This is a genomic window from Pseudomonas sp. MF6396 (assembly GCF_002018915.1).
Classification (GTDB): Bacteria; Pseudomonadota; Gammaproteobacteria; order Pseudomonadales; family Pseudomonadaceae; genus Aquipseudomonas; species Aquipseudomonas palmensis.
The window spans coordinates 169,044-225,703 of the sequence record NZ_MVOK01000007.1 but is presented as its reverse complement, the minus strand read 5'-3'; the positions used below and the strand labels follow the sequence as shown (position 1 = coordinate 225,703).

Below are 56,660 nucleotides of genomic sequence, written 5' to 3'. Positions count from 1 at the left end.
CGTGGCCTTGCCGCCGGCGGCGATGATCGCGTCGGCCACGTGCTGGCAGCCGTCGAGCTTGCGGCTGGACACGATCACATGGGCACCCTGCTGGGCCAGCAGGTGGGCAATCGCCTCGCCGATGCCGCGGCTGGCGCCGGACACGAAGGCGATCTTGCCGTCGAGGTCGAACAACTGGGTCTTGGACATGGGGCGGGTTCCTTGTAGTTGTAGGGCGTCAGAGCGTGGATTTGCCGATGACCTGCAGGCTCATGTGCTCCAGCAGCTTGTTCATGTGCACGAACTGGGCGAAGCGCTTGTCCTGGGTCTGGCCATGGAAGAAGCGGTAGTAGATCTGCTGCACGATGCCGGCCAGGCGGAACAGGCCGTAGGTGTAGTAGAAGTCGAAGTTGTCGATCTGCAGCCCGGCACGTTCGGCGTAGTAGTCGACGAACTGGCGTCGGGTGAGCATGCCCGGTGCGTTGCTCGGCTGGCGACGCATCAGCTGCACGGGCGCAGGGTCGCCGGCTTCGATCCAGTAGGCCAGGGTATTGCCCAGGTCCATCAGCGGGTCGCCGAGGGTGGTCATTTCCCAGTCCAGCACGCCGATGATGCGCATGGGGTTGTCGGCGTCGAGGATCACGTTGTCGAAGCGGTAGTCGTTGTGCACGATGGCGGGGCGTGGGTGGTCGGCCGGCATCTTCTCGCGCAGCCAGGCGATCACCGCTTCCCAGCGCGGCGCATCCGGGGTCAGGGCCTTTTCATAACGTGCGCTCCAGCCTTCGATCTGGCGCTGCACATAGCCTTCGGGCTTGCCCAGGTCGGCCAGGCCGCAGGCGGTGTAGTCCACCTGGTGCAGCTCGACCAGGCGGTCGATGAAGCTCTTGCACAGGGCTTCGGTGCGCTGGCTGTCCAGGCCCAGCTCGGGGGGCAGGTCCGAGCGCAGGATGATGCCCTTGACCCGGTCCATCACGTAGAACTCGCCGCCGATCAGCGATTCGTCGGTGCAGTGCACGTAGGCCTTGGGGCAATAGGGGAAGCCGCTGTTGAGCTGGTTGAGGATGCGAAACTCGCGGCCCATGTCGTGGGCCGACTTGGCCTTTTGCCCGAACGGCGGGCGGCGCAGCACGAACTCGCGGTCCGGGTATCTGAGCAGGTAGGTGAGGTTGGACGCGCCACCGGGGAACTGGCTGATCACCGGCGTGCCGCTCAGGCCCGGAATGCTGGCCTTGAGATAAGGGTCGATGAGGGCGGCATCGAGTTCTTCGCCGGGGCGAACCTGGGTCGACTGGTCGGTGAGCGTCATGCTTTTCCCTTATTCTGAAAGTCGCTGATTATTGTTTAATCTAATTCTCGTGGATAAACCGAACAAGTGTTTGACTGTGTTATAGGCCAGCGTGTTGCACCACGATCACCACCCCTGATGCCGGGCGAAAAAAAACCGAAGCACAAGGCTTCGGTTCTGGTCGGCATCAGCGCAAGGCTCAGGCCGGGAACAGCTCGCTGAGTTTCATCGACAGCATCATGTCGCCTTCGACGCGCAGCTTGCCGCCCATGAAGGCCTGCATGCCGTCGGTTTCGCCGCTGACGATGCCCTTGAGGGTTTCGCTGTCCAGCACCAGGGTGCAGTTGGCGTCAGGGTTTTCGCCTTCCTGCAGGTCGCAGGTACCGTCCTTGACGATCAGCGAGAAGTGCTTGTCTTCGTCGGTGATGTTGAAGCCGAACACCAGGTCCAGGCCGGCAGCGGCGGCAGGGTTGAACTTCTCTTGCATGGCTTGAACGGCTTTAGCTACGTCGGTCATGGTGTATTCCTTATTAAGTGATGTAAGCGACCCTGGGGCCGCAACAGGCCGGTGCTCATCGGTAGGTGATGAGCGCCGGCACCCTCAGCAACTGCACGTGGGCCTGGTTGTTGAAGGAAGCCAGCGCCACCTCGCGGCCACGAAACTTCAGCTGGCTGAGCGAGGTGTTGACGATCTGCCAGTTCAGCGCGAACGCCTGGCTGGGGCTGATGCCGGTGATCAGGTGGAGCAGGGCGGTGATGGTGCCGCCGGAGGTGAAGATGGCAATGTTGTCGCCTTGCCCGGCCTCGCGCAGCAGGCGTTGCAGGCCGTCGTGCACCTGCTCGACGAAGGCCTGCCAGCTTTGCAGGCCGTCGACATCGTGCTCGCCGCCGTGCCAGCGCTGCACCAGCAGGGCGAACAGGCGCTGGAACTCGCTGCGGTTGTCGCGGGCATTGCGCAGGATGTGCAGCGCCTCGGGCTCGTCCGGCAGCAGGCCGGGCAGCAGCGCGCGGATGACGGCGTCGGCGTCGAATTCGTTGAAGGCAGGGTCGGTTTCCAGGCTGGGTACCGCGCTGCCGGCAGCCTGCAGGCGGGCCAGGGCCAGGCGGGCGGTGTGCTGTTGGCGGCGCAGGTCGCCGGCCACGCAGCGATCCAGGCGCAGGCCCAGCTGGGCGAGGTGATCGCCCAGTGCTTCGCTCTGGGCAATGCCGGTCGGCGACAACACGTCGTAGTCGTCGGCACCAAAGGAGGCCTGGCCATGTCGAATGAGGTAGATGCTGCCCACGTCGTATGCCTGGAGTGAAGGTTCTGGCGAGGGTAGGTGGCCGATGGCGGCCTGTCAACGAAAAAACATACAAGCGTTTGAAAAGGTCGTTTGAACTGCGTTTCGGGGCGTTGCCCACGCTGGTGGAGGCGTGGCCGCGCCGGTATGCTTGGGCCACGTTTGGCGCCGTACGGGCGCAGACATGTTAAGGAGCTACTGTGGATTTTCTTGCTGAATACGCCAGCTTTCTGGCCAAGACCGCGACCCTGGTGATCGCGCTCCTGGTGGTGTTGTCGGCCATTGCCGGGTTGCGCGGCAAGGGCCGGCGCAAGGCCGGGGGGCAGTTGCATGTGACTCGCCTCAACGATTTCTACAAGGACCTGCGCGAGCGCCTGGAGTCGGGTCTGCTCGACAAGGCCCAGCTCAAGGCCCTGCGCAAGCAGCAGGCCAAGCGCGACAAGCAGCAGAAGAAAAAGCCCGAGGACAAGCCGCGGGTGTTCGTGCTGGATTTCGACGGCGACATCAAGGCCTCGGCCACCGAGAGCCTGCGCAATGAAATCACCGCGCTGCTGACCCTCGCCACGCCCAAGGACGAAGTGGTACTGCGCCTTGAAAGCGGTGGCGGCATGGTGCACAGCTACGGCCTGGCGTCCTCGCAGCTGGCGCGTATCCGCCAGGCCGGCGTGCCGCTGACGGTGTGCATCGACAAGGTGGCGGCCAGCGGCGGCTACATGATGGCCTGCATCGGTGACAGGATCGTCAGTGCGCCCTTCGCCATTCTGGGCTCCATCGGGGTGGTGGCGCAGTTGCCCAACGTCAACCGCCTGCTGAAAAAGCACGATGTCGACTTCGAGGTGTTCACGGCGGGTGAGTACAAGCGCACCGTGACCGTGTTTGGCGAAAACACCGAGAAGGGCCGCGAGAAGTTCCAGGAAGACCTGGACGTGACCCATCAGCTGTTCAAGGATTTCGTCTCGCGTTACCGCCCGCAGTTGCACATCGATGAGGTGGCCACCGGCGAGGTCTGGCTGGGTGTGGCGGCATTGAACAAGCAACTGGTGGACGAGCTGCGCACCAGTGACGAATACCTGAGCGAACGCGCTCGCGATTCGAACCTGTATCACCTGCATTTTGCCGAACGCAAGAGCCTGCAGGAGCGCGTTGGCCTGGCTGCCAGCGCCTCCATCGAGAACACCCTGGTGGGCTTGTGGAGCCGTCTGGGCCGCTGGCGCTGAGCAATATGTAGCACTTCACCTGCGTCATGATGGGGTCTGCTTGGGGTTCAATCTACCCCGAGGACCATCATGACCACTCCCACCGATTCCACCCACACCTATGTCACCCCGGGGCCGCATGGCCCCTTCATCCATCAGCGCATGCCTGACTGGCTCAAGCACTCCACCCCTGCAAGTTTCGCGGTCCTGAGCCGGCCCTGGGGCGCCGAACAGCACCAGGGCGCAGGGGATGCGCCGGCGCCCTGGTTCAGCAATGCCCGCGAGGACCAGCGCCAGGCACTGCTCGCCTGCCAGCAGCGCGCCCGCGCCTGCGCCGACGCGTTGGCGCGTACCCTGCGCCCCCTCAAAGGCATCGTCGAGTTCGCCGAGCCGCTGCTCAAGGCCAGGCTCAAGCGCGACTTGCAGCGCGACGACGACGTCAACACCCACGAATTCGTGCACGTCACCCACGACACCGAACTGCTGGGCGCGCTGGTGCGCGTGGTGCCCAGGCGCCAGAGCCTGCTGCAGGCGGCACTGCAGAACTTTGCCCGGGATGCCGAATTCGACGACGGTACGGCCCTGGCGGCCAAGGGCGCATTTTCCATGACGCTGGTACCTGGCAGCGAGCACGCGCCGCGCTATCGCTACGTTTACAGCAGCAAGCTGGCGGTGGCCCCGCGCGACTTTGCCCGCGTGTGCCATGAGCTGGACCTGGGCAAGCAGTACCAGGACCACCTGGCTGTGGTGTACGAGGCGCCGGCCACCCATGATCGGGTTCGCCGGCAGTCCATCGAGGCCTACAAGGCGCGCCTGCGCGTGCGCACCTGGATTGCGGCGATGAAGGGCGAGATTGGCGAGGCTGCCCGCAGCGCCTTGCTCGGCTGGCTCGATGGCACCGGTGCCGCCCAGTACAACGGCAAGCCCCTGGTGTTCAGCACCCTGGAAATGTTCGGCATTGGCTTGTCCGGTATCTGGGTGGCCAGTGCCGACCGCCTGCTCAGCGAGCAGACCGAGCCTGTGCTGGTGTATGTGCCTGGCGCGCCCCTGTACCCGCTCAAGGAATACCCGAGCATCGAGGCGTTCAAGCGCGACCTGCGCATCAACCTGATTTCGCCCGCCTATCAGCAGGCCATGCGCGGTTGTGTGGCACGGGCCGATGAAGAGCGCTTCTTCGGGCTGCTGGAAAGCAATCTGTTTCACCTGGTCGATGGCCAGCACGGGCTGCTGGAGCGCCAGCCCAACCTGGAGGCGGACCTGTACCTGCGTGAACACCGGGTGGAAGAAGACCTGTTCGAGTTGCAGCATCGACGCCTGATCGAGAAGGCCAAGGCTGATGCGCGGCACCTGGCCGTGCCCAGTGCCGACGCGGACGAAGCGGCCCGCGAGGCGCGCCTGGCGTACTGGGAAAGCATCGGTCTGAACGTGCTCAACAGCGCCGCCTTCTTCGTACCCGGGCTGGGGGAGGTGATGGCGGTGGTGGCGGCCGGCCAGTTGATCGGGGAGGTGGTCGAGGGCATCGAAGACTGGGAGGTGGGTGATCGCGAGCTGGCCATGGCGCACCTGCAGTCGGTGGCACTGAACATTGCATTCGCCGTGGGCCTGGGGCTTGCCCTCAAGCCGTTGGCCGTCGGGCCGGGCAGCGAGTTGCTGGAAGGCACAGTCCAGATCAGGCTGGCCAACGGGCAGTACCGGCTGTGGAAGCCGCAGCTGGAGCCCTATGCCGCGGATGTCGATCTGTCGGGGGTCGTGCCGGACCTTCAGGGGCGCTACCGCGTGGGCGACAAGACCTACATCCGTGTGCAGGGCCGCGCCTACGAGGTGGTCGGCACCGAAGCGGGCCAGTACCAGGTCCGCCATCCTCGCGATGACGCCTATCAGCCGCCGGTGGTGCACAACGGCGCCGGGGCCTGGCGCCTCGAGGCCGAAGACCCGCAGCAGTGGGAGGGCCTGACGTTGTGGCGGCGCCTGGGCCATCTGGTGGACGGCATGGGTGACGAGGACCTGCTGAACATGGCCGCCATCACCGGCATCGACGAGGCCCGCCTGCGCCGCCTGCACAGCAACAACGAGCCTTTGCCGGCGTTGCTCGGCGACAGCCTGGTGCGCTGGCAGATGAGCCGCAGGGTAACGGACGTGATTGCGGCCATGCGCGACGGGCAACCACTGGCCACCGAGCTCGATGCCTTGCCCCTGGCCTTGCTCACACGCATGCCGGGTTGGCCGGCCGGCGTGCTGGTGCGGGTGATGGAGGACGGGCAGCTGGTCAAGGAGTACGGTACGCCGCTGAGCGCCGACAACCGGACCCTGTCGATCACGCGCCAGGAACTGGTCGACGGTCACTTCCTGACAACGCTGCTGCAGGGCTTGACCGAACAGGAAGAGAAGGCCCTGTTCGGCCCCTACCTGGCCAGGACCGAGGCTGGTCGCCTGACGCAATTGCGTGAAGCCTATGCCCGTTACGCCAGCGTCAACCGCAGCCAGGTGTTCGACAGCCTCTACCGCGCCGACCCGGTGCAGGAGGTGGCGGGCATGGCGGTGGTACGCAAGCAGTATGCCGGGCTGGCGTGGCGGCAGGCCAGAGAGCTGGTCGAGAGTGCCAGCGTCAGCGAGCGAGCGCAGCTCACCGCCAACCCGCCGCGGGTGCCGTTGCGCCTGGCCGAACAGGCCCGCTGGCTGGTGGAGCAGGCGCGCGTGGTGCGTGCCCGTGAGGGCCTCTACCTGGGCTACACCGATCGCCTGGACTGCCTGAAGGTTGCCATGGACCAGTTGCAGGCCTTGCCGGGTTGGTCTGGCGATGTGCTGTTGCAGGTGCGTGAGGGCAGCCCGTGGGGCGATGAGCTCAAGGCGGTCGGGAGCAGCACGGCCACCGGCACCAAGCGTATTCTCGCGCGGCTGGACGAAGGCTATCAGGCCTATGACAGCGAGCATAACGCGCTGGGCGGGGTGGAGCCGTTGTGCGCCGCCATGCTGCATGCGCTGCCCGACAGCGAGCGCGTGCTGCTGGGCCTGAACATCAACCAGGCCGACGCGTTGCGCCTGATGTTGGCCGAGAATGCCGCCAAGGATACGGCTGCGGTGCGTAGCAGCATCGGCGTGCGTCCGCGCACGCGCTGGTTCAAGCCGCCAATGCGCATGCTCGATGGCCAGATCGGTTACCCGCTCAGTGGCCGGCGCCCGTTCGGCAGGCCGCAGACGCCGATGCAGAGGGTCCGGGCGCTGTACCCCGACCTGGCGGTGGACGAGGTGCAGGCCTTTTTGCAGGAGCTAGGCGAGGGGCTCAGTGAGGAGGAGCTGCTGGTCAAGCTTGAGGGGCGTCGCCAGGAACTGTTCAAGCTGATCGATGAACTGACCGCCTGGCGCAACGATCAGTCCGTGAGTTTCGCCACCCGTCGCCACCGGGAGGTGGCGGCCGATCGCATCGAGCGTTGCTGGCGGCGCCAGACCAGCCCGGTGGTAACCTTTGAAGGGCGAACCGTCGGCTACACCCTCAACCTGTCGGAGACGCGCCTTGAAGGTCTGCCGATTCTGAGTGCCGATTTCAGCCATGTGGCGTCGCTGTTCATGCGCGACATGCAGTTGAGCGAATTGCCCGAAGCCTTTGTCGAGCAGTTTGCCAATACGCGCTGGCTCAACCTTTCCAACAACCTGTTCAGCACCCTGCCTGCCGCGCTGGAAGCCATACCGCGCATCACCCGGCTGACGTTCAGCTACAACAGCCTGGTCATGGATGCTGCTGCCAATGCGGTGCTGGCCAAACTGGTTCGCCTGAGAATCCTCAACCTGGACCATAACCCGTTGATAACCGCGCCCGATGTTTCGACCCTGGTCGACCTGCGCGGGCTCAGGCTGCAGCACACGGGCATCAGTACCTGGCCGACCGGCCTGATGGACCTTGACATGCTCGAAGAGGTCGACCTGCGCGCCAACAACATTCAGGTGGTGCCGCAGGACGTGCTGGCGCCCTCAGCCGAGCGTGTCGATCGGGTGTTGAGGATCAATCGGGTCACCAGCCTGCACGGCAACCCGATCGATGCCGACAGCCAGGTCAGGCTGACGGTCTATCGTCAGCGCACGCGTATCAGCTTTGGCGTGACGCCGAACCTGCGCGTCCATTTTGCGCCCGAGCCGATGGCTGCCGGTGCCACGGCCTGGCTTGCCGGTGCAGATGCGGTGCAGGCGGCCGAACTGCAGGCGATGTGGGATGCGCTCAAGGCCGAACCGGGCACCGGCGAACTGTTCCGGCTGTTCGATGACCTGGGGGAGACGTCCGATTTTCGCGAGACCTACGACGACCTCAAGCAGCGGGTGTGGGCGCTGATCAAGGCAGTGAGCGCCAACACGGCGCTGCGCGAGGAGGTACTGCAGACCCTGGACAGCGTGCGCAATTGTGGCGATGCGGTGATCCTGGTGTTCAGCCAGCTTGAGGTGCAGGTGCTGATCAACCACGCCCTGGCGCTGGGTACCCAGCTGGGTGCCGAGTGGTCACTGATGAAGCTGGCGCGCGGATTGTATCGTCTGGAGCAGGTCGAGCTGATTGCCCGGCGCGTCATCGATGCACGTGTGCGTGCTGGCACGGTGGTGGACGAGGTCGAAGTGCGACTGGCTTACCGTACCGCGCTGACCGAGCCGCTCGAACTGCCGGGGCAGCCCAACACCATGCGCTACCGAGCCACTGCCCAGGTCACCGATGCCGATATCAAGGCTGCGCAGAAGGAGATCGAGGAGGGCGAGACGCCGGCAGTGCTCAAGGCTTCGATTGCCCAGCGCGACTTCTGGGTCAGCTACCTGAAGGTGCAGTATGCCGAGCGCTACCAGCGCATCGCCAAGCCGCTGCATGCCCGCATGGAGGCCTTGCAGGCAGATGCCGATGCCGGGCACATCACCGAAGCGGCGTACCTGCGCCAGAGCCACGTACTGCAAGCCAACCTGGCCAAGGAGGAGAAAAAGTTGCTGGAGACGCTGACGGCAGAAATCTGGAACAGCGTGCCTGACCAGGTCACCCGGTTGTAAATTCGACGCCACAAAAAAAGGCCCCGCAAGGGGCCTTTTTCATGGGGCGGTGTTCAGCGTCGACGGAACAGCGGCTGCGGCTCGTCGGTGGCGGCCTGGTAGGTCACCGAGAAGTCCTGCAGGCTCTGCAGCGCTTCGACCGGGTCCTTGTCGGCCCGCAGGGCGAAGGCGTCGAAACCGCAACGCTTCATGTAGAACAGCTGGTCGCGCAGCACGTCGCCGATGGCACGCAGCTCGCCGGTGAACTTGTAGCGGTCACGCAGCAGGCGCGCATTGGAGTAGTTGCGCCCGTCGGTGAAGGCCGGGAAGTTCAACGCGATGACCTGGAAGCTGGCCACGTCATCGCCGATTTCCTCGGCTTCCTCGTCGGCATCCAGCCACACGCCCAGGCCGCCGTCGCGGGCCTTGAGGGCATGGGCGTGCTCGCGCCACAGGTGCAGCGGCACGATATAGTCGTCGCAGTTGGTCAGTTCGTCCAGGGTGACGTCCTTGGGCAGCAGGTGCCAGGTTTCGTCGACGATCTGGTTGCCCTTAATGATTCGCTGCATAGACGCGCTCCTTGAAAGGGTCGATGCCAATACGTTGGTAGGTGTCGATGAAGCGCTCGTCTTCAGTACGTTTCTCGACGTACACATCGATCAGCTTCTCGATCACGTCCGGCATGTCGTCCTGGGCGAACGAGGGGCCGAGGATCTTGCCCAGGCTGGCGTCGCGGCTGGCGCTGCCACCCAGGGACACCTGGTAGAACTCCTCGCCCTTCTTGTCCACCCCGAGAATGCCGATATGGCCGACGTGGTGGTGGCCGCAGGCGTTCATGCAGCCGGAGATGTTCAGGTCCAGTTCGCCGATGTCGAACAGGTAGTCCAGGTCGTCGAAGCGGCGCTGGATGGATTCGGCGATCGGGATCGACTTGGCGTTGGCCAGCGAGCAGAAGTCGCCACCCGGGCAGCAGATGATGTCGGTCAGCAGGCCGATGTTCGGCGTGGCGAAGCCGTTTTCACGCAGCTCCAGCCACAGCGCGTGCAGCTGGCGCTGCTCGACGTCGGCCAGGATGATGTTCTGCTCGTGGGAGGTGCGCAACTGGCCGAAGCTGTAGCGTTCGGCAAGGTCGGCCACCGCGTCCAGCTGCTTGTCGGTCAGGTCGCCCGGCGCCACGCCGGTCGGCTTGAGCGACAGGGTAACGGCCACATAGCCCGGCTTCTTGTGCGCCAGGGTATTGCGCGTGCGCCAGCGGGCGAAGCCCGGGTGCTGCTGGTCGAGCTCGGCCAGCTGGCTGTCGAGGTTGTCCAGCGCCAGGTAGTCGGGGTCGACGAAGTGCTTGGCCACGCGATGCACTTCGGCATCGGTCAGGGTGGTGCTGCCGCCGCGCAGGTGCTCCATTTCGGCGTCGACCTTCTGGGCGAACACCTCCGGCGTGAGGGCCTTGACCAGGATCTTGATGCGCGCCTTGTACTTGTTGTCACGGCGACCGTAACGGTTGTACACGCGCAGGATCGCGTCCAGGTAGCTGAGCAGGTCCTGCCAGGGCAGAAATTCGTTGATGAAGGCGCCCACCACCGGGGTACGGCCCAGGCCGCCGCCGACCAGCACGCGAAAGCCCAGTTCGCCGGCCGCGTTGTGCACCGGCTCCAGGCCGATGTCGTGCACTTCGATGGCCGCACGGTCGCTGGCCGAGCCATTGATGGCGATCTTGAACTTGCGCGGCAGGTACGCGAACTCGGGGTGGAAGGTGGTCCACTGACGCACGATTTCACACCATGGGCGCGGGTCGATCACTTCGTCCGCGGCAACGCCGGCGAACTGGTCGGTGGTGACGTTGCGCAGGCAGTTGCCGCTGGTCTGGATCGCGTGCATCTGCACCGTGGCCAGCTCGGCGAGGATCTCGGGGATGTCCTCCAGGGCTGGCCAGTTGTACTGCACGTTCTGCCGGGTACTGATGTGCGCGTAGCCTTTGTCGTAGTCGCGAGCGATTTTGGCCAGCATCCGGGTCTGGCGCGACGTCAGCTGGCCGTAGGGCACGGCTACCCGCAACATCGGGGCAAAACGTTGAATATAGAGGCCATTTTGCAGGCGCAGGGGGCGGAACTCTTCTTCGCTCAGCTCACCGGCCAGGTAGCGTCGGGTCTGGTCTCGGAACTGCTTGACGCGGTCCTCGATGATCCGCTGATCGTACTCGTCGTATACGTACATAGGGGTCCTGTTCTCAGGCTGCTTGCAGCTAATCGCGCGCACGGCCGCGCACTCCGGGGCGGAGCCGAGGCAAGATAGCAGTTTGCGTTTATGCGCAAAAGTGATGTTTTTGCATATGAAAAGAACTATATGGACTAAGTGAGACTGGCTAGCGTTTGGCTGTCACCTGAGCGTTGCCCGTGCCGTCGCGGTTATACTCGGCGCTTTGCGTTGCAGGAGCGTACTCGAATGCTCAAGGCCTTGTGCCTGTCGGTGTGGCTGGGCCTGTCGCTGGTGAGTGGCGCCCAGGCGGCCTCGGTGGTGTTTCTCAATCCGGGCAACGCCGACGAGACCTTCTGGGTCAGTTACTCGCGTTTCATGCAAGGCGCCGCGCAGAACCTGGGCATGTCCTTGCGTGTCGAGTACAGCGGGCGTGATCGCCAGCGTGTGTTGCATCAGGCGCGACAGGCGCTCCAGGGGCCGCAGCGGCCGGACTACCTGGTGCTGGTCAACGAGCAGTACGTGGCGCCGGAGATCATCCGCCTGTCGCGCGGCAGCGGGGTCAGGCTGTTTCTGGTCAACAACGGCCTGACGGTCGACCAGGCGCGCCAGGTGCACGAGTATCCGGACCGTTATCCGCCGGTCCTCGGCACCCTGACCGGCAACGACGAGGAGGCCGGCTACCGCATGCTCAAGACGCTGGTCGAGCAGTTGCCGCCCGCTGCCCTAGAGCAGGGCGTGGACCTGCTGGCGTTCTCTGGGTTGAAGCACACCCCGGCAGCGCAGTTGCGTGAGCAGGGCATGCACCGGGCGTTGGCCGAGTTGCCCGGCGTGCACCTGCGCCAGCTGGTGTATGGGGAATGGAGTCGCCAGCGCGCCTATGAGCAGGCGCAGTTGCTGGGTGCGCGTTATCCGCGTACGCAGCTGGTGTGGTCGGCCAATGACGAGATGGCGTTTGGCGCGATGCAGGCATTCGAGGAGGCCGGGCGGGTGCCGGGCCGGGATGTGCTGTTCAGTGCGGTGAACAGTTCGCCGCAGGCCCTGCAGGCGCGAATCGAGGGTCGATTGAGCGTGTTGATGGGCGGGCACTTTTCTCTGGGCGGGTGGGCCATGGTGCTGCTGCACGATGATGCGCAGGGCGTGCCGATCGGTCAGTTGCTCGCCCGGCCGCGGCCGGTGCCGGTGCTTCAGCTGATCGATGCGGTCAAGGCGCGGCGCTGGCTCACGCTTGAACAGCAGGGCGACTATGGGCTGGATTTCAAGGGGTTCAGCGCCGTTGGCAAGGCGCCAGGGTATCGATACCCGTTCCTGAAGGACGCGATGGACTACTAACCGACGAGCTGTACAAAAACCCTGCTTGAGCAAAGGGCATTGCTGGACTTAACTGCATCAGGTGCAGTGCATTCCCATAACCACAACAAGAGGCAATGCAATGGGAAATCCAAGCAAGGCAAGCAAGCCGGACAGCAGTGTCGATGCGTGGGCGATACTCTGCCTGATTGTGCTGGTGGTCGTGACGGCGGTTTACTGGGTCAGTCATCAATAGGCCAAGCCGCAAGAGCGAATCAACCCGCTCTTGCGGACATGCCGGTACAGCACCACCCTCAAGCCTTCAGCAAGGCCTCCGGTGCCTCGGCAGGCACCGGTCGCCCGATGGCCTGCTCGACCCGGCGCGCCACCACCGGGTCATCGGCAAAGGGTATGAGGCTTGCCTGGTCATCCACCTGGTCGCTATGGCGCCTGAGGCAGGCGCTGGTGATCAGGTAGAAGAACACCAGTCCGGTCACGCAATACAACCCATATGCCCAGCCGTTCATTCGCTGCCCCTTACGCCATCTGCGCGTTGTCCAGTGCCAGTTTCGGGTCTGCCACGCGTACCGTGCGCCAGGTGTTCCAGGCCATCAGCAGCATCCCGCTCAGGAAGCACACGCCACCGACGAAGCGCACGATGAAGCCCGGGTGGCTGGCCACCAGTGCCTCCACGAACGAGTAGGTGAGGGTGCCGTCGTCGTTGATCGCGCGCCACATCAGGCCCTGGGTGATGCCGTTGACCCACATCGAGGCGATGTACAGCACGGTACCGATGGTCGCCAGCCAGAAGTGCAGGTTGATCAGCCCGATGCTGTACATCTTCTCGCGGCCGAACACCTTGGGAATCATGTGGTACAGCGCGCCGAAGGTGATCATCGCCACCCAGCCCAGCGCACCGGCATGCACGTGGCCGATGGTCCAGTCGGTGTAGTGCGACAGGGCGTTGACGGTCTTGATCGCCATCATCGGCCCTTCGAAGGTCGACATGCCGTAGAACGCCAGCGACAGCACCAGGAAACGCAGGATCGGGTCGCTGCGCAGCTTATGCCAGGCGCCCGAGAGGGTCATCATGCCGTTGATCATGCCGCCCCAGCTCGGGGCCAGCAGGATGATCGACATCGCCATGCCCAGCGACTGCGCCCAGTCGGGCAGGGCGGTGTAGTGCAGGTGGTGCGGGCCTGCCCAGATGTACAGGGTGATCAGCGCCCAGAAGTGCACGATCGACAGGCGGTAGGAATACACCGGCTTGCCGACCTGCTTGGGCACGAAGTAGTACATCATGCCCAGGAAGCCGGTGGTCAGGAAGAAGCCCACCGCGTTGTGGCCGTACCACCACTGCACCATCGCATCGGTGGCCCCCGCGTACACCGGGTAGGACTTGAACCAGCTGACCGGAATCGACAGGTGGTTGACCACGTGCAGCATCGCGATGACCACGATGAAGGCCCCGAAGAACCAGTTGCCGACATAGATGTGCGTGCCCTTGCGGCGCAGCAGGGTGCCGAAGAACACCACGCCATAGGCCACCCACACGATCGCCATCCACACCGCGCCGGTGAATTCGATCTCGGCGTATTCCTTGGTGGTGGTAAGGCCCAGGGGCAGGCTCAGCAGCATGATCACGATGGTTGCCTGCCAGCCCCAGAAGGTGAAGGCCGTCAGCCAGTCGCTGTAAAGGCGTACCTGGCAGGTGCGCTGCACCGCGTAGTAGCTGGCGGCAAATTGCGCGCTGCCGGCGAAACCGAAGATCACCAGGCTGGTGTGCAGGGGGCGCAGGCGGCCGAAGGTGGTCCAGGGCAGGTCCAGGTTGAGCTCCGGCCAGACCAGTTGCGAGGCGATCCATACGCCCATGGCCATGCCGACGATGCCCCACACCACCGTCATGACCACGAACTGCCGGACCACCTTGTAGTTGTAGGCCTGTGCCTGTTGATGAGTACTCATGGCTGTTTATCCGCGTTTCCTTCCTAGCCCACCCCCCGACGGGACGAGCACAGGCGCTGACTCTAGAAAGCCTGCCGCAGACAAAACAGACTCAGAAACAGGCCTTATATACGGATCAGATAAAAGCCCTGTATTCATTGGGCAAAAGCGCTACTGATCTGTAACAGGTGCGACATTTTAACGCTGTTATGCGGCCTAAATCGCAGTCAACGGGGTGACCATCGGCCGCAGCCAGGGTTCATTGGAATTATCTTGACATCACCGCGAAACGCAGTAGAGAATTTCACAAACTTTGCGCGCAAAGTTTTGCAGGCAGGGGCTTTCTGTCGTTGTTGCAGACGTTGCGCGATCCGATACGACACTTAACGCGCCAGGGCTAACGGGACGACGCAGGTGCGCATCCCGCGCACGCATTCGGCACCGGAAAATATAATAACGAAGGGAGCAACAGATGAAGCTTTCCAAAGAATTGGTCCTCCAGGCAAAGGCGACATTCGGTACGCCTACCTACCTGTATGACGAGGCGGTGCTGCGCAGCAGTTTCAATGAACTGCGCGACGCCTTGCCCGACTGCGTGGATATCTTCTACGCGCTCAAGGTCAATCCGAATCTGTCGCTGGTGAAGCTGATCCGTTCGTACGGCGGCAACACCGAGGTCTGTTCGCTGGGCGAGCTGGAAATCGCCCTGAAGGCGGGCGTTGCACCCCAGGACATCATTTTCCTGGGCCCCTACAAGAAGCCCGAGGAACACCGCCGGGCGCTGGAAGTGGGGGTGTACGCCATCGTCGTCGAATCCGAAACCGAACTGCGCGCGCTTTCTGCCCTGGCCGGCTCGCTGGGCTGTACCGCGCCGGTGGCCATTCGCATCAATCCCAATTTCTCGGCCTCGGGCTCGCCCTGGAAGATGGGCGGGCGCCCGACCCACTTCGGTATAGAGGAAGACACCGCAGTGGCCAATTTCGGCCAGTACCTGGCGCTGCCCCACCTGCATATCAAGGGCATTCACGTCTACAACGGCACCAAGATCCTCGACGCCCAGTCGGTGTATGACAATGCCAGCTACATCCTCGACCTGTACCGCAACCTCACCCTTCGCTACGACCTGGACCTGAGCATGGTCGACGTCGGCGGCGGCCTGGGCATCAAGTACTACGAGAACGAAAAGGAACTCGACACCCGTCAGCTCAAGCAGCTGCTGGCGCCGCTGTTCGACAGTTTCCATCGTCAGTTCCCGCGTACCCGCATCATCGTCGAGTCCGGCCGTTTCGTGGCCGGCAAATGCGGCGCGCTGCTGGTCACCGTCGACAACATCAAGCACAACCACGGCAAGACCTTCGCCGTGACCGACGGCGGCACCAACTGCCACGGTGCCGCGGCAGGCAGCGGCCAGGTGCTCAAGCGCAACTTCCGCATCGTGCACGCCACCGGCAGCAATGGCGCGCCGCTGCGCGAATACCATATCTCCGGCCCGCTGTGCAGCCCCGACGACCTGCTGGGGCGTGACGTGCGCATCGAGACCCTGAGCGAAGGCGACCTGCTGGCGGTGACGGCCTCCGGTGCCTATGGCCCCACGGCCTCGCCCACCCTGTTCCACAGCCATGGTCACCCGGCCGAGGTGATCGTCAGCCACGGCCGCCTGTTCCTGGCCAGGGCCCGTCAGACCGCACTGGAGATCCGCGACAGCCACGCCGACGTGGCGCTGGACGACATGCTCGCCGCCCCGGCCAGCGCACCTGTCGCCAGCAGCGCACCGGGCGTGACGGCCAGCGGCGCCACGCAGACGCAACTGATCGAGATCCTGCGGGTGGTGCTCCAGCTGCCAGCCAGTACCGAGGTGCGTGCCGACTCGCACCTGCGTGACCACCTGGGGCTCGACTCGCTCACCTCGATGGAGCTGCTGGTCAGCCTGGAGGACGAGATCGAAGGCTTCTTCGTCAACCCCGACACCATTGCCCCCGGGCACTTCAATACCGTGACGACGCTGGCGCAGTACATCGACGCCAACCGCCAGAACGCCCCCGAAACCGCCTCGCAAGGCCAGCCAGAGGTACAGTATGAGCCGGTCTAGCGTGCTCCTGCAGCAGGTACTGGAGGCCAGCAACGGCCTGTACCCGCGCAAGGCGGCAGTCATCTATGCCGATGAAACCTACACCTATGCCGACCTCGACGATTCCAGTTCGCGGCTGGCCTCGGGCTTGCAGGCCTGTGGCCTGCAGCGTCAGGAACGGGTGGTGCTGTGCCTGGGCAACCGGGTAGAAACCATCTGTGCCTTCTGGGGTGTGCTCAAGGCCGGTGGCGTGGTGGTCAATGTCGGCCTGGAGACCCACGCCGAGGGCCTTGACTACATCGTGCGGGACGCCGAGGCCTCGGTGCTGATCACCACCTCGGAGAAGTTCGCCAGCCTGTCGGTGGACACCCCGAGCCTGCCGTACCTGCGCACCATCGTGCTGCTGGACGGCGAGGCCGACTCGGCGCTGACACGCACCTTCGAGGGTGTGCTGGTGCAGGGCAACGGAGCTCCGGTGCCCTGCGGCACGCTGGACCTGGACCTGGCCGCGATCATCTATACCTCCGGGTCCACCGGCGAGCCCAAGGGCGTGATGCTGACCCATCGCAACATGCTCGCGGCGCTGTCGTCGCTGCACACCTACCTGGGCTACAACGACAGCGACCACGTGCTCTGCTCGTTGCCGCTGTCGTTCGACTATGGCCTGTACCAGATGATCATGGCGCTGAGCGCGGGCGCCACCCTGGTACTGGAAAAGGAATTCACCTGGCCGATCTTCCTGATCAAGAAGATCCGCCAGTACCAGATCACGGTCATCCCGTTCGTGCCCACCATGCTCATGCTGCTGCATGAGTACGCGAGCAAGCGCAACGCCAGTTTCGAGCACGTGCGCATGGTCACCAATACCGGCGCGGCGCTCAAACCGACGCACATTGCGCAGATGAAGGCGCTGTTTCCGCAGGCGCAGATCTTCTCCATGTACGGCCTGACCGAGTGCAAGCGCTGCACCTACCTGCCGCCAGAGGACATCGACAGCAAGCCGGGCAGCGTCGGCATCGCCATTCCCAACACCGAGTTGTGGCTGATCGACGAGCACGGCCAGCGCATCGACCAGGCCCACCAGGTGGGCCAGTTGGTGATTCGCGGCGCCACGGTCATGGCCGGCTACTGGCGCAACCCGCAGGCCACGGCGAAAAAGCTCAAGCCCGGCCCCTATCCCGGGGAGAGCGTGCTGCATACCGGCGACTACTGCCACCTGGACGAAGACGGCTACCTGTATTTCGAAGGCCGGATGGACCACGTGATCAAGTCCCGCGGCATGAAGGTCAGCCCGGCGGAAGTGGAAGACTTCTTCTATGCCATGGCAGGCATCGACGCGGCAGCGGTGGTCGGTGTCGAGGATGCTGCGGCCGGCGAAGGGCTGTGGGCTTTCGTGACCTTGAGCCAGGGCGTCACGCTCAGCGCCGAGCAGTTGCTCGAACGCTGCCGCGCCGGGCTCGAGCCGCACAAGGTGCCACTGGCAATCAGTATCGAGCTCACCTTGCCGCGCACCGCCAACGGCAAGTTCGACCTCAAGCAGTTGCAACACACGGCACGCTCGGCACAGCTGGCGGCCGCCGGCTGACAGGCGCTGCGGGTGTTGCCCGTTACCTCGAAACAATGCTTACGCAGGGAGTATCTACATGCGTCTTGGCAACAAAGGCAGGGACCAGACCCTGGACGTCAACGGGCAGACGTTTGCCCTGCGGGTCTGGGGCGAGGAGGGGGCTCATCCGGTATTGGCCGTGCATGGCTGGCTGGACAACGCCGCCTCGTTCGAACAGGTGGCGCCGTACCTGAAGGATTGCTTCGTGGTGGCACCGGACCTCGCCGGGCATGGACGCTCGGACCATCGGCGTGCCGACAGTGGCTACTATCTGTGGGAACATGCCGACGACATGAATACCCTGGTCGAGTGCATGGGCTGGAAGCGCTTTTCGGTGATCGGCCATTCCATGGGCAGCGGCATCGCGTCGATCCTGGGGGCGATGAACAAGTCCATCGACAGCATGATCTTCCTCGATGGCATGGGCGCTCCGTTCACCATCGCCGAAGAAGACACCGTGGAGCACCTGAAGAAGGCCCATCGCCTGATGCGCCTGGCCCTGCGCACCCGCCTGCATGGGTTCTCGGCCCCCGACAGCGTGCAGTTCAGCAGCGTCGAGGCGGCGGTCAACGAGCGGCGCAACAGTATCGACGGCCTGCTCTCGCCGGCCTCGGCACGCCTGCTGGCCATGCGCGACCTGCTCAGCGTGGGGGATGGCTACCGCTGGCGTCACGACCCGCGGCTGGTGCTGCCCGAACCGATGCAGCTGACCGAGCGTCAGGCCTGCGACTTCCTGCGCCAGATCAGTTGCCCGCTGCATGTGATGCTCGGGCGCCAGGGCCTGTTCGCCGGCCCGGAATTCGACAAGCGCAAAAAAGCGTTGCCCTGGGCCAGCCGTGTGCACTGGCATGATGGCGGGCACCATTTTCATCTCGAAGCGGCAAGTGACAGCCTGATCGCACAGATCAACACCGCCCTTGCGCAAAACGAGCAGGGCCCGGTGCGACGAATAGCCAATGAGTAACGGAGTAGGCGTGTGAAAGAGTTCTGGATTGCCCCGTCGATGCTGGCGGCCGATTTTGCCCGGTTGGGCGAGGAAGCCGAGCGGGTTCTGGCTGCCGGTGCCGACGTCATCCACATCGACGTGATGGACAACCACTACGTACCCAACCTGACCATGGGGCCGCAGTTCTGCAAGGCCCTGCGCAGCTACGGCATCACCGCGCCGCTGGATGTGCACCTGATGGTCACCCCCGTGGACCCGATGATCCAGGCATTTGCCGAGGCGGGTGCCGACTACATCTCGATTCACCCCGAGGCCACCGTTCACCTGGACCGCTCCCTGCAACTGATCAAGGATCTGGGGTGCAAGGCGGGCCTGGCCTTCAATCCGGCCACAGGGCTGGAGGAATGCAAGTATGTGTTCGACAAGCTCGACCTGTTGTTGCTGATGTCGGTCAACCCCGGCTTCGGCGGGCAGTCGTTCATCCCGGCGGTCTTGCCCAAGATCGAAGCAGCGCGCAAGCTGATCGATGCCAGTGGCCGTGACATCCGCCTGGAAGTGGATGGCGGGGTCAACCTTCACACCATCGGCCAGGTCGCTGCGGCCGGTGCCGACATGTTCGTGGCCGGTACGGCGATCTTTTCCCAGCCCGATTACCGCGCCACGCTCCACGCCTTGCGCAGCACGATTGCCGATGCCGCCCCGCGGCGCCAGTCATGAGCTGTGCAGTGAATTTCGCGAACCAGCATGAGTTACCCGTCCTTGCACAATAATACGTTTATCAAGGCCTTGCTGCGCCAACCCACGGCGCATACGCCTGTCTGGCTGATGCGCCAGGCCGGCCGCTACCTGCCCGAGCATCGTGCCCTGCGTGCCAGGGCCGGCTCGTACCTGGACCTGGTGAAGAACCCGGACCTGGCCACCGAGGCCAGCCTGCAACCGCTGCGCCGTTTCAGCCTGGACGCCGCCGTGGTGTTCGCCGACATGCTCAGCCTGCCCGACGCCATGGGGCTGGGCCTGTACTGCGTGAACGGCGATGGCCCGCGCTTTCGTCACCCCTTGCGTGACGAGGCGGCCATCGAGCGCCTGCGCGTACCCGAACCCGAGGCGCTGGAGCACACATACCAGACCCTTGCCCAGGTGCGTCACGAACTGGAGGGCAAGGTGCCGGTGGTGGGCTTTGCCGCAAGCCCCTGGACCCTGGCCTGCTACATGGTCGAGGGTGGCCCGCCGGGCGACTGCCAGTTGATCAAGAAGATGCTCTACCGTCGCCCGGAACTGCTGCACCGGTTGCTCAAGGTGCTCGGTCACGCGGTGGCTGCCGACCTCAATGCACAGATCGAGTCCGGCGCCCAGGCGGTGATGCTGGTGGACAGCTTCGGCGGTGTGCTGGCCGACGCTGCCTATCGGCGTTTCTCCCTGTATTACCTGCGTGAAGTGCTGGCGCGCCTGCACAAGACCCAGCATGGCGTGCGCATTCCCTCCATCGTGCATACCCGTGGTGGCGCCCAGTGGCTCAGCCCGCTGGCCGACAGCGGCGCCGATGCGCTGGGCCTGGACTGGACGTGTGACCTGGCGCTGGCACGCCAGCTGGTGGGCAACTGCGTGGCGCTGCAGGGCAACCTCGACCCGGCCGTGCTGCTGGCAGACGAGGCGAGCATTCGCCGCGAGGTGCGACGCACCCTGCAGACGTTCGGACCACCGGCGGCCGGTTTCGGCCATGTGTTCAACCTGGGGCAGGGCATTTCGCCGGCCACTTCGCCAGAGGCGGTTGCAGTACTGGTCGACGCGGTGCATCACTACAGCCGCGTCGCGGGAGGTGTGCATGCTTGACCCGACGTTCGACTTCGACAAGATGCTGTGTTTCTCGCTGTATTCGACAGCCAACGCCATGGTTCGGGACTATGCCGAACCGCTCAAGCGCCGTGGCGTCACCTACCCGCAACTGCTGGTGATGGCCGGGTTGTGGGGCAAGGATGATGTGTCGATCAGCGCCTTGAGCGAGCTCACCCTGTTCGACCTGGGTACGTTGACGCCAATCGTCAAGCGCCTGGCGGATGCGGGGTTCATCACCGTGTACCTGGACCCCAGCGACCGACGCCGGCGCAACCTGCTGCTGACCGACAAGGGCCGTGAGCTCAAGGCCGAGGCGGCGCAGGTGTTCAGCAACATGGCGTGCAAGATCGACCTGGGCGAGGGCGAGGTGGAGCAGGTGCTCAACGTGTGCCACCGGATCCGTACCCGCCTGCGCTGACCCGCACCCATTCGCCAGCAAGGCCTGCTCCTGTGGGAGCCAGCCTTGCTGGCGAACAGCCACACCACCCACCACATTGGCACACCCGCCAACCTCCCTGGCAGCCAGCGAAACACCCCACCTTCAGCAGCGCCATACACTCTCCTGGGATGTTCCCAACCATAACAAAAGGAGTGTTCATGACTGCCGGCACCGTACCCCTGCTAGCCAGTGTCCAGCGTTTTCTCGGACGCCAACACGGCCTGTACATCAATGGCGGCTGGCGGCCGTCCACCTCCAGCCAGACCCTTACCGTCTTCAACCCGGCCAACGGCCAACCCATTGCCGTGACCCCCGAGGCCAGCGCCGAGGATGTCGACCAGGCCGTGCAATCGGCGCATCGGGCATTCGTCAGTGGCGTGTGGGCGCGCCGCGCCCCGGCCGAGCGCGAGCGTATCCTGCTGCGCTACGCCGATTTGCTCGAACAGCACGGTGAAGAGCTGGCCCAGCTCGAAACCCTGGAACAAGGCAAGTCGATCAACATCGCCCGCGCCTTCGAAGTCGGCAGCACCCTGAACTGGATGCGCTACACCGCCGGCCTCACCACCAAGATCTGCGGGCGCACCCTGGATGTGTCGATCCCGGTGCCTGAAGGCGCCCGCTACACCGCCTATACGCGCAAGGAGCCGGTCGGCGTGGTGGCTGGCATCGTGCCGTGGAACTTCCCGCTGATGATCGGCATGTGGAAGGTGATGCCCGCCCTGGCGGCCGGCTGCTCGATCGTCATCAAACCCTCCGAGATCACCCCGTTGACCTTGATGCGCATGGCCGAGCTGGCCACCGAGGCCGGCATCCCGGACGGCGTGTTCAACCTGATCACCGGCAGCGGCAGCGTATGCGGCAGCGCCCTCACCAGCCACCCGCGGGTGGCGAAGATCAGCTTTACCGGCTCTACCGCCACCGGCAAGCACATTGCCCGTTCGGCGGTCGACCGCCGGACGCGCCTGTCACTGGAGCTGGGTGGCAAGAACCCGGCCATCGTGCTGGCCGACGCCGATCCGCAGCAGGTGATCGAAGGCCTGATGATGGGCAGCTTCCTCAACCAGGGGCAGGTGTGCGCCGCCAGTTCGCGTATCTATGTCGAGGCGCCGCTGTTCGACCGCCTGGCAGCGGACTTCGAGCAGGCGATCAAGGGGCTGAGCGTAGGCCCGGGCCTGGATCCCAGCGCGCAGATCAACGCCCTGGCTTCCGGCGCGCACCAGCAGTCGGTGCAGGCCTACCTGGCCGATGCCCGCGAGCAGGGCGCGCAGATCATCAGCGGTGCCAGCGCGCCGGATGCCAATGGCTACTACGTCAGCCCGTCATTGATCCTCAACCCCGACGACAACCTGCGCCTGACCCGCAGCGAAGTGTTCGGCCCGGTGCTGAGCCTGACCCGCGTGGGCGATGTGGAAGAAGCGCTGGCCCGCGCCAACGACAGCGACTATGGTCTGACCGCCAGCCTGTGGACCACCAGCCTCAAGTCGGCCATGGACCTCACCCCGCGCATCGAGGCCGGCACCGTGTGGGTCAACAGCCACACCCTGATCGATGCCAACATGCCGTTTGGCGGCTTCAAGCAATCCGGTACCGGGCGTGATTTCGGCGTCGACTGGCTGGACGCCTTCACCGAGACCAAGTCGGTGTGCATCCGCCACTGAGGCGGCTGGCAGGCCGCAGGCGCTCAGCTGTAGCGCTTGCGGTACTCGCCGGGCGACACGCCAAAGCGCTGCTTGAACGCAGTGGTGAAGTAACTGCTGTTGGAGAAGCCCCAGGTGTACCCCAGCGCCGACAGCTTGAGGGTCGACTGCGGGTTGCGCAGGGTTTCGGCGCAGATGTCCAGGCGCCGGTTCTTGATGTACTGCGCGATCACCAGGCCCTTCTTGGCGAACACCCGGTACAGCCCGCGCATCGACACGCCGATGTCGCGCGCGATCATCTCCGGGCACAGCGCCTCGTCGGCAATGTGCGTCTCGATCAGCGCCAGGCTTTTGCGAAAGATGCGTTCATGCGGGTCGGGGTTGCTGTCGCTGCCGCACAGTGCCGGGCGCATCAGGCTGATCAGCGCATCGATCACCGCTTCGCTTTCGGCCAGGCTCACCTCGTCCAGCTGGGTCGAGGACAACAGCATCTGCTGGGCGAGCAGGGCGACCGGCGAGCCGGCCGGGATCTTGCGCCCGATCTCCACCGGGGTGAAGCGCAGCAGCTGGTCGACCCGGTCGTGGGGCAGTATCAGCGAGATCTGCTGGGAGGCATCGCCAAAGGTGAAGTCGCTGGGGCGTGCGCTGTCGATCAGCAGGATGTCCCCCGGCATCAGCACTTCGCGGGCGTCGTCCTGGGCCATGTTGGCCATGCCCTTGAGCTGGAACACCGCAAAGTACTTGTGTTCGCTGCTGCGCTGCACCTCGCGCGGCGTGCGCAGCAGCCGCGCGTGAGAGCTGCTCACGTGACTGAAGCGCAGGGCGCCCAGCTGGCGGGGGCGAATCTCACCGCTGAACGCATCCCCCAGCGCGGCACCGTCGAACTCGCCGCAGGCATGGTTGATGTCGGCCAGCCATTGCTGGAAGTGCTGCTGGGCAGTAGCGGTATTCATGGGTCACACCTCACACCTGGCATTGTTGTTAGGGTGCATGTGATGGCTGGGGGCACGCGCTGCAGGTTAGCGCAGCCCGCCGAAGCGCCGGTAGAAGTTTTCGCTGGCATCGGGCAGCGGGCCGTCTGCGGTTTCCATCGCACTGCTCAGCCACTGTTCGGCCGGGGCACAGGTCAGTCGATACAGGTTGCGGCACAGCTGGCGTGCGGCGCGGCCCTCCCAGTCGCCCGGCAGCAGTTCGTCGGGCAGGTGCGGGTCGCGCAGCAGCAGCTTGCGGTACTCGTGAATCAGCAGCAGGCGCACCATGAAGCAGTCCATCGGCTGCAGGCTGTCCTGCTCGCGCAGCGCCTGCCACACCGGGCGAAACAGCTGGATGAACTCGCTGTACTGCGCCCCCAGCTCCTCGATACGCCAGCTTTCGCGCACCTGGGCACGCAAGGCGCGGGAGGCCATCACGTCCTGGCCGGTGGTCTCGAACAGGATGGTGTCTTCCAGCGCGTCCAGGTCCAGCAGGGTGGCGTTGATGTCGGTGCGGTCGGCCCGCGGGCTGGCCAGCACCACCGGCGAGATGGCGCCAAAGCCTTGCCATTCGAGCTCTTCGCGCACCTGCTTGCGCTTGTCGGCAGACAGCTGGGTGAGCATCGCCAGGTGCCAGGAGCCATCCCACTGCGGCACCACCGAGCTGTACACCCGCTTGAAGGCCTTGTCGAAACGCCGCCGCCCGGCACCGGTGAGGCTGTAGTAGCTGCGCCGGCCGACCTTTTCGGCGGTCAGCCAGCCTTCCTTGGTCAGGCGGAACATCGAGGTGCGGATCAGCCGCTCGTTGATGCCGAAGGGCTCGAGCAACTGGATCAGGCTGCCCAGCCACACGGTGCCGCCGTGGGGTTCGATGGCATCGCCATACAGGGTGACGATCAGCGAACTGGCACGGATCGGGATCTGTTCCTGGAAACGGGTGACGAGCTGATTGAGGGGCGCGAGCGACGACATGGAGGATCCGCTGGGTGAAACCCCGGAATATAACTGCCGTTTGTCCTTCAAGGCCAGCGTTGCCGCCGGCACTTCAGGCCGTGTGGTTTTTCGGGCGGAACGTACTGTCGCTGACACGTCTGCGGTCCTGTTCGGGTTGGCTCAAGGGGCTGCATTCCACCATCTGCTCCAGGCAGCGCCGGGTCAGTGCGTGGTACTCGCCCGTGCCGCCCTGCTTCCAGTGCACTTCAGCGTCGCTCAGGCTGCGTTTTACCTGGGCCGGCGAGCCCACCACCAGCGAGCGGGGCGGGCAGTCGAAGCCGGCCTTGACGAAGGCGGTGGCGCCGACGATCGAGCAGGCACCGATCACGGCGCCGTCCATGACCACCGCGTTCATGCCCACCAGCGCATCGGCACCGATGCGGCAACCGTGCAGCACGGCGCCGTGGCCCACGTGCCCGTTACGCTCGATCACCGTGTCGCTGTCGGGGAAGCCGTGCATCACGCAGGTGTCCTGCAGGTTGGCGCCCTGTTCGAGAATGATGCGTCCGAAATCGCCGCGCAGGCTGGCCAGCGGGCCTACATAGCAGTCGGGGCCGACGATCACGTCGCCAATCAGCACCGCCGAGGGGTGCACGTAGGCGCTGGGGTCGATGACCGGGGTGATGCCGCCAAGGCTGTAGCAGGTCATGTCGGTTTCCTGTGGATCGGGATGACAGCGAATATAACGTATTGTTACTTGTTTGCAATGCTTCTATGTATCGCTTCTTGGCGCTGTTCTCGCGATAAGCACAGTGTTTGCAGGGTTTGTTTGGCACGCATGGAAAACAAACAGACACAGTCAAGTCATAGTAAAGTTGATTTTGTGTATCGTATTGTGGCTATACTCTGCCGCAATCGGCCTCGACCCAACAATAACAGCCAGCCTCGACTGGCCCGTGCGGTGACCGTCATGCCTGACACCCTGTTGCTTGATAACTCCCACGCCGGCATCTGCCTGGTGACGCTGCACCGCCCCGAGGTGCTCAATGCCCTCAATACCCGCCTGCTCGGCGAGCTGGCAGCCGAACTCGAGCGCCTGGAGCGTGACGACAGCTGCCGCGCCGTGGTGCTCACCGGCAGCCGCAAGGCGTTTGCCGCCGGCGCCGACATCAACGAGATGGCCGAGCGCGATGCGGTGGGCATCCTCAACGACCCGCGTGTTGCCTGTTGGCAGCAGATCAGCCGCTTCAGCAAGCCCCTGGTGGCGGCCGTCAACGGCTTTGCCCTGGGCGGTGGCTGCGAGCTGGCGATGCACGCCGACATCATCGTGGCGGGCGTGGATGCGCGCTTCGGCCAGCCGGAAATCAACCTGGGCATCATGCCTGGCGCCGGCGGTACCCAGCGTCTGCTGCGCGCGGTGGGCAAGTCCATGGCCATGCAGATGGTGCTCACCGGCGAGCCCATCGATGCGCGCACCGCGCAACAGGCCGGCCTGGTCAGCGAAATCACCCAACCCGAATTCACCGTCGAGCGCGCCGTGCAGATCGCCCAGGCCATCGCGCGCAAGGCCCCGCTGGCCGTGCGCCTGGCCAAGGAATCGCTGCTCAAGGCCATGGATACCGACCTTGCCAGCGGCCTGCGTTTCGAGCGCCACGCCTTCACTGTGCTGGCCGCCACCGATGACCGGCGCGAGGGCATCAGTGCCTTTCGCGAAAAACGCGCACCGGTGTTCACCGGCCGCTGAGTGCGCCGGCCCCTTTTACTTCAACCTTGCGAGCGGTACTGGTCATGACCTTCGAGCACATTCTTTTCGACATAGACGACGGCGTGGCCTTTCTGCGCCTGAACCGTCCCGAGCAACTCAACAGCTTCAACGCGCAGATGCACGCCGAAGTGAAGGAGGCGCTCAAGCAGGTACGCGCCAATGCCCAGGTGCGTGTGCTGCTGCTTACCGGTGAAGGGCGCGGCTTCTGTGCCGGGCAGGACCTGTCCGACCGCAACGTTGCGCCCGGTGCGCAGATGCCCGACCTGGGCGAGTCCATCGAAAAATTCTACAACCCGCTGATTCGCGCCCTGCGCGATTTACCGCTGCCGGTGATCTGCGCGGTCAACGGCGTGGCCGCCGGCGCCGGGGCGAACATCCCGCTGGCCTGCGACCTGGTGCTGGCGGCGCGGTCGGCCAGCTTCATCCAGGCGTTCTGCAAACTCGGCCTGGTGCCCGACTCGGGCGGTACCTGGTTCCTGCCGCGGCTGGTCGGCGTGGCGCGGGCCAAGGCCCTGGCGCTGCTGGGCAACAAGCTGTCGGCCGAGCAGGCCGAGCAGTGGGGGCTGATCTACCGCTGCGTCGACGACGAGGCCCTGCGCGACGAGGCCCTGGGCCTGGCGCGACAGCTGGCGACACAGCCCACCTCGGGCCTGGCACTGATCAAGCGCGGGCTCAATGCCAGCCTGGACAACAGCCTTGACCAGCAACTGGACCTGGAGCGCGACCTGCAACGCCTGGCCGGGCGCAGCGAGGACTACCGCGAGGGCGTGGCCGCCTTCATGGCCAAGCGCGCCCCCGTGTTCAAGGGGTGCTGAGCATGAGCGCACTGGACACAAGCGTTGTGGTGGCGGTGATCGGTGCCGGGGCCATGGGCGCCGGCATTGCCCAGGTGGCGGCGCAGGCCGGGCATCCGGTGCTGCTGCACGACAGCCGCCCGGGGGCGGCGAGCGCGGCCATCGAGGGGCTGGGTGTGCAACTGGGCAAGCGGGTGGAGAAGGGCAAGCTCGACCCCGCGCAGCGCGAGGCCACTTTGGCGCGCCTGCACGCGGTGCAGGCGCTCGACGAGCTGGCGGATGCGGGGCTGGTGATCGAGGCCATCGTCGAGAACCTCGACGCCAAGCGTGAGCTGTTCGCTCGCCTGGAAGCAATCTGCACGGCCGACTGCGTGCTGGCCAGCAACACCTCGTCGCTGTCGATCACCCGCATCGCGGCCGGCCTGGCGCGGCCCGAGCGGTTCGTGGGCGTGCACTTCTTCAACCCTGCGCCGGTCATGGCGCTGGTCGAGATCGTCTCGGGGCTGGCCACGGCGCCGCAGGTAGCGGCCAGCCTGTATGCAACGGCCAGGGCCTGGGGCAAGGCGCCGGTGCATGCCAGCTCCAGCCCGGGCTTCATCGTCAACCGCGTGGCGCGCCCGTTCTATGCCGAAAGCCTGCGTCTGTTGCAGGAGGGTGCGGCCGAGTGCGCCACGCTGGATGCGCTGATGCGCGAGGCCGGCGGTTTTCGCATGGGCGCGTTCGAGCTGACCGACCTGATCGGGCATGACGTCAACTACGCGGTCACCTGTTCGGTGTTCGATGCCTATTACGGCGACATGCGCTTCCAGCCGTCGCTGATCCAGGCGGCGCTGGTGGATGCCGGCCGGCTGGGGCGCAAGAGTGGGCAGGGGTTCTATGACTATGGGCCCTCGGCCGCGCGCCCGGTGGTCAGCGAGCTGCGCAGTGGTTTGCGCATCGAGGCCTGCGAAGTCGAAGGCGACCTGGGCATTGCGCAGGGCTTGCTGGCGCGTATCGAGGCGCACGGCATCAAGAAGGTGGCGCGGGTCGAGCCCGCGCCCACCGGTCGTTGTGGGAGCGGGCTTGACCCGCGATGCGGGCGCGCAGTCATACGCGTGGGCGACGCCGTGCTAGCCCTGACCGACGGTCGCCTGGCCAGCCAGCGCGCCCGCGACGAAGGCTTGCACAACCTCGTGCTGTTCGACCTGGCGCTGGACTACGCCACCGCCGGGCGCATCGGCATCAGCTGGTCCGCCGACACCACCCCCGCTGCCCGCGACCAGGCTGTGGCCTTGCTGCAGGCCGCGGGCCTGGTGGTCAGCCCGCTGGCCGACGTGCCGGGGCTGCTGGTGATGCGCACCGTGGCCATGCTTGCCAACGAAGCCGCCGACGCGGTGCTGCAGGGCGTGGCCACGGCGGCGGATGTCGACCTGGCCATGCGCAAGGGCGTGAACTACCCCCAAGGCCCGCTGGCCTGGGCAGACGCCATCGGCCCGACGCAGGTGCTGGCGGTACTCGACAATCTGCAGGCCGCCTACGGCGAAAGCCGCTACCGGCCATCACTGCTGCTGCGGCGCACGGTCGCCGAGGGGAGGGCATTGCATGACTGACCTGAACGCCACCGAGCTTGCCAGCCAATGTGCCCAGGCCATGCTCGCCCGTGACCGCGCCAGCCTCGCGCTGGGCATGCAACTGCTGAGCGTCGCGCCGGGCAGGGCGCGCCTGAGCATGCCGGTGCGCGCCGACATGATCCAGGGCCATGGCACCTGCCATGGCGGCTACATCTTCACCCTGGCCGACTCGGCGTTTGCCGTGGCCTGCAACACCTACAACCAGGTCACCATCGGCCTGGGCTGCAGCATCGACTACATCGCCCCGGCACTGATGGGCGACACGCTCAATGCAAGTTGCGTCGAGCAGAGCCGTGGTGGACGCACCGGCAACTACGACGTGCGTGTGGAAAACCAGAACGGGCAGCTGATCGCGCTGTTCCATGGCAAATCTTACAAGGTGCAAGGCACAGTGCTTGCCCAGGAGACCGCAGATGAATGACGCCCTTATCATCGACGCCGTGCGCACCCCCATCGGGCGCTATGCCGGCGCGCTGAGCACGGTACGTGCCGACGACCTGGGCGCGGTGCCGCTGCGTGCGCTGATGGCGCGCCACCCGCAGGTGGACTGGTCGCAGGTGGACGACGTGCTGTTCGGCTGCGCCAACCAGGCCGGCGAAGACAATCGCAACGTGGCGCGCATGTCGGCGCTGCTGGCCGGCCTGCCGATGGAAGTGCCGGGCACCACGGTCAACCGCCTGTGCGGCTCGGGCATGGACGCCATCGGCCTGGGCGCACGCTCGATCCGCAGTGGCGAAGCCGGCCTGCTGCTGGTGGGCGGGGTAGAGTCGATGTCGCGCGCACCGCTGGTGATGGGCAAGGCCGAACAGGCCTTCTCGCGCCAGGCGCAACTGTACGACACCACCATTGGCTGGCGCTTCGTCAACGCCGCGATGGAAAAGGCGTATGGTATCGACTCGATGCCGGAGACTGCCGAAAACGTCGCCGCACAGTTCGGCATTTCCCGTGCCGACCAGGACGCCTTCGCCCTGCGCAGCCAGCAACGTGCGGCGGCTGCCCAGGCCAGCGGGCGCCTGGCGCAGGAGATCGTGCCGGTGTCGATTGCCCAGCGCAAGGGCGAGCCCAGGCGCGTCGAGCACGACGAACACCCGCGTGGCGACACCACGCTGCAGATGCTGCAACGCCTGGGTACGCCGTTTCGCGAGGGCGGCAGTGTCACGGCGGGCAATGCCTCGGGGGTCAACGACGGTGCCTGTGCGCTGCTGCTGGCAAGCCCGGCACAGGCTGCGCGCTTCGGGCTCAAGGCCCGGGGGCGGGTGGTGGCGATGGCCACGGCTGGCGTCGAGCCGCGCATCATGGGCATCGGCCCGGTGCCGGCCACGCGCAAGGTACTGGAACTGGCCAACCTGAACCTGGCCGACATGGATGTCATCGAGCTGAACGAAGCCTTCGCCGCGCAGGGCCTGGCGGTGCTGCGCGAGCTCGGGCTGGCTGACGACGACCCGCGGGTCAACCCCAATGGCGGCGCCATCGCCCTGGGGCATCCGCTGGGCATGAGCGGCGCTCGCCTGGTGACCACCGCACTGGTGGAACTGGAGCAGCGCGGCGGGCGGTACGCGCTGTGCACGATGTGCATCGGCGTGGGGCAGGGTATCGCGATGATCATCGAACGAACCTGAGCCGGCAACACAGCGGGAGCCGTGCAGCTCCCACACTCGGGCCCGTCAGGGGCTGAACCATAAAAAGAATCAGAGTGAACACATGAACATGGCCGCCTTGAACACTGCTGTACTCGACCCGCTGGAGACCGCCAGCATCGATGAACTGCGCCAGCACCAGCTTGACCGCCTGCGCTGGAGCCTGTCCCACGCCTACCAGAACGTGCCGCTGTACCGCCAGCGCTTCGACCAGTTGGGGGTGCACCCCGACGAGGTGCGTTCGCTGGACGACCTGGCCCGATTCCCGTTCACCACCAAGACCGACCTGCGCGACAACTACCCCTACGGCATGTTCGCCGTGCCCATGCATGACGTGGTGCGGGTGCACGCCTCCAGCGGCACCACCGGCAAGCCGACGGTGGTGGGCTACACGCAGAACGATATCGACACCTGGGCCAACGTGGTGGCGCGCTCGATCCGCGCCGCGGGCGGGCGCAAGGGCGACAAGGTGCATGTGTCGTATGGCTACGGGCTGTTCACCGGCGGGCTGGGCGCGCATTACGGCGCCGAACGCCTGGGCTGCACGGTGATCCCGATGTCGGGCGGGCAGACCGAGAAGCAGGTGCAGCTGATCAACGACTTTCAGCCGGACATCATCATGGTCACGCCCTCGTACATGCTCAACCTGGCCGACGAGATCGAGCGCCAGGGGCTGGACCCGCACAAGCTGGCGCTGCGCCTGGGGATCTTCGGTGCCGAGCCGTGGACCGACGAGCTGCGTCGCTCCATCGAGCAGCGCATGGGCATCACTGCGCTGGATATCTACGGGCTGTCGGAAATCATGGGCCCGGGCGTGGCCATGGAGTGCGCCGAGACCAAGGACGGGCCGACCCTCTGGGAAGACCACTTCTACCCCGAAATCATCGACCCGGTGACCGGTGCGGTGCTGCCCGACGGGCAGATGGGCGAGCTGGTGTTCACCTCGCTGAGCAAGGAGGCGCTGCCGATGATCCGCTACCGCACCCGCGACCTGACGCGCCTGTTGCCCGGCACCGCGCGGCCAATGCGGCGCATCGACAAGATCACCGGGCGCAGCGACGACATGCTCATCGTGCGTGGGGTCAACGTGTTCCCGACCCAGGTCGAGGAACAGGTTCTGAAAATAAAACAGTTTTCAGAGTGCTATGAGATTTATCTGTATCGTGATGGAAATCTCGACACGGTGGATGTGCACGTGGAGCTGCGTGCCGAATGCCAGCACTACGACGAGGCCCAGCGCAGGCTGCTGACCGCCGAGCTGGGCAAGCAGATCAAGACCTACATCGGCATCAGCACGCGCATCGTGCTGCAGCCGTTGGGCACGCTGAAACGTTCGGAAGGCAAGGCCTGTCATGTGTACGACAAGCGTCTGGCCAGCTGATAGCTGATGGCTGCCGAAGCCCCGACCTGGTCGGGGCTTTTTTTTGTTCTTGGGTAAAGCGTGTTCCTGTGGGAGCGGGCTTGACCCGCGATGGAGCGCGTAGCGGTCCGCTTTCAGAGCAAAGCGATACAAAAAAACATTAGATACACTAAAAAGCTGTTTGATATTGAATTGTGTATCGCTTATAAATACTCCCATGCCCAACCAGCCTTGAGGCGGGAGCCCGAACATGTACGCACAGCTTGTCGAAACCGGCGTCAAACGCATCAAGTCCCTGGACGAGATGTCGCCCCAGGAACGTGCCTTCCAGGAAAAGATCGACGCCGAAATCAAGATCGAAGCCAAGAACTGGATGCCCGACGCCTACCGTCAGACCCTCATCCGCCAGATTTCCCAGCACGCCCACTCCGAGATCGTCGGCATGCTGCCCGAGGGCAACTGGGTCACCCGTGCCCCGACCCTCAAGCGCAAGCTGCAGCTGATGGCCAAGATCCAGGACGAAGCCGGCCACGGCCTGTACCTGTACAGCGCCATGGAAACCCTGGGTGCCGATCGCGACGAAGAGATCGCCAAGCTGCACAGCGGCAAGGCCAAGTACTCCAGCATCTTCAACTACCCGACCCTCAACTGGGCCGACATGGGCGCGGTGGGCTGGCTGGTGGATGGCGCGGCCATCGTCAACCAGGTGGTGCTGCAGCGCACCTCCTACGGCCCCTACGCACGGGCCATGGTGCGCATCTGCAAGGAAGAGAGCTTTCACCAGCGCCAGGGCTACGAGATTCTGCTGACCATGATGCGCCACGGCACCCAGGCCCAGAAGGACATGGTGCAGGACGCGATCAACCGCCTGTGGTGGCCGGCGCTGATGATGTTCGGCCCCAGCGACGACAACTCGCCCAACAGCGCGCAGTCGATGGCCTGGAAGATCAAGCGCCAGAGCAACGACGAACTGCGCCAGCGCTTCGTCGACCAGACCATCCCGCAGCTCGAACTGCTGGGCTGCACCGCCCCCGACCCCGACCTGAAGTGGAACGCCGAGCGCGGCCACTACGATTTCGGCGCCATCCAGTGGCAGGAATTCTTCGACGTGCTCAAGGGCAACGGCCCGTGCAACCAGGAACGCCTGGCCACCCGGCGCAATGCCATCGAAAGCGGCGCCTGGGTGCGTGAAGCCGCCGTCGCCTACGCCCGCAAACAACAGAACAAGAACGCCGCCTGAACCGGCGACTGATGGGAGATACACGATGTCTGTCTGGACCCTCTACGAAGTGTTCGTGCGCAGCAAGCACGGCCTGAACCACAAGCATGTGGGCAGCGTGCATGCCGCCGACGACGCCATGGCCATCGAGAACGCCCGCGAGCTGTACACCCGCCGCAGCGAAGGCGTAAGCCTGTGGGTGGTGCCCTCGGCGCTGATCGTGGCCTCCTCGCCGGACGAGAAGGACCCGCTGTTCGACCCGGCCGACGACAAGGTCTACCGGCACGCCAGCTTCTACGAGCTGCCCGACGAAGTCGGACACATGTGAGGTCGACCATGAACAGCACCCAAGACGATCTGATCCATTACCTGCTGCTGCTGGGCGACAGCGCCCTGATCCAGGGCCAGCGCCTGTGCGAGTGGTGCGGCAAGGCGCCGGCCATCGAGGAAGAGCTGGCGCTGATGAACGTCGGCCTGGACCTGGTGGGCCAGGCGCGCAACTGGCTGGACTACGCCGCCGAGCTGCTGGCCGACGGCCGCGATGCCGACGACCTGGCGTTTCGCCGCGACGAGCGCGCCTACCGCAACCTGCTGCTGGTGGAGCAGCCCAACGGCGATTTCGCCGTGACCATGGCCAAGCAGTTCCTGTTCGACGCCTGGCACCTGCAGGTGCTCAAGGGCCTGTGCGACTCCACCGACCTGCGCATCGCCGGCATCGCCGCCAAGGCGCTCAAGGAGGTCACCTACCACCTGCGTCGCTCCAGTGAATGGGTGCAGCGCCTGGGTGGCGGCACCGACGAAAGTCGCCGGCGCATGCTCGCGGCCATCGCGCAGGTGTGGCGCTTCACCGTGGAGCTGGCCAGCGGCAGCGAGGCTGAAACCCGCCTGGCCGCAGCGGGCATCGGCGTCGACCCGGCGCAGGTCGGCGCGGCCTGGCTGCACCAGGTCGAGGCCACCTTCGCCTCGGTCGAACTGCCGCTGCCGCCTGCGGCCAGCCACTTCTACCTCAGCGGACGTACCGGCATGCACACCGAGCACCTGGGCATCCTGCTGGCCGAAATGCAGTTTTTGCCACGGGCCTACCCCGATGCAACCTGGTGAGCTGATCGCCAGCGACCACGGTGCGCGGGCACTGCGGGCCGATGACCTGAGCCACGCCTGGACGGTGCTGGAGCAGGTGATGGACCCGGAAGTGCCGGTGGTCAGCGTGGTCGACCTCGGGATAGTGCGCGACCTGCACTGGCAGGCCGGCCACCTGCACCTTGTGGTCACGCCGACCTATTCGGGCTGCCCGGCCACCGAGGTGATCGAGGGCGATATCCGCCAGGCGCTGGAGCAGGCCGGGTTCGCCGCGCCGTGCCTGGAGCGGCGCCTGACGCCGGCCTGGAGCACCGACTGGATCACCGAGCAGGGGCGCGAGCGCCTGCGTGCCTATGGCATCGCGCCGCCCGTGGGCAGTGCCAGCAAGCGCAGCCTGCTGGGCGAGAGCCCGCAGGTGCTGTGCCCGGTGTGCGCCAGCAGCCACACCGAGCTGCTCAGCCAGTTCGGCTCCACGGCCTGCAAGGCCCTGTACCGGTGCCGCGAGTGCCTGGAACCTTTCGACTATTTCAAATGCATCTGAGCGCGCTGGCGCCGTGCAGCGGGAGAACAGCATGAGTCAATTTCACAGCCTGACCATCAAGGATGTGCGCGCCGAGACCCGCGATGCGGTGTCGATTGCCTTCGAAGTGCCGGCGCACCTGCAGGACGATTTCCGTTTCACCCAGGGCCAGTACCTGGTGATGCGCACGCAACTGGACGACGAGGAAGTGCGCCGTTCGTACTCGATCTGCAGCGGCGTGGAAGACGGCGAGCTGCGCGTGGCGATCAAGCGCGTGGCCGGCGGGCGCTTCTCGGCGTTTGCCAACGAGGTGCTCAAGGTCGGCCACAGCCTCGAAGTGATGCCGCCTTCGGGCAGCTTCCACGTGCCACTGGACCCGACCCGTCGCGGCAACTACCTGGCGGTGGCGGCGGGCAGCGGCATCACGCCGATCCTGTCGATCATCAAGACCACCCTGGAGCGCGAACCCGACAGCCGCTTCACTTTGCTCTACGGCAACCGCTCAAGCTCCGGCGCGCTGTTTCGCGACAAGCTCGAAGACCTGAAGAACCGCTACCTGCAACGCCTGAACCTGATCTTCGTGTTCAGCCGCGAGCAGCAGGACGTGGACCTGTACAACGGGCGCATCGACGCCGACAAGTGCGGTCAGCTGTTCTCGCGCTGGCTCGACCCCAGGGCGCTGGACGCCGCCTTCATCTGCGGCCCGCAGGCGATGACCGAGACCGTGCGCGACAGCCTCAAGGCCAATGGCATGGCGGGGGAGAAGATCCATTTCGAGCTGTTTGCAGCGGCGGGCGACGAACGCAAGCGTGAAGCCCGCGAGGCGGCACGCCAGCTGGACGCCGCCGTCAGCCAGATCACCGTGATCAGCGACGGTCGGGCGCTGGCCTTCGACCTGCCGCGCAACACCGTCAGCGTGCTGGATGCCGGCAATGCCATCGGCGCCGAGCTGCCGTACTCGTGCAAGGCCGGGGTGTGCTCGACCTGCAAGTGCAAGGTCATCGAAGGGGAGGTGGAGATGGACAGCAACCACGCCCTGGAGGACTACGAAGTGGCGGCGGGGTATGTGCTGTCGTGCCAGACGTACCCGGTCAGCGACAGGGTGGTGCTGGACTTCGATCAGGTCTGATAACGCGTCGGTCCCATCGCCGGCAAGGCCGGCTCCTACACGGCGATGAGGCCCGCCTGAACACCGCAACACCTGTGTGCCCTGAAAACTAAAACAACAACACCAAGAGAGCGCCCCAATGACCCCCGAAGACATCGACAGCATCTGCAAGCACCCCGACTTCAAGCAACTGGTACGGCGCAAGCAGCGCCTGAACTGGTCGCTGACCCTGGCCATGCTGGTCATCTACTACGGCTTCGTGCTGCTGGTGGCGTTCTCCCCCAGCACCCTGGGGCAATCGCTCAGCGGCGGCGTGACCACCGTCGGCATGCTGGTCGGCGTGCTGGTGGTGCTGGTGTCCTTCGGCCTCACCGGGATCTACGTGTACCGCGCCAACAACGTGCTCGACCCGCTCAACGACAAGGTCCGCCAGGAGTGCGCGAAATGAACTGGACAGCCATCAGCATGTTCCTGCTGTTCGTCGTGTTCACCCTGGGCATCACCCGCTGGGCCGCACAGCGCACCCGCTCGGCCAGTGACTTCTACACCGCAGGCGGCGGCCTCACCGGCTTTCAGAACGGCCTGGCCATCGCCGGCGACATGATCAGCGCCGCCTCGTTCCTGGGCATTTCCGCGATGATGTTCCTCAACGGCTACGATGGCCTGCTGTACGCCCTGGGCGTGCTGGCCGGCTGGCCGATCATCCTGTTCCTGATTGCCGAGCGCCTGCGCAACCTGGGCAAGTACACCTTCGCCGACGTGGTGTCGTACCGCCTGGACCAGACCCCGGTACGCCTGACCTCGGCCCTGGGCACCCTGACCGTGGCACTGATGTACCTGGTGGCGCAGATGGTCGGCGCCGGCAAGCTGATCGAGCTGCTGTTCGGCATCAGCTACCTGTATGCGGTGATGCTGGTGGGCGTGCTGATGGTGTTCTACGTGACCTTCGGCGGCATGCTCGCCACCACCTGGGTACAGATCATCAAGGCCGTGCTGCTGCTCTCGGGCACCAGCTTCATGGCGTTCATGGTGCTCAAGCACTTTGGTTTCAGCACCGAGGCGATGTTCAGCGCCGCCACCGAGGTGCACGCCAAGGGCACCGCGATCATGGCCCCGGGCGGGCTGCTGTCCAACCCCATCGACGCGATTTCCCTGGGCCTGGGCATGATGTTCGGCACCGCCGGGCTGCCGCATATCCTGATGCGCTTCTTCACCGTGAGTGACGCCAAGCAAGCGCGCAAGAGCGTGTTCTACGCCACCGGCTTCATCGGCTACTTCTACCTGCTGCTGATCATGGTGGGCTTCGGCGCCATCGTGATGGTCGGCACCGACGCAAGCTACCGCGACGTCAACGGCGCGATCATCGGCGGCGGCAACATGATCGCCGTGCACCTGGCCCAGGCCGTGGGCGGCAACCTGTTCCTGGGCTTCATCTCGGCCGTGGCCTTCGCCACCATCCTGGCGGTGGTGGCCGGGCTGGCGTTGTCCGGCGCCTCGGCGGTGTCCCACGACCTGTACGCCTGCGTGATCCGCAAGGGCCAGGCCACCGAGAAGCAAGAGATGCGCGTGTCGCGCATCGCCACCCTGGCCATCGGCGTGCTGGCGATCATCCTGGGCCTGATGTTCGAGTCGCAGAACATCGCGTTCCTGTCCGGGCTGGTGCTGGCGATTGCCGCCTCGGTGAATTTCCCGGTGCTGTTCCTCTCGATGTACTGGAAGGGCCTGACCACCCGTGGCGCGGTGATCGGCAGCATGAGCGGGCTGGTCTCGGCCATCGTGCTGCTGGTGCTCAGCCCGGCGGTGTGGGTCAACGTGCTGCACAACGAAACGGCGCTGTTCCCCTACAGCAACCCGGCGCTGTTCTCCATGAGCCTGGCGTTCCTGGGCGCCTGGGTGTTCTCGGTCACCGACACCTCGGAGCGGGCAGCGCAGGAACGCGGCCGCTACCTGGCGCAGTTCATCCGCTCGATGACCGGCATCGGTGCCGCAGGCGCAAGCAAACACTAATAAACCAAAACGATTGTCGGGTATAAAAATAATGAACCACATTCGCTTCATGCCGGCTTCGCTGCTGGCCGGCTTTGCCTTGCCCCTGGTCGCCGCGCCGGCCCTGGCCGACTTCATCGACGACAGCCATGCCAAGGTCGAGTTGCGCAACCACTACATCAACCGCGATTTTCGCCAGAGCAACGCGCCGCAATCCAAGGCCGAGGAGTGGGCCCAGGGCTTTACCGTGAAGTTCGAGTCCGGCTTCACCGATGGCCCGATCGGGGTAGGCGTCGACGCCATGGGGCAACTGGGCATCAAGCTCGACTCCAGCCGTGATCGGCGCGGCACCGGGCTGCTGCCGTTCGGGCCAGACAGCCTGGAACCGGCCGACGACTACAGCGAGCTGGGCCTGACCGCCAAGCTGCGCGCCTCAAAGAGCGTGCTGCGCCTGGGTACCTTGCAGCCGATCCTGCCGGTGGTGGTGTACAACGACACCCGCCTGCTGGCCGCAAGCTTTCAGGGCGGCCTGCTGACCAGCCAGGAGATCGACGGCCTGACGTTCAACGCCGGGCGGCTGACCAAGGCCAACCTGCGCGATTCCTCCAGCCGCGACGACATCGGCTACGGCGCGGCCAGCAGCGACCGCTTCGATTTTGGTGGCGGCACCTATGCCTTCACCCCGCAACTGAACCTGACCTACTACTACGCCAAGCTCGACCAGATCTACCGTCAGCAGTTCGTCGGCCTGGTGCACACCCAGCCGCTGGGCGAGGGCCTGAGCCTGCGCAGCGACCTGCGCTATTTCGACAGCCGTGGCGACGGCGCCGAGCGGGCAGGGCGCATCGACAACCGCAACTTCAACGGCATGTTCACCCTGGCCAGCGGCGCGCACAAGGTCAGTGCCACCTTCCAGCAGATGTCGGGCGACAGCGCCTTCCCGTTCCTCAACGGCGGCGACCCGTACACCGTCAACCTGGTGACCTACAACACCTACACCCGCGCCGGGCTCGACTCCTGGCAACTGCGCTACGACTACGACTTCGTCGCCCTGGGCATTCCGGGCCTGAGCTTCATGACCCGCTACACCGACGGGCGTCATGCCAGGACCGCGACCGTGGACAACGGCCGCGAGCGCGAACGCGACACCGACATCACCTACGTGGTGCAGAGCGGCCCGTTGAAGAACGTCAGCCTGCGCTGGCGCAACGTCACCTTCCGCTCAGGCAACGGCTTGACCAACAGCCTGGACGAGAACCGCCTGATCATCGGCTACACCCTGGCGCTGTGGTAAGCGCGCCCCTTAAAAGAACCGGAGGACACCTCATGTCTGTTGCCCCAACCTTGCAAAGCTTCATCGCCGGCCGCTGGCTCGGCCAGCATGGCGCGCAGCCGCTGCGCAGCGCCCTGGACGGGCACGTATTGGCGTACAGCCATGAAGAGCGGCCCGACTTTGCCGAAGCCATCGAGCATGCGCGCCGTGAGGGCCTGCGCAGCCTGATGGCGATGGACTTCCAGCAGCGTGCCGCGCGGCTCAAGGCCCTGGCGCTGTACCTGGCCGAGCGCAATGAACAGCTCTACGCACTGTCCCACCACAGCGGCGCTACCCGCGCCGACAGCTGGATCGACATCGAGGGCGGCAACGCCACGCTGTTCGCCTATGCCGGCATCGGCAGCCGCGAACTGCCCTCGGGCAACCTGCTGCACGAAGGCCCGGCCATCCCGCTGGGCAAGCAGGGCACCTTCGCCGGCAGCCACATCCTGGTGCCGCGTGCGGGGCTTGCGGTGCACATCAACGCGTTCAACTTCCCGATCTGGGGCGTGCTTGAAAAGTTCGCGCCGACCTTTCTGGCCGGCATGCCGTGCATCGTCAAGCCGGCCACCTCCACCAGCTACCTGACCGAAGCGGTGGTGCGCCTGATGGATGAGTCCGGCCTGCTGCCGGCCGGCAGCCTGCAACTGGTGGTGGGCAGCACCGGCGACCTGCTCGACCGCCTGCAAGGCCAGGACGTGGTGACCTTCACCGGTTCTGCCGACACCGCGGCCAAGCTGCGGGTGACCCCGAACCTGATCCGCCACTCGGTGCCGTTCACCGCCGAGGCCGACTCGCTCAACTGCGCGATCCTGGGCCCGGACGTGAAGCCGGACGATGCCGAGTTCGACCTGTACATCAAGGAAGTGGTACGCGAGATGACCACCAAGGCGGGGCAGAAGTGCACCGCCATCCGCCGCGCCATCGTGCCGGCCAAGCACCTGGACGCCGTGGCCACGCGCCTGCGCGAGCGCCTGAGCAAGGTAGTGGTGGGCGACCCGTCGGTTGAGGGCGTGCGCATGGGCGCGCTGGCCTCCCATGACCAGCAGCGCGACGTGGGCGAGCGGGTGCGCAGCCTGCTGCAGAGCTGCGACCAGCTGTTCGGCGCCAGCGATGGTTTCGAGCCACGGGGCGAGGGCGTGAGCGAAGGGGCGTTCTTTGCGCCGACCCTGCTGCAGGCACGCGACCCGCATGCCGACGGCGGTGCCCACGACATCGAGGCCTTCGGCCCGGTGAGCACGCTGATGGCCTACCACGACCTGGACGAAGCGCTGGCGCTGGCCGCGCGCGGCAAGGGCAGCCTGGTGGCCAGCCTGGTGACCGCCGACCGCGAGGTGGCAGCCAAGGCCATTCCGGTGGCTGCGGCCTGGCACGGTCGGTTGCTGATCCTCGACAGCGAGGCGGCGGCGGAGTCCACCGGGCACGGTTCGCCCTTGCCGCAGCTCAAGCACGGCGGCCCTGGGCGTGCCGGTGGCGGCGAAGAGCTGGGCGGGCTGCGGGCGGTCAAGCACTACCTGCAGCGTGCGGCAGTGCAGGGTTCGCCGAGCATGCTGATGGCGGTGACCGGCGAGTATGTGCGCGGTGCCCAGGTGTACGAGAGCGAGGTGCACCCGTTCCGTCGTCACTTCGAAGAGCTGCGCATCGGCGAGTCGCTGCTGACCCATCGGCGTACCGTGACCGAGGCGGACCTGGTGAACTTCGGCTGCCTGTCGGGGGATCATTTCTACATGCACTTCGACGACATTGCGGCCAGGCAATCGCAGTTCGGCAAGCGCATTGCGCATGGCTACTTCGTGCTGTCGGCGGCGGCGGGGCTGTTCGTCTCGCCGGGCGAGGGGCCGGTGCTGGCCAACTATGGCCTGGACACCCTGCGTTTCATCAGCCCGGTGGGCATTGGCGACACCATCCAGGCGCGCCTGACCTGCAAGCGCAAGATCGACCAGGGCAAATCCAGCCCGCTGGGCCAGCCGCAAGGGGTGGTGGCGTGGGATGTGGAAGTGACCAACCAGCTGGGTGAGCTGGTGGCCAGCTACGACATCCTGACGCTGGTGCTCAAGCGCCCGGTGTAACGCCGAGCGCTGCGCGCTCGATCGCGGGTCAAGCCCGCTCCCACAAGGATTATCGCCATCCCTGTGGGAGCGGGCTTGACCCGCGATGGGCTACGCAGCAGCCTCCGCAATATGGCACGCACACAAAAATACCTGGCACACACGCAAGCGCTTTACCCCCTCCGACTTTGCTCTAATCCCGTCATGGCCTGCCACGCCACTCATTGATCCACCCAGAACGGGATAACAATAAAAAATGAAACGCTTGATGCCGCTTGCCGTGCTCTACGTGTCAACGCTCGCCCACGCCGGCACGCCCGGCAACATCGACGCCAACCGACTGCTCAACGCCAACCAGGACGCCGCCAACTGGCTCGCCCACGGGCGTACCTACGACGAACAACGCTTCAGCCCGCTGACCCGCATCAACGACCAGAACGTCGCCGGGCTTGGCCTGGCCTGGACGCAGAAGCTCGACATCGATCGCGGTACCGAAGCCACCCCCATCGTGGTAGACGGCGTGATGTACACCACCGGTGCCTTCAGCATCGTGTATGCCTTCGACGCCGCCAGCGGCAAGCCGCTGTGGAAGTACGACCCCAAGATCCCCATGGAGAAACTCAGCCAGGGCTGCTGCGACGTGGTCAACCGCGGTGTGGCCGTGTGGCAGGGCAAGGTCTACGTGGGCAGCTTCGATGGGCGCCTGATCGCCCTCGATGCGGCCACCGGCAAGGAGGTGTGGAGCGTCGACACCGTTCTGGACCCCAACAAGAGCTACACCATCACCGGCGCCCCGCGCATCGTCAAAGGCAAGGTGCTGATCGGCAACGGCGGCGCCGAGTTCGGCGTGCGCGGCTATATCACCGCCTACGATGCCGAGACCGGCAAGCAGGCCTGGCGCTTCTTCACCGTGCCCGGCGACCCGGCGCTGCCACCGGAAAACGAGGCCATGGCCAAGGCCATGAAAACCTGGAAGGGCAATGGCTGGGTCAAGTGGGGCGGTGGCGGCACCGTATGGGACTCGATGTCCTACGACCCCGAGCTGGACCTGCTGTACGTGGGCACCGGCAACGGCTCGCCGTGGAACTACCAGTTCCGCAGCCAGGGCGAGGGCGACAACCTGTACCTGTCGTCGATCGTCGCGCTGCGCCCGGAAACCGGCGAGTACGTGTGGCACTTCCAGGTGACGCCCGGCGATCGCTGGGACTTCACCGCCACCCAGCAGATCGTGCTGGCCGACATCCAGATCGACGGCAAGACCCGCAAGGTGCTGATGCAGGCACCCAAGAACGGGTTCTTCTACGTGATCGACCGCACCAACGGCGAGTTCATCTCGGGCAACAACTTCGTGCAGGTGAACTGGGCCAGCGGCCTGGACCCCAAGACCGGGCGCCCCATCCTCACCGACCAGGCCGACTACGCCAAGGCGCCGAAGGTGATACAGCCAAGCTTCCTCGGCGGCCACAGCTGGCACCCGATGTCGTACAACCCCAACACCGGCTATGTGTACATCCCGGCCCAGGACACCGTGGCCGAACTCAAGGCCGCCGACAAGCCGCTGTTCCTGCCGACCAAGTCGGTGGTGAACTTCGGCCTGGACGTGCCCGACCTGCCGGAAGACCCAAAAGTGTTCAACCAGATCCGTAGCGCCTGGCGCGGCCACCTGATTGCCTGGGACCCGGTCAAACAGCAGGCCGCCTGGACCCACGACTATGTCGAGTCCGGCAACGGCGGCACCCTCAGCACCGCCGGCAACCTGGTGTTCCAGGGCACCTCGGACGGCCGCGTCATGGCCTTCAGTGCCGACAAGGGCAAGCAGTTGTGGGAGCACCGCGCCAACTCCGGCGTGCTCGGCGGGCCGGTCACCTATGAGGTCAAGGGCGAGCAGTACGTGGCGTTCATGGCCGGCTGGGGCGGCATCATGCCGCTGATCGCAGGCGGCCTGACCGACAAGGGCAAGGTGCAACCCGAATCCCGCGTGCTGGTGTTCAAGCTTGGCGCCAAGGGCGAACTGCCGCCGCCGCGCAAGGCCCCGGTGCTGCCACCGCAGGTGCCCGCGCTGACCGCTTCGGCGGATGAAATCGCCCAGGGCCGCACCCTGTTCAACGGCATGTGCGGCGCCTGCCACGGCCTCAACGCCGCCAGCGGCGGGGTGATCCCCGACCTGCGCTACCTGAGCCCGGACAAGCACCAGGCCTTCGTCGGCATCGTCAGCGGTGCGTTCATGAGCAAGGGCATGCCGAGCTTTGCCGGGGTACTGGACATGCCGCAGATGCAACTGATCCAGCAATACATCATCAAGCGCAGCCTTGACCTGCGCGCCGCCGCCGACGCCACTGCGGCGCAGTAAGCCACCCCTCGACCCCGCTCGCCAGGCGTGCGAGCGGGGCAGCCTCAACCCGTTCCAATAACAATTAACCGGTAGACAGGTGACCCCCCATGAAAGCGCTTTGGCACAAAGGCGGCGCATTGCCGTGCTCGCTGTTCCTTGCCCTGTGCGCCAGCCCCGCGCTGGCCGATGTACGCCCCGACTCCGGCGACTATGCCGCGCTGCCACCGGGCACCGACCTGGCCTTGCTGTACCAGCAGAACCCGCGCATCGACCGCTCGTACATGGGCGGCAAGCGCGCCGCCGACAACCTCGACCTGGACCTGACCGTGGGCGTGCTGCGTCTGGTGCACTTCACCGAGTTCTTCAACACCGGCCTGATCTGGGACCCGCAGATCATCATCCCCTACGGCCATCAGGAAATCGGCGCCACCGGCCAGAAGAACAGCGGCCTGGGCGACATCACCTTCGGCGCCACGGTGTGGAGCCTGGCCGACATGGAGCGCAACCGCCACCTGGGCTGGTCGCTGTTCGTCACCGCGCCCACCGGCGCCGACAAGAACCAGGGCTTTGCCCTGAGCGGCAACCGCTGGGCGGCGGACTTCCAGGTGGGCTATGTGCACGGCTTCAACGAGCGCTGGACGTGGGACGTGATCGCCGAGACCGAGTTCTACCAGGAGCAGCGCGACACCGGTGCGCACCGTGACCCGCTGATCCAGTTGCACAACCACCTGCGCTACAACTTCACCCCGGCCACCTCGGTGGCGCTGTCGTACCGGCACAACTGGGGCTCGCGCGAGACGCTGGACGGGCAGACCCTGGAAACCAGCCACAACAACGGCACGGTCGGCCTGTCGGCGACCACCATGCTGGGCAAGCAGTGGCAGGTAATGGGGCAGTACTGGCGGGATGTGGACGTGCGCTCGGGGCCGATGACCGACCATTCGCTGCAGTTCAGGTTGGCGTATATCTACTGAGGCGAGCCTGACGCACACCGGGTGAGGGGCACCCGGTGTGGTCACACGCCATGGCCGGGCTTAGACTGCGTGGCTTGGGCCTGTCAGTCGCCACGCGCGGGGCCGGACACTTGAACTGTGACGTGAACATGAAGCTCAAACTGTGCCTGCTGCTGCTTGTCTGCCCACCGCTGATGGCCCAGGAGCTCGCCTGCCAACTGGGTGGCAAGATCGTTCCCGTTGCCGAGTATCGGCAGCCGACCCCTGTCTTCACCCGGCTGAAAAATGACGGGCATCCGATGACGGCCTTCGGCTTTTCAATTGCGCACAGTCAGGTGCTGGGGGCCGACAAAGCCGCGCGTGACTATTGCCAGTCGCTGATCGCAACAACGCGCACCGTTCTGTTGTCAGGTCAGTACCCGGCTGATCACTTTCACCCGGGCCAGACCCTGTCGCTCAAGCATGTGCATCGCGACCGCCATGTCTGGCCTTACTGGCCAGACTATTACTGGCTCGCAGATAGCCCCCAGGGCCGCTGACCGATTCTTCGCTGCCGTGTCGCCTGGCGTGTATCGACCAAGGGGAGGGCGGCGCGCAAGGCGCTATCGCGGATCGGCGCCGCAGAGCTGAATCATCAGTGGCGTGCCGACCGGTTCAGCACAGCGGCCTCTACCGAAGGAACTCGCACCCGCAGTGCAATCAGCAACGCGGCCAGCAGCATCAGCACGGCCGCCGCCACGAATACGCCTGCGCTGCCACCGAGGCTGAACATTGCCCCACCCGCGGCTGCGCCTGTGGCGATGGCCGACTGTACCGACGCTACCACCATGCCCCCGGCGCTTTCCGCCTGGTCAGGGACCGCGTTGGCGACCCAGTTCGACCACGCCACCGGCACACCGCCAAAGGCCAGGCCCCACACCGCCAGCAGTACGGCCTGCCCTGGCACCGACGCCGGCAACAGGACCAGCGCCAGTGCCGCAACGCCCACCAGCGCCGGCATCGACACCAGGGTGGCCAACGGGTGGCGAGCAAGCATCCACCCGGCCACCAGGGTGCCGACAAAGTTCGCCACACCAAAACCCAGCAGCATCAGCGACAGCCCCTGCGGGCCAATGCCGGTCGTGCCTTCGAGAAATGGCCGAACATACGTGAACATCGCGAAGTGGCCGCTGTGCACCAGCACACAACCGAACATCCCCATGGCAATGCCTGGGCGCAGCAATACTTCAAGCACTGTGCGCAGGCGTGCCGGGCGGCGCGGCGCAAGGCTCGGCAGCGTGATTGACTGGAACGCCAGGGTCACCACCCCCACCGCCGCCGCTGCAAAGAACGCGCTGCGCCAGCCATATAGCCCACCCAGATAACTACCCAGCGGGACCGCAACCACCGTCCCGATGGCGATGCCACTGAAAATGATCGAGAGCGCTCGCGGCAACAACGCCCCCGGCACCAGACGCATCGCCACCGCCGCCGCCATGCTCCAGAACCCGCCAAGCGCGATGCCCAGCAAGATACGCATCAGCAACAGCACCACGAAACTGGAGGAAACGGCGACCAACAGATTGGACGCGATCATCAACGTGGAAAAACCCAGCAACACCCAGCGGCGATCGATGCTGCGAGTCAGGCCTGGCACCAACAGGCCGGCGAACAGCGCCACCACGGCTGTCACCGTTACCGCCTGGCCAGCCAGCGCTTCGGATACCCCCAGCTCGGTCGCCATTGGCGTCAACAGGCTGGCCGGAAGGTACTCCGCGGTCAGCAAGCCGAACACGCCCATGGCCAGCGAGAACACGGCCATCCACGCGGGGGTTGCAGGTTCTGCATCCGGCCCGGCGCCGGGACGGCTGTCGGGTACGGCATTGCAAACAAGGTCAGTCATTGCACGGATCTCCCAATCTTCAATTGCGACCCGCAGTCTAGGCGCGAGAATCCGGATGATCTATGATCGAAAAACTCGATTTTTTGACCAGAACACCTGAATCATGCCGACGGACCCATCTGCCTTCTCTTCCGATCTCATCAACGAGCTGTTGCGCGGCATGCGCCTGCGCGGTGTCGACTACCGGCGTATCCAGGCGGGCCCGGCCTTCGGCTTGGGCTTCGCTGCCAAACCCGGGCATGCCTGGTTCCACTTCCTGGCGGTCGGCAACGCGGTGCTGCGCATGGAAGACGGCACAACCTATGCGCTGTGCGCCGGTAACGCTGTCTTCATCTCCCATGGCGCGGCCCATCAATTGCTCTCGGATACACACGTGCCCGTGCAGCAAATCGACCTTCTGGACGGCGAGCCTCTGGGCGACGCCGTCAGCGCGGTGGACACCGGAACCGATGCCGGCGCCATGCCGGCCACGCTTTTGTTCAGTGGCTGCATGGAGTTCGAATTGGGCAGCCTGCATGGCCTTGGCAAGCTGATGCCGGGCCTGATGCTGATTGATGCCGGCGGCCAGCGTTACCCCGGGCTGGTGCCGATTCTCACCACCATGGAGCGCGAGGTCAGCGCCGCACGCATCGGCTTCGCCGGCATCCTCGCGCGGTTGGCCGACGTGGTCGCCGCCATGGTCGTTCGAGGTTGGGTCGAGTGCGCCTGCGGTAACGCCTCTGGCCTGGTTGCCGCCCTGCGCGATCCGCGCCTGGCTGGTGCACTGCTGGCGCTGCATCAACAGCCGGGCCGCGACTGGACCGTCGAGCAGTTGGCGGAGCAATGCAATACGTCCCGCTCGGTCTTTGCGGAGCGTTTTCAATTGACGATTGGCATGACCCCGCTGCGCTACGTCACCGAAGTGCGAATGCGGCTTGCCAGCCAGTGGCTGACGCTGGAAAGGTTGCCGATTGAAGAGGTCGCGCAGCGTTTGGGCTATACGTCTCAGGCGGCGTTCAGTCGGGCGTTCAAGCGTGTTACGGGTAAGACGCCTGGGTTGAGTCGCAGGTTGAGGCAGTCGGCTGCCGTCTGAAGCTGAGTGGGATGGGCGAGTGGGCCATCTTGGGCGGCCTTGGCACTATTTGAGACAAGGCCGAACGCGGTCGCTCGCACCTCTTTGCTTTCGATAGGCCGCGTGTGCGGCCCGTGTGTTGCGTCATCAGTTACTGACCGCTTTCGCCTCCATGCCATCAAGCACCGACTCGATCAATGCGTTGCTCAATTCCAGCGAATGTTGCGAGGCCATCAGCAGGCTTTTGAACTGCTCATCGGCGCGTTCGCAGGCTTGTGCGGTGGTGTCCCTTGCACACTGGATCATGATCGACAGGTAGACCAGCGCATCTTCGAGCTTGATGTCTTCGCGCACGGAAAACAGGGGAGGGTGATCGCCGTGGCAACAGCCGAAGGAGGTGTAGGCGGGTTTGCGCGGGGTGTTGGGGAGTGGGGGATCAGGGACGATTTTTGTCATTGTGCAGCTCCTTGATTGGTGGAGCCGACCAGCATCGTGACCAAACGATGGGTGGCGGCTGTACGCAGGTTGGTCAACCGGGAATCAAGGAACCCGGCGCGCACGAATGCGCCCCACGCACAGCCGCCATAACACGAAACAGCAGACACAAAAAAGCGCCACTGATTCGGATGCGGCGCTTTGTGCGCCTTGATTTATCTCAGGTGACCAAACCTGGACGCTGGATTTACAGCGACTGAGCAAGGTTAACGGGGTTGGGGTGGGGATTCAAGTTTCTGGCAGAGGGAAGGAGGAGGCGTTACCGTCTGAGTGCTGATGCATTCATTTTGACGATCTGGCTTGCTTTTGAATTCAAAGGCTTAAGGCGCGCAGAGCGGCCTGCGCTTGAGGCTGACTAATACGTTGCAGTCTGTTGCGGCAGCTAGAGATTCTGGCCGTATGCGGTCTTGGGTGAAAGACCGCTTACGACCCAAAGCGGACGTAGTCAACCCTGATAATTTGCCGCTCGGCGAGCGACATCTTCACTTATGGAAGAGCAAGCTCTTACCCTAATGCGGCGGCAAATGCTTCTGGCGTGGGGCTCTCCTGCCATTGTGCGATTGCTCCCGGCAGCACCAGCCATGGCTGCTTGCGCCGAGTCCAGATATGCGCAACCGGCTCGAAGCGCTCAGCCCCTTCCAGGATGCCGGCCCGTACCACTCGCATGCCGGGTGCTGCCGTCGTCTCGTTGAACAGCCGGGTATGACATGTACCGCAGGCATGTTGGGTAGACGTTTGACCTTGGTGTTCATGCTCAAAGATCGCCGTTTCGCCAGACACCTGAACAGCCGAAGCCGCGCTCAGCATGTGCAGACCAAACGCACTGCCGCTCCAGCGCTGGCAGTTCAAACAGTGGCAGGCATACAGCGGCGGCAATTGCCGCGCCACGATCTCAAGGGTGACTTGCCCACATCGGCACTGACCGGTGATTCTCATGCGTTAGTTCCTTACAATGACGCCCGGAAAAATGTGGGCGAATGATCGCTTTTCACGGGCTCTGGCAGAAGATCAAATTAGGAGCAACTGTTGGCCAAGAATGTATGAGCGGTATTGAATGGGAAAGCCAGCGTGTATTTCTCGCCGTGTTGCGCTCTGGTAGCCTGAGCGGCGCGGCGAAGCTGCTGGGTATCGCCCAGGCCACTGCGCGCCGGCGCCTCGACTGTCTTGAACACGCTCTCGGTGTGAGTCTGTTCACCCGCACACCTCAAGGACTGACGCCTACTGCCGGAGCGCAGCGCCTGATCGAACATGTGGAGGCCATGGATCTGGCCGCGCAAACCTTCAACCGCATGGCCAGCTCTGAAGCGTCGATGGATCACGGTACAGTCCGGCTGACCTGTGGCGAGTTGCTTGGCGTCGAAGTCTTGCCCGACCTGCTGCGCCCTTTCCATTACGAACACGTCGGACTCAAACTTGAGCTGAGCATAAGCGATGCCCTTGAAGACATCGCCAGGCTGCAATCGGATATTGCGGTGCGGCTGATGCGGCCCAATGAAGCGGATATCACGGTGCGGCGTGTCGGCAGTTTGCAGATTGGCATCCATGCCAGTGCCGGGTGCCTGGAGCGCTACGGTAACCCAACCTCCCTGCTGTCGCTGCGCCAGCGACCGCTGATCGGGCCAGACAGACGCTCAGCGGATTTGCGTCGGTTTATCGACTCTGGTCTGTGCGATGCCGACCAGCATTTCGCCATTGCCTCTGATCATCACCTTGCTCAGCTGGCCGCTCTGAGAGCGGGCTTAGGCTTCGGGCTCTGCCCGACTCAAATCGCAAAATCGCACCGACTGGTACATGTGCTACCACACGATTTTGGCTTTGAGGTTGAGGTGTGGATCGCAATGCACAATGACCTGCGCAAAATTAACAGGATCGCTCAGGCGTTCGAGGTTCTTGGAGAGCAGTTACATCAGTATCTATGCTTAGCCGATCAGTGAGCAGCGTAGGTCGGCTGCCGCTCCATCCGAAGGGCAGCTATGGGTCGATAGCGGTTAGGCGCGACCGGCAGCTTTCGACCCAATAGCTGCCCTTGGCGGAGGGCAGCTAACGGCCAAAAGCGGTCAGTGACAATATTCGCAAAGTCTACCGCTCAGCTTCCCGAAGACCGATCTCGACTATTCGTTAGGTACAGCACCATCGCTGCGCGAGCCGCATCTTTGACTGCTGCTCCGCGCAGTGCTGCAATGGGGTCACGTTATCCGTATAGGATGTTGCTCCATGCGAGTGAATCTCCAAACACTCCCGACGCGATACCTTCAGCCTCAACCAAGGTGATATTCGCGCCTTTATCAGCCAGGTGTTACGCCAGCGAAGCGCCCACGATGCCGGCACTAATGACAACGACTCGTTTGTCCAGAGCATTTCCCATAGCAACCTTCATTCTGTAGACCTGAAGGCGGTTTCAGTGTCTGCCTCTGGTCGATTTCTGCTTGTCGTAAGGGGCAGCAGTTGTCGTCCAGAAAGCAGATGTAAATTTGTCTGAAGTGGCGAAATAGCTGCCAAAATCATCGTGTTAAAACGCCGCCTGAAATGGCAGCAAGATAAGCGCGTGAGTGTTGTTGGCACTGGAGGGTAGCGAAAAATCGTTCAGCTACTACGGTAAGCGTCATCAACGACTATAGTCATTGGTGAGCCAGAGCGAATCTGACCATTCCCCTGCCAACCTGGCCTAATCCAATTCCGCGATTACACGGCGGATCTTCTTGTGTTCCTTGATGCGGAACGTGAACGTTTCGCTGCCGAAATCACTCAGGCTCAGGCTGAGATCGAGGTAGCGTTGTCTTTTTTTGAACCCCTTGATGGTGGATGGAGTTATCCCGCCGGGCACGTCGCATCCCACTGAGCACGTCCCAACCACCCATCTATCAAGGTTCAAGCTATGAATACTTTAGAGTTCGATGATGCACAAAAAACCAATGGCGACCTGGTTCAGGGGCCGCTGCCGGCCGGCACTGTCGCGCCCGACTTCACTCTTCACGCAACCCCTGATCAACAGTTGTCGCTGCGTGAGCTAAAGGGAAATCCCGTGATATTGGCGTTTTATCCCGCTGACTGGACTTCGGTGTGTGGTGACCAACTGACTTTGTACAACCAGTTGCTACCCACATTCAGAGAATACGGTGCGGCGCTACTGGGTATCTCGGTTGACAGCGCCTGGTGTCATCAGGCCTTTGCCAAAGATCGGAATTTTCACTTCAGCCTGCTGGCCGATTTCGAGCCCAAAGGGGCTGTGGCACGACAGTATGGAGCGTACGAGTCCCAGCTCGGGGTTTGTAAGCGTGCGCTGTTCGTGATTGACAAGGACGGGGTGGTTGCCTGGAGCTACGTCTCCCCGATGGCAATCAACCCTGGTGCGGACGGTATTCTGGATGCGCTGGATGCTTTGGCGAATTCGCCACAAAGCACGCCAACCAAAAATTAACAGGTGATTAGATGGCCACTCTCAAAGTCCCGGTAAGTGCCAACGACCATCGCCAGGGAAGTGCGCATGCCAAGGTCACCTTGGTCGAATTTGGCGACTATGAATGTCCCTATTGCGGTGAAGCTTATTGGATGGTCAAGAATCTGCAACAGCATTTTCGCGATGACTTGCTGTTTGTGTTCCGTAACTTCCCTCTGACCACCGCTCACCCCCATGCATTGGGTGCAGCGGTCACCGCTGAGTATGCCGGGAGTCGAGGATTCTTCTGGGAGGCCCACGACGGATTGTACGAAAATCAGGATCGATTGGGCCTGCCGCTGTATCGCGCCATCGTTCTCAAACACGGCCTTTCCAGGGAGGAATTCGATCTTGCAATGCAAGAGGATACTTACATTCCCAAAATACAAGCCGATTTCAATGGCGGTGTACGCAGCGGCGTGAATGGCACCCCAGCGTTTTACATTGACGGGCTTCGGTATGACGGAGTTCCAGAGTTCATCGGGATGAGTCAGATGATTGAGCTTTTGTTAGTGCGTGGACGAAATCGCTAGAGAGCCAAATCGGCTTGGCATCACCCACATCGGAGCCGGGGAAAAACCAACGTTAGCTTCCTTTTACATTAAAGAGGTGGGCACGGAGCCGGCAACTAATGAAATCTTTGAAGTATTATGAAGAAAATCGACACGCCACATGGTTGGAGTTGTTTTTTGACCTGACTTTCGTTGTTACGATAGGTCAAGTTACGCACACTCTCGGACATGTTCATGATAGGCACTTTGAACATAAACAATTATGGACATTCTTACTGCTTTTTGTGCCGTTGTGGTGGATCTGGTCCAGTCACACGATTTATTCCAACAGGTTCGATACAGACAGCAATCTTCACCGTTTGGCAACATTATTCATAATGCTCCTGCTCATTGTGCTATCGGCACGGATCGGGGAAGACTTGGAAGTGAACTACCCGCTCATTATTGTCTGCTATTTTGGTATACGTGCAATCATCAGTGTTATGTATATTTCATCCATTAGTAAACTCGATTCTCGCGGCGAACTTTCCTCAAGGCTTGGCTTCGCCCTATTAGTTAGCGCAGTTATTAGCCTTTCATCCGTTATTTTTGACCCGCCCTTGCGTTACCTTGTTGCTTATATTGGGATTGTTCTTGATATTCTGTTTCCTGTATTTTTCTGGACTAAACTAAAACCGTTGCCAGCACACACAGAGCACTTGGTTGAGCGCATAGGCCTACTCACCCTAATCTTATTGGGGGAGTCAATTATTAGCCTTTCCGGAGGCTTATCTAACATTCAATGGGGTTATTATAATGTGATGGCGGCCATCACCGGATTTATCATGATTTGCAGTATCTGGTGGATCTATTTTGATAGTTTTTACTTGCTGAAAAAACATCAAAGCAGGATGAGTGGGCACGCCTTAATCTACTCGCACCTTTTTCTTTTTATGGGGCTGGCACTTCTGGCAAATTTGATTAGGCATGCGATCCTGAACGACATTGCGATACGCGATTTCCAGATTATGTCGATCACCGGCATGGCCTTGTTTTTCCTAGGTAAGCAATATGGCTATTTCATAGCCGTGAGTAGAATAAGGAAATACATCCTACAAAACACGTTGATAGTGTTTTCTTTGGGCGGGTTAGTCGTGTTTTTACCCCGCGTCGAGTACATATTGGTCGGCCTGACAGCAACCATGATCTCTTATGTTTTTCTAAATTTCAGATATCGTTGAATCATCATTATCAGACCAGAGGGTGGGACCAAGTGAGCAAGTGGCTGACTTGCGGTTACATGCTGCCCACTACGTCGTTCTCACTGCTCGTGCGCTACTCGCCGCTACCCTTGGTCTATTTGGGTTTGTAATCCTGGTATCGTCGACCATAGTTAAGAGTCTCGGATGCCCCTCTTAGCTATCGCGATCTGATAGCGCCAGCCGCATCGTAACAACAAGAGCCACATCATGGTCAAAGTAGCGTTGTTCGTTCGCCTAAAAGCAAAACCCGGGAAAGAAAAGGATGTAGAGAGCTTTCTTTTGGGTGGCCTTCGGTTAGTGGAGGAGGAGCCAGCCACTACAGCCTGGTTTGGAATCCGCTTGGGGCCGTCCACCTTTGGCATCTTTGACGCATTCCCGGATGAAGCGGGCCGGCAGGCTCATCTTTCGGGCAAGGTCGCGGCGGCGCTTATGGCAAACGCTGCCGAGCTATTTGCCGAACCGCCATCAATCGAGAAGGTTGACGTCCTTGCGGCCAAGCTACCCAGCTAAGCAAACCCAATAGGAAGCTCCAGTCAGTACTGGGAGGCCCACGATGTATTTTGTGAAAATCAGGATAGCCTGGGCCTGCTGCTGTTCCGGGCGGTGATCAATCAAAACACTTGTATTGAAGATAAATGTCATGGCTAAAGTGCCGTGTCCAGGATTCATGCCATGCTTGCGCGCTCGGTATAAGTGAAAGGATACGCGCGCAAATCGTGTCCAGGGACGGCGTGGAAGCCGCACAGAATCTGCAAGGCAACGTGCTCATCACGGGTTTAGGCTGGGTAGGGTAGATTGTTTGCCGGGCACCGGTCGCTCATGGCGCGAAGATCTCCATCATTGATATAGAACCGGAGGTCATCCGCGCCGTGACACCTTATGGTTTCGTCAAGTGAGCATTCGTCGGCGTAGCAGTGACCGATGTTCAATGAGCTGCCTGACGCGGCTGCACTCCGAACTGCGCAACGATGTGCGTACCCAATTCCTCAATAACTTCCACCGCAGGGCGCTTGCCGTATTTGAGATTGAGAATGACGTGGTCCACGCCGATTTCCTCAAGCGACTCCAGCAAAAAACGTAGATGGTAACGTCCAAGTCTGAACCCCAAATGGATACGTGTGGGTGGCGTTGACGGATTCTCATCGAGATCGATGTACAGCGACTGAGTAAAGGGCTTATACACAGAACCACATTGTTTCGTGACCTCCAGTCGCCAATCTTCCACGACCAGCCGCTGCATGTTCGGAATGCGTGGATAGTTGATCCATCCGTTGCTCTCACGCGCGATCCAATCCAGTGACTGGCGACTGTTGCCGGTCACGAGCATTGGAATGAATTGGGTGGTCGGTTTCGGAATCAGGTCTGCGCCTTGCATTTCACCAGTGCTCCAGTGGATGGGCTCAAAACTGGTGCTGTGGGCGCGGCGAATCACTTCGTAGTGTTCTCGAAAGATCTCTCCACGCCTTTCGGGATCGACGCCAAATGCCGAAAACTCCACTGGCCGATCTCCCGAAGCAACCCCCAGAATCAAGCGACCAGTGCTCAACTGATCTACGCTGGCAGACGCCTTGGCCGTGTGCAGGGGATGGTGCAGCGGGATGGCGATGGAGGCGGTGCCAAGTGCAATCTCCGAGGTATGGGCGGCCATATAACCCAGGTAAACCCAGGGGTCGAAGACTTGGCCGACATCGCCGAAGCCAGGGTCGCGAAGCGGCACGTCGCGAAACCAGAGCGCGCAGAAGCCCAGCGCCTCGGCTTGTTTAGCCAGTGTGACCTGGTTGAGCATGCTCGGAGTGTCCCCGTCGAACGCCTCCATGGGAAAGAATAATCCAAGGCTCAAATGCCCCTGAGTGAAGGTTCGGCTGAACCCTCGATGCTGCTGGTAAGGAATCGTGCTCGGCCGATACATACGGATTGACCTCATGGCAGAACGTGAACAGCGCCCCCGTTTCCAGAGGTGCTGCGGCATCGGTCGCTTTTGAACGGCAGGTGGGGGGACTGGGTCTGGCTTTTACCCGTTGCGCCGTACTGCTGGTCGTGTGGACCGGACTCAGGGGGCAGTTGCTGGCGATAGGCGCGGGTTGGTCCGGGTGGGTGTTAAGCGGACGGTCAAAGGAAGTCAGATCTCTCGGCTCTATACCACCAGATGGGCAAGGCGTTCGAGGAATCATTCTATAAGCGTAGGCGGTTTTGCAGCTCTCCGCCATATTCTTACAATCGAGCCGCTGGTGGGCGAAAGTCGCGTATCGAAGGCAGTTATCGGTCGTTTCCTGCCATTCCAGAACGGCCGCTATTGGCCGATAGCGGTCAGCCAACGTGTCTCAAAAGGGATCGAGCCGTGCGTCGATGCCCGCCTGCTTAGCCAGCGAGATCAGGTTTTCGACGCAATCTTGCTCAATGATGCAACCCACATAATCGGCGCCGCCTGTATCCACATGCAGAAAGCGCTTCCCGAACCCGGTCAGCCATTGATCGAAATCGATCAGCACTTGCATCAGTGATGGCGTCTCTTCCAGCTTGTAGGCATAAATCTGGTCAATGCCGCTGGCTTCAATCAGTTTCGTTGCCAGGTACTTGAAATCATCGAAGCCGTGCACGTCCACGGCCATTAGAACCAGATTATTGAGTAACTGGCCTTTATCAGCGTCCAAAAGACCACTGACCAACGCGGTGGCCGGGTCTTCACCTAGGTTGTAATAGCGCGACACCCTTCTCACGAGACGCGCACGTTCCTTTTCAGGCAGCCGCGCCAACAGGGCCTGGGTGAACGTTTTCAGTTGCGCACCGAATGGATAAAGCTCACGCATAATCGCGGCATCGCTCAACCTTGGTTCATCGGGTGGGGGTTGTGTGAAGCGATCGCCGAACAATCGACTGAACAAGCCCATCGCCGTTTATTCTCCTTGGTGGGTAAAGCCTCTGACGCGAAGCTTACCCCAGCGGTTCGATGACGGCGAATAGGGTCAGGGTTGACATCTGTTCAGTCTACGTGTGGCAGCAATCGACCCATAGCAGCCATTCACGAAGGGCCGCATTCGGCCAATGCCGCAGCAGTGGGCGCCGCAGCATGAGTGCGAAGACCTTTAATTACTCGACCTTGTTACCTGGCAATGGGGCCGTATGTATTTCGTCAAACATAGCGGTTGCCACTGAAGCAGCATAAACAATGTATTTCACATCACTTTCTTTGCTCTTGACTTCATAAATTTCACAAAGCAGACTTTTGTTGTTCTTGGGCAACGCTGCAGGCGACCAGGATGAAGGGCTCTTGAAGTTATACTCAGGGCCTTTGTACATTAAGGATTTTATGCCAACAACGGTACGCTTGTATTTTTGTCTATCAGGTCTTTTGGAATTTTCATAGTCCCCTATAAATGATCCTAAAGAACCGGAGACAACATCTATGCACTCCTTGTCTAGCGCGGTCTCATAATCAGCAGCCGCGTAGGTTCCAACGCTGCCATGGTTGGAATAGAATTTTTGACGGGGCGTCAATTTCTCTTCTGGCTGCTTGGGTTTATATTCATCACCCTCGAAATAGTATTCGATGTACCCTCGCGAAATATCCACCCTGTTGTATATTTTTCTCTTTTCTATCACGTCTTCGAAAGTGTACCAGCGATGCTCAATTAGTGTGTGCTCGACGTCTAGCCCGCTCGCCATCACTTTTAAAGAAAGCACGGAGCCGAACAGGATATATGCAATGTTGATACTTTTCATGAGCTCGCCC

Annotated in this window: 50 protein-coding genes and 3 pseudogenes (1 of these 53 only partly in view); 35 read left to right on the top strand and 18 right to left on the bottom strand. The window is 63.3% G+C overall.

Annotated features, from left to right (window positions below; all coding sequences use genetic code 11):
• The 4 genes from MF6396_RS09905 to MF6396_RS09890 form a co-directional block, all read right to left on the bottom strand.
• Window positions 1-189, bottom strand: partial view of an SDR family oxidoreductase gene (locus tag MF6396_RS09905; protein WP_043859923.1) — the 5' end (the start) only. The gene continues 579 nt to the left of window position 1, outside the view; the window shows 189 of its 768 coding nt (coding positions 1-189); its start codon is at window positions 187-189; its stop codon lies beyond the left edge, outside the window.
• A gap of 28 nt (window positions 190-217) precedes the next feature.
• Window positions 218-1,285, bottom strand: a complete 1,068-nt coding sequence (locus MF6396_RS09900; RefSeq protein WP_078480207.1) for a phosphotransferase family protein — start codon at window positions 1,283-1,285, stop codon at window positions 218-220.
• 178 nt (window positions 1,286-1,463) lie between these two features.
• On the bottom strand, window positions 1,464-1,781 hold the full coding sequence (locus tag MF6396_RS09895; RefSeq protein WP_043859921.1) for an SCP2 sterol-binding domain-containing protein: 318 nt from the start codon (window positions 1,779-1,781) through the stop codon (window positions 1,464-1,466).
• A gap of 55 nt (window positions 1,782-1,836) precedes the next feature.
• Window positions 1,837-2,547 (bottom strand): histidine phosphatase family protein, encoded by a 711-nt coding sequence (locus MF6396_RS09890; protein ID WP_078480206.1) that lies wholly within the window; start codon window positions 2,545-2,547, stop codon window positions 1,837-1,839.
• A gap of 197 nt (window positions 2,548-2,744) precedes the next feature.
• Between MF6396_RS09890 and sohB the strand changes: the two genes are divergently transcribed.
• Together sohB and MF6396_RS09880 are read left to right on the top strand one after the other, a co-directional pair.
• Window positions 2,745-3,761 (top strand): protease SohB, encoded by a 1,017-nt coding sequence (sohB, locus tag MF6396_RS09885; protein ID WP_054915449.1) that lies wholly within the window; start codon window positions 2,745-2,747, stop codon window positions 3,759-3,761.
• 69 nt (window positions 3,762-3,830) lie between these two features.
• Window positions 3,831-8,753 (top strand): NEL-type E3 ubiquitin ligase domain-containing protein, encoded by a 4,923-nt coding sequence (locus tag MF6396_RS09880; protein ID WP_078480205.1) that lies wholly within the window; start codon window positions 3,831-3,833, stop codon window positions 8,751-8,753.
• Between the two features lie 53 nt (window positions 8,754-8,806).
• Here the strand turns inward: MF6396_RS09880 and MF6396_RS09875 are convergent, their stop codons facing one another.
• Window positions 8,807-9,301 carry a DUF934 domain-containing protein gene (locus MF6396_RS09875; RefSeq protein ID WP_043859917.1) on the bottom strand — a complete coding sequence of 165 codons (495 nt, stop codon included), beginning with the start codon at window positions 9,299-9,301 and terminating at the stop codon, window positions 8,807-8,809.
• On the bottom strand, window positions 9,285-10,943 hold the full coding sequence (locus MF6396_RS09870) for a nitrite/sulfite reductase (protein ID WP_043859916.1): 1,659 nt from the start codon (window positions 10,941-10,943) through the stop codon (window positions 9,285-9,287). The genes MF6396_RS09875 and MF6396_RS09870 overlap by 17 nt, the downstream gene beginning before the upstream one ends.
• A 228-nt stretch (window positions 10,944-11,171) precedes the next feature.
• Here MF6396_RS09870 and MF6396_RS09865 point away from each other — a divergent pair, with 228 nt between their 5' ends.
• Entirely contained in the window at window positions 11,172-12,254 is a 1,083-nt protein-coding gene (locus tag MF6396_RS09865) for an ABC transporter substrate-binding protein (RefSeq protein ID WP_058541135.1), read from the top strand.
• A gap of 272 nt (window positions 12,255-12,526) precedes the next feature.
• Here MF6396_RS09865 and MF6396_RS09860 read toward each other — a convergent pair whose 3' ends face one another.
• Window positions 12,527-12,739 (bottom strand): hypothetical protein, encoded by a 213-nt coding sequence (locus tag MF6396_RS09860; protein ID WP_054915446.1) that lies wholly within the window; start codon window positions 12,737-12,739, stop codon window positions 12,527-12,529.
• A 10-nt stretch (window positions 12,740-12,749) separates the two neighbouring features.
• Window positions 12,750-14,177 carry a cytochrome-c oxidase, cbb3-type subunit I gene (gene ccoN, locus MF6396_RS09855; protein ID WP_043863022.1) on the bottom strand — a complete coding sequence of 476 codons (1,428 nt, stop codon included), beginning with the start codon at window positions 14,175-14,177 and terminating at the stop codon, window positions 12,750-12,752.
• Window positions 14,178-14,628: 451 nt separating this feature from the next.
• Here ccoN and MF6396_RS09850 point away from each other — a divergent pair, with 451 nt between their 5' ends.
• From MF6396_RS09850 to MF6396_RS09820, 7 genes are all read left to right on the top strand, one after another.
• On the top strand, window positions 14,629-16,245 hold the full coding sequence (locus MF6396_RS09850; protein ID WP_078480204.1) for a phosphopantetheine-binding protein: 1,617 nt from the start codon (window positions 14,629-14,631) through the stop codon (window positions 16,243-16,245).
• Window positions 16,232-17,809, top strand: a complete 1,578-nt coding sequence (locus tag MF6396_RS09845; protein ID WP_078480203.1) for a class I adenylate-forming enzyme family protein — start codon at window positions 16,232-16,234, stop codon at window positions 17,807-17,809. Before MF6396_RS09850 ends, MF6396_RS09845 begins: the two co-directional genes overlap by 14 nt.
• 58 nt (window positions 17,810-17,867) lie before the next feature.
• Window positions 17,868-18,794 carry an alpha/beta fold hydrolase gene (locus MF6396_RS09840; RefSeq protein WP_043863019.1) on the top strand — a complete coding sequence of 309 codons (927 nt, stop codon included), beginning with the start codon at window positions 17,868-17,870 and terminating at the stop codon, window positions 18,792-18,794.
• Between the two features lie 12 nt (window positions 18,795-18,806).
• Window positions 18,807-19,493 carry a ribulose-phosphate 3-epimerase gene (rpe, locus tag MF6396_RS09835; RefSeq protein ID WP_043863018.1) on the top strand — a complete coding sequence of 229 codons (687 nt, stop codon included), beginning with the start codon at window positions 18,807-18,809 and terminating at the stop codon, window positions 19,491-19,493.
• 27 nt (window positions 19,494-19,520) lie between these two features.
• Window positions 19,521-20,606 (top strand): uroporphyrinogen decarboxylase, encoded by a 1,086-nt coding sequence (gene hemE / locus MF6396_RS09830; RefSeq protein ID WP_054915444.1) that lies wholly within the window; start codon window positions 19,521-19,523, stop codon window positions 20,604-20,606.
• The gene (locus tag MF6396_RS09825; RefSeq protein ID WP_043863016.1) at window positions 20,599-21,027 is read left to right on the top strand and encodes a MarR family winged helix-turn-helix transcriptional regulator; all 429 of its coding nucleotides are present in this window, start codon (window positions 20,599-20,601) and stop codon (window positions 21,025-21,027) included. Before hemE ends, MF6396_RS09825 begins: the two co-directional genes overlap by 8 nt.
• A gap of 179 nt (window positions 21,028-21,206) precedes the next feature.
• Window positions 21,207-22,706 carry an aldehyde dehydrogenase family protein gene (locus MF6396_RS09820; RefSeq protein WP_078480202.1) on the top strand — a complete coding sequence of 500 codons (1,500 nt, stop codon included), beginning with the start codon at window positions 21,207-21,209 and terminating at the stop codon, window positions 22,704-22,706.
• A gap of 23 nt (window positions 22,707-22,729) precedes the next feature.
• On the opposite strand, the gene feaR is transcribed toward MF6396_RS09820, so the two are convergent.
• The 3 genes from feaR to paaY form a co-directional block, all read right to left on the bottom strand.
• A complete protein-coding gene (feaR, locus tag MF6396_RS09815) occupies window positions 22,730-23,638 on the bottom strand; it encodes a transcriptional regulator FeaR (protein ID WP_043863014.1) in 909 nt (302 codons plus the stop codon).
• Window positions 23,639-23,704: 66 nt separating this feature from the next.
• On the bottom strand, window positions 23,705-24,628 hold the full coding sequence (gene paaX / locus MF6396_RS09810; protein ID WP_054915441.1) for a phenylacetic acid degradation operon negative regulatory protein PaaX: 924 nt from the start codon (window positions 24,626-24,628) through the stop codon (window positions 23,705-23,707).
• A gap of 73 nt (window positions 24,629-24,701) precedes the next feature.
• Window positions 24,702-25,298, bottom strand: a complete 597-nt coding sequence (gene paaY, locus MF6396_RS09805; protein WP_043863012.1) for a phenylacetic acid degradation protein PaaY — start codon at window positions 25,296-25,298, stop codon at window positions 24,702-24,704.
• Window positions 25,299-25,559: 261 nt separating this feature from the next.
• On the opposite strand from paaY, the gene paaF reads away from it, so the two are divergent.
• From paaF to MF6396_RS09715, 18 genes and pseudogenes are all read left to right on the top strand, one after another.
• On the top strand, window positions 25,560-26,333 hold the full coding sequence (gene paaF / locus MF6396_RS09800; protein ID WP_054915468.1) for a 2,3-dehydroadipyl-CoA hydratase PaaF: 774 nt from the start codon (window positions 25,560-25,562) through the stop codon (window positions 26,331-26,333).
• 44 nt (window positions 26,334-26,377) lie between these two features.
• Window positions 26,378-27,169 carry a 2-(1,2-epoxy-1,2-dihydrophenyl)acetyl-CoA isomerase PaaG gene (gene paaG / locus MF6396_RS09795; RefSeq protein WP_043863010.1) on the top strand — a complete coding sequence of 264 codons (792 nt, stop codon included), beginning with the start codon at window positions 26,378-26,380 and terminating at the stop codon, window positions 27,167-27,169.
• 2 nt (window positions 27,170-27,171) lie between these two features.
• The gene (paaH, locus tag MF6396_RS09790) at window positions 27,172-28,737 is read left to right on the top strand and encodes a 3-hydroxyacyl-CoA dehydrogenase PaaH (RefSeq protein WP_078480201.1); all 1,566 of its coding nucleotides are present in this window, start codon (window positions 27,172-27,174) and stop codon (window positions 28,735-28,737) included.
• Window positions 28,730-29,179 carry a hydroxyphenylacetyl-CoA thioesterase PaaI gene (gene paaI, locus MF6396_RS09785; protein WP_043863008.1) on the top strand — a complete coding sequence of 150 codons (450 nt, stop codon included), beginning with the start codon at window positions 28,730-28,732 and terminating at the stop codon, window positions 29,177-29,179. The genes paaH and paaI overlap by 8 nt, the downstream gene beginning before the upstream one ends.
• Window positions 29,172-30,377, top strand: a complete 1,206-nt coding sequence (pcaF, locus tag MF6396_RS09780; protein WP_078480200.1) for a 3-oxoadipyl-CoA thiolase — start codon at window positions 29,172-29,174, stop codon at window positions 30,375-30,377. The genes paaI and pcaF overlap by 8 nt, the downstream gene beginning before the upstream one ends.
• Before the next feature lie 82 nt (window positions 30,378-30,459).
• Window positions 30,460-31,776 (top strand): phenylacetate--CoA ligase PaaK, encoded by a 1,317-nt coding sequence (gene paaK / locus MF6396_RS09775; protein WP_054915437.1) that lies wholly within the window; start codon window positions 30,460-30,462, stop codon window positions 31,774-31,776.
• 229 nt (window positions 31,777-32,005) lie between these two features.
• A complete protein-coding gene (gene paaA, locus MF6396_RS09770; protein WP_054915436.1) occupies window positions 32,006-32,995 on the top strand; it encodes a 1,2-phenylacetyl-CoA epoxidase subunit PaaA in 990 nt (329 codons plus the stop codon).
• Window positions 32,996-33,020: 25 nt separating this feature from the next.
• Window positions 33,021-33,302, top strand: a complete 282-nt coding sequence (paaB, locus tag MF6396_RS09765) for a 1,2-phenylacetyl-CoA epoxidase subunit PaaB (RefSeq protein ID WP_043863004.1) — start codon at window positions 33,021-33,023, stop codon at window positions 33,300-33,302.
• A gap of 8 nt (window positions 33,303-33,310) precedes the next feature.
• Window positions 33,311-34,075 (top strand): 1,2-phenylacetyl-CoA epoxidase subunit PaaC, encoded by a 765-nt coding sequence (gene paaC, locus MF6396_RS09760; RefSeq protein ID WP_078480199.1) that lies wholly within the window; start codon window positions 33,311-33,313, stop codon window positions 34,073-34,075.
• The gene (paaD, locus tag MF6396_RS09755; protein WP_054915435.1) at window positions 34,062-34,595 is read left to right on the top strand and encodes a 1,2-phenylacetyl-CoA epoxidase subunit PaaD; all 534 of its coding nucleotides are present in this window, start codon (window positions 34,062-34,064) and stop codon (window positions 34,593-34,595) included. Before paaC ends, paaD begins: the two co-directional genes overlap by 14 nt.
• A 31-nt stretch (window positions 34,596-34,626) precedes the next feature.
• On the top strand, window positions 34,627-35,703 hold the full coding sequence (gene paaE, locus MF6396_RS09750) for a 1,2-phenylacetyl-CoA epoxidase subunit PaaE (protein WP_043863001.1): 1,077 nt from the start codon (window positions 34,627-34,629) through the stop codon (window positions 35,701-35,703).
• Between the two features lie 118 nt (window positions 35,704-35,821).
• A complete protein-coding gene (locus tag MF6396_RS09745) occupies window positions 35,822-36,130 on the top strand; it encodes a DUF485 domain-containing protein (RefSeq protein ID WP_043863000.1) in 309 nt (102 codons plus the stop codon).
• Window positions 36,121-37,689 (top strand): annotated as a pseudogene (locus MF6396_RS09740) (cation acetate symporter); the annotation flags it as partial. The gene MF6396_RS09745 and the pseudogene MF6396_RS09740, both read left to right, overlap by 10 nt.
• Window positions 37,690-37,720: 31 nt before the next feature.
• Window positions 37,721-38,962: an OprD family porin gene (locus MF6396_RS09735; RefSeq protein ID WP_043862998.1), complete on the top strand. Its 1,242-nt coding sequence runs from the start codon at window positions 37,721-37,723 to the stop codon at window positions 38,960-38,962.
• A gap of 32 nt (window positions 38,963-38,994) precedes the next feature.
• A complete protein-coding gene (gene paaZ, locus MF6396_RS09730) occupies window positions 38,995-41,049 on the top strand; it encodes a phenylacetic acid degradation bifunctional protein PaaZ (RefSeq protein WP_078480198.1) in 2,055 nt (684 codons plus the stop codon).
• Window positions 41,050-41,284: 235 nt separating this feature from the next.
• Window positions 41,285-43,378 (top strand): PQQ-dependent dehydrogenase, methanol/ethanol family, encoded by a 2,094-nt coding sequence (locus MF6396_RS09725; RefSeq protein ID WP_078480197.1) that lies wholly within the window; start codon window positions 41,285-41,287, stop codon window positions 43,376-43,378.
• 89 nt (window positions 43,379-43,467) lie between these two features.
• Window positions 43,468-44,334, top strand: a complete 867-nt coding sequence (locus MF6396_RS09720; protein ID WP_078480196.1) for a transporter — start codon at window positions 43,468-43,470, stop codon at window positions 44,332-44,334.
• A gap of 128 nt (window positions 44,335-44,462) precedes the next feature.
• Window positions 44,463-44,852 (top strand): hypothetical protein, encoded by a 390-nt coding sequence (locus MF6396_RS09715; RefSeq protein ID WP_153046072.1) that lies wholly within the window; start codon window positions 44,463-44,465, stop codon window positions 44,850-44,852.
• 95 nt (window positions 44,853-44,947) lie between these two features.
• Here the strand turns inward: MF6396_RS09715 and MF6396_RS09710 are convergent, their stop codons facing one another.
• Window positions 44,948-46,195: an MFS transporter gene (locus MF6396_RS09710; protein WP_058541126.1), complete on the bottom strand. Its 1,248-nt coding sequence runs from the start codon at window positions 46,193-46,195 to the stop codon at window positions 44,948-44,950.
• Between the two features lie 103 nt (window positions 46,196-46,298).
• Between MF6396_RS09710 and MF6396_RS09705 the strand changes: the two genes are divergently transcribed.
• Window positions 46,299-47,267, top strand: a complete 969-nt coding sequence (locus tag MF6396_RS09705) for an AraC family transcriptional regulator (RefSeq protein ID WP_078480194.1) — start codon at window positions 46,299-46,301, stop codon at window positions 47,265-47,267.
• 126 nt (window positions 47,268-47,393) lie between these two features.
• Here MF6396_RS09705 and MF6396_RS09700 read toward each other — a convergent pair whose 3' ends face one another.
• Window positions 47,394-47,702, bottom strand: coding sequence for a DUF3077 domain-containing protein (locus MF6396_RS09700; protein WP_078480193.1), 309 nt, complete (start codon window positions 47,700-47,702; stop codon window positions 47,394-47,396).
• Between the two features lie 543 nt (window positions 47,703-48,245).
• Window positions 48,246-48,677: a GFA family protein gene (locus tag MF6396_RS09695; RefSeq protein WP_012051932.1), complete on the bottom strand. Its 432-nt coding sequence runs from the start codon at window positions 48,675-48,677 to the stop codon at window positions 48,246-48,248.
• 41 nt (window positions 48,678-48,718) lie between these two features.
• Between MF6396_RS09695 and MF6396_RS09690 the strand changes: the two genes are divergently transcribed.
• Window positions 48,719-49,675, top strand: coding sequence for a LysR family transcriptional regulator (locus MF6396_RS09690; RefSeq protein ID WP_078480192.1), 957 nt, complete (start codon window positions 48,719-48,721; stop codon window positions 49,673-49,675).
• 260 nt (window positions 49,676-49,935) lie between these two features.
• Here MF6396_RS09690 and MF6396_RS29005 read toward each other — a convergent pair.
• Window positions 49,936-50,106: pseudogene (locus MF6396_RS29005) on the bottom strand (FAD-dependent oxidoreductase); the annotation flags it as partial.
• Window positions 50,107-50,616: 510 nt separating this feature from the next.
• On the opposite strand from MF6396_RS29005, the gene MF6396_RS09685 reads away from it, so the two are divergent.
• The 5 genes and pseudogenes from MF6396_RS09685 to MF6396_RS29000 all read left to right on the top strand — a co-directional run.
• Complete coding sequence (locus tag MF6396_RS09685; protein WP_078480191.1) at window positions 50,617-51,159, top strand: redoxin domain-containing protein; 543 nt, start codon at window positions 50,617-50,619, stop codon at window positions 51,157-51,159.
• Window positions 51,160-51,170: 11 nt separating this feature from the next.
• The gene (locus MF6396_RS09680) at window positions 51,171-51,710 is read left to right on the top strand and encodes a DsbA family protein (protein ID WP_078480190.1); all 540 of its coding nucleotides are present in this window, start codon (window positions 51,171-51,173) and stop codon (window positions 51,708-51,710) included.
• A gap of 98 nt (window positions 51,711-51,808) precedes the next feature.
• A complete protein-coding gene (locus tag MF6396_RS09675; protein ID WP_078480189.1) occupies window positions 51,809-52,909 on the top strand; it encodes a low temperature requirement protein A in 1,101 nt (366 codons plus the stop codon).
• A 228-nt stretch (window positions 52,910-53,137) separates the two neighbouring features.
• Complete coding sequence (locus MF6396_RS09670) at window positions 53,138-53,440, top strand: putative quinol monooxygenase (RefSeq protein ID WP_043862987.1); 303 nt, start codon at window positions 53,138-53,140, stop codon at window positions 53,438-53,440.
• A 194-nt stretch (window positions 53,441-53,634) separates the two neighbouring features.
• Window positions 53,635-53,817 (top strand): annotated as a pseudogene (locus MF6396_RS29000) (monovalent cation:proton antiporter-2 (CPA2) family protein); the annotation flags it as partial.
• A gap of 38 nt (window positions 53,818-53,855) precedes the next feature.
• On the opposite strand, the gene MF6396_RS09660 reads toward MF6396_RS29000, so the two are convergent.
• The 3 genes from MF6396_RS09660 to MF6396_RS09650 form a co-directional block, all read right to left on the bottom strand.
• Window positions 53,856-54,839, bottom strand: a complete 984-nt coding sequence (locus MF6396_RS09660; RefSeq protein WP_043862986.1) for an LLM class oxidoreductase — start codon at window positions 54,837-54,839, stop codon at window positions 53,856-53,858.
• Window positions 54,840-55,251: 412 nt separating this feature from the next.
• Window positions 55,252-55,818, bottom strand: coding sequence for a DUF6630 family protein (locus MF6396_RS09655; protein ID WP_078480188.1), 567 nt, complete (start codon window positions 55,816-55,818; stop codon window positions 55,252-55,254).
• Window positions 55,819-56,017: 199 nt separating this feature from the next.
• Entirely contained in the window at window positions 56,018-56,650 is a 633-nt protein-coding gene (locus MF6396_RS09650; RefSeq protein ID WP_078480187.1) for a hypothetical protein, read from the bottom strand.
• Window positions 56,651-56,660 lie beyond the last annotated feature (10 nt).

What these genes read in the sequence shown, in the direction of transcription:
- paaG (WP_043863010.1), top strand. Translation starts at nt 26,378, where the DNA reads ATGACCTTCGAGCACATTCTTTTCGACATAGACGACGGCGTGGCCTTT.
- MF6396_RS09695 (WP_012051932.1), bottom strand. Translation starts at nt 48,677, where the DNA reads ATGAGAATCACCGGTCAGTGCCGATGTGGGCAAGTCACCCTTGAGATC.
- MF6396_RS09655 (WP_078480188.1), bottom strand. Translation starts at nt 55,818, where the DNA reads ATGGGCTTGTTCAGTCGATTGTTCGGCGATCGCTTCACACAACCCCCA.
- MF6396_RS09845 (WP_078480203.1), top strand. Translation starts at nt 16,232, where the DNA reads ATGAGCCGGTCTAGCGTGCTCCTGCAGCAGGTACTGGAGGCCAGCAAC.
- MF6396_RS09675 (WP_078480189.1), top strand. Translation starts at nt 51,809, where the DNA reads ATGAAATCTTTGAAGTATTATGAAGAAAATCGACACGCCACATGGTTG.
- MF6396_RS09650 (WP_078480187.1), bottom strand. Translation starts at nt 56,650, where the DNA reads ATGAAAAGTATCAACATTGCATATATCCTGTTCGGCTCCGTGCTTTCT.
- MF6396_RS09860 (WP_054915446.1), bottom strand. Translation starts at nt 12,739, where the DNA reads ATGAACGGCTGGGCATATGGGTTGTATTGCGTGACCGGACTGGTGTTC.
- pcaF (WP_078480200.1), top strand. Translation starts at nt 29,172, where the DNA reads ATGAATGACGCCCTTATCATCGACGCCGTGCGCACCCCCATCGGGCGC.
- MF6396_RS09850 (WP_078480204.1), top strand. Translation starts at nt 14,629, where the DNA reads ATGAAGCTTTCCAAAGAATTGGTCCTCCAGGCAAAGGCGACATTCGGT.
- MF6396_RS09715 (WP_153046072.1), top strand. Translation starts at nt 44,463, where the DNA reads ATGAAGCTCAAACTGTGCCTGCTGCTGCTTGTCTGCCCACCGCTGATG.
- MF6396_RS09690 (WP_078480192.1), top strand. Translation starts at nt 48,719, where the DNA reads ATGATCGCTTTTCACGGGCTCTGGCAGAAGATCAAATTAGGAGCAACT.
- paaI (WP_043863008.1), top strand. Translation starts at nt 28,730, where the DNA reads ATGACTGACCTGAACGCCACCGAGCTTGCCAGCCAATGTGCCCAGGCC.
- MF6396_RS09900 (WP_078480207.1), bottom strand. Translation starts at nt 1,285, where the DNA reads ATGACGCTCACCGACCAGTCGACCCAGGTTCGCCCCGGCGAAGAACTC.
- MF6396_RS09895 (WP_043859921.1), bottom strand. Translation starts at nt 1,781, where the DNA reads ATGACCGACGTAGCTAAAGCCGTTCAAGCCATGCAAGAGAAGTTCAAC.
- paaF (WP_054915468.1), top strand. Translation starts at nt 25,560, where the DNA reads ATGCCTGACACCCTGTTGCTTGATAACTCCCACGCCGGCATCTGCCTG.
- MF6396_RS09660 (WP_043862986.1), bottom strand. Translation starts at nt 54,839, where the DNA reads ATGTATCGGCCGAGCACGATTCCTTACCAGCAGCATCGAGGGTTCAGC.
- MF6396_RS09745 (WP_043863000.1), top strand. Translation starts at nt 35,822, where the DNA reads ATGACCCCCGAAGACATCGACAGCATCTGCAAGCACCCCGACTTCAAG.
- MF6396_RS09865 (WP_058541135.1), top strand. Translation starts at nt 11,172, where the DNA reads ATGCTCAAGGCCTTGTGCCTGTCGGTGTGGCTGGGCCTGTCGCTGGTG.
- MF6396_RS09725 (WP_078480197.1), top strand. Translation starts at nt 41,285, where the DNA reads ATGAAACGCTTGATGCCGCTTGCCGTGCTCTACGTGTCAACGCTCGCC.
- feaR (WP_043863014.1), bottom strand. Translation starts at nt 23,638, where the DNA reads ATGAATACCGCTACTGCCCAGCAGCACTTCCAGCAATGGCTGGCCGAC.
- paaC (WP_078480199.1), top strand. Translation starts at nt 33,311, where the DNA reads ATGAACAGCACCCAAGACGATCTGATCCATTACCTGCTGCTGCTGGGC.
- MF6396_RS09680 (WP_078480190.1), top strand. Translation starts at nt 51,171, where the DNA reads ATGGCCACTCTCAAAGTCCCGGTAAGTGCCAACGACCATCGCCAGGGA.
- MF6396_RS09710 (WP_058541126.1), bottom strand. Translation starts at nt 46,195, where the DNA reads ATGACTGACCTTGTTTGCAATGCCGTACCCGACAGCCGTCCCGGCGCC.
- MF6396_RS09720 (WP_078480196.1), top strand. Translation starts at nt 43,468, where the DNA reads ATGAAAGCGCTTTGGCACAAAGGCGGCGCATTGCCGTGCTCGCTGTTC.
- MF6396_RS09875 (WP_043859917.1), bottom strand. Translation starts at nt 9,301, where the DNA reads ATGCAGCGAATCATTAAGGGCAACCAGATCGTCGACGAAACCTGGCAC.
- MF6396_RS09705 (WP_078480194.1), top strand. Translation starts at nt 46,299, where the DNA reads ATGCCGACGGACCCATCTGCCTTCTCTTCCGATCTCATCAACGAGCTG.
- ccoN (WP_043863022.1), bottom strand. Translation starts at nt 14,177, where the DNA reads ATGAGTACTCATCAACAGGCACAGGCCTACAACTACAAGGTGGTCCGG.
- MF6396_RS09700 (WP_078480193.1), bottom strand. Translation starts at nt 47,702, where the DNA reads ATGACAAAAATCGTCCCTGATCCCCCACTCCCCAACACCCCGCGCAAA.
- MF6396_RS09880 (WP_078480205.1), top strand. Translation starts at nt 3,831, where the DNA reads ATGACCACTCCCACCGATTCCACCCACACCTATGTCACCCCGGGGCCG.
- MF6396_RS09870 (WP_043859916.1), bottom strand. Translation starts at nt 10,943, where the DNA reads ATGTACGTATACGACGAGTACGATCAGCGGATCATCGAGGACCGCGTC.
- paaD (WP_054915435.1), top strand. Translation starts at nt 34,062, where the DNA reads ATGCAACCTGGTGAGCTGATCGCCAGCGACCACGGTGCGCGGGCACTG.
- paaX (WP_054915441.1), bottom strand. Translation starts at nt 24,628, where the DNA reads ATGTCGTCGCTCGCGCCCCTCAATCAGCTCGTCACCCGTTTCCAGGAA.
- MF6396_RS09840 (WP_043863019.1), top strand. Translation starts at nt 17,868, where the DNA reads ATGCGTCTTGGCAACAAAGGCAGGGACCAGACCCTGGACGTCAACGGG.
- paaZ (WP_078480198.1), top strand. Translation starts at nt 38,995, where the DNA reads ATGTCTGTTGCCCCAACCTTGCAAAGCTTCATCGCCGGCCGCTGGCTC.
- paaY (WP_043863012.1), bottom strand. Translation starts at nt 25,298, where the DNA reads ATGACCTGCTACAGCCTTGGCGGCATCACCCCGGTCATCGACCCCAGC.
- MF6396_RS09820 (WP_078480202.1), top strand. Translation starts at nt 21,207, where the DNA reads ATGACTGCCGGCACCGTACCCCTGCTAGCCAGTGTCCAGCGTTTTCTC.
- paaB (WP_043863004.1), top strand. Translation starts at nt 33,021, where the DNA reads ATGTCTGTCTGGACCCTCTACGAAGTGTTCGTGCGCAGCAAGCACGGC.
- MF6396_RS09825 (WP_043863016.1), top strand. Translation starts at nt 20,599, where the DNA reads ATGCTTGACCCGACGTTCGACTTCGACAAGATGCTGTGTTTCTCGCTG.
- paaK (WP_054915437.1), top strand. Translation starts at nt 30,460, where the DNA reads ATGAACATGGCCGCCTTGAACACTGCTGTACTCGACCCGCTGGAGACC.
- paaH (WP_078480201.1), top strand. Translation starts at nt 27,172, where the DNA reads ATGAGCGCACTGGACACAAGCGTTGTGGTGGCGGTGATCGGTGCCGGG.
- paaA (WP_054915436.1), top strand. Translation starts at nt 32,006, where the DNA reads ATGTACGCACAGCTTGTCGAAACCGGCGTCAAACGCATCAAGTCCCTG.
- paaE (WP_043863001.1), top strand. Translation starts at nt 34,627, where the DNA reads ATGAGTCAATTTCACAGCCTGACCATCAAGGATGTGCGCGCCGAGACC.
- MF6396_RS09670 (WP_043862987.1), top strand. Translation starts at nt 53,138, where the DNA reads ATGGTCAAAGTAGCGTTGTTCGTTCGCCTAAAAGCAAAACCCGGGAAA.
- MF6396_RS09685 (WP_078480191.1), top strand. Translation starts at nt 50,617, where the DNA reads ATGAATACTTTAGAGTTCGATGATGCACAAAAAACCAATGGCGACCTG.
- hemE (WP_054915444.1), top strand. Translation starts at nt 19,521, where the DNA reads ATGAGTTACCCGTCCTTGCACAATAATACGTTTATCAAGGCCTTGCTG.
- MF6396_RS09735 (WP_043862998.1), top strand. Translation starts at nt 37,721, where the DNA reads ATGAACCACATTCGCTTCATGCCGGCTTCGCTGCTGGCCGGCTTTGCC.